The following is a 46,647-nucleotide window of genomic DNA, read 5'->3' on the forward strand; positions in this document are numbered from 1 at the left end:
GTAATGCGCCGCGAGGGAGGCGACCCAGGTTCGTAGCAGTTCGCTCTTGCCGCTGCCGGTCGTACCGACCACCAGCGCATGCGGTCCGTCGCTGACCAGATCGAGGCAGAACGGTCTCGCACCAGACCTGCCGATGACACCCGCGAGCGTCCGCGAACCCGCGACGGGCGGTACCGCGGGGCGGGTGTCGAGCAGACTACCGAGCGCCAGCTGGCCGTCATCCGGCGCCGTCGGCGCACTCTTCGCGCGCAGGGAGCGGGCCAGAAGGCTCGCCTGGAACTCCGAGAGGACCTGCGGATAGACCTCGAGCGTGGCCTCACCGGTGTCCAGTGTCGCGTGCGCTGCTCCGGTGTCCGTCTGCCCGACGAGCATCCGAACCGCAGCGCCACCCCCGTTACCGACGAGGATCGCGGCGTCGGCCGCTCCCTCGGCGCGGTCCCATCCACTCGACAGGCCCAGCGCGACGCGGCGCTGACCTGGGGTGACGCGGTGCGGAAGCTCCTCGACCCAGGCGAACCCCTCCGGAACATCGCCGACGATCTCGAGCCGACCCGGCGGATGGACCAGACAGAGTTGCACGATCATCGCGCGCACGACACCGGCAACGAGCGGCTCCGGCCCGTCCACTCCGAGGCTGCCACGCAGCGGCACCACGATCGGAGCATCCCGCACCGTCGGCCTGGACGCGCCGAGCGCCGTCGTGGCGCTCTCGGGCGCGGACCCCTCGGCGCGGAGGCTGGTCACCTGCGCGGCAGTCAGTTCCATCGGCACGTCGCCGCTTCCCACCACCAGGTGCCCCTGGCGACCGAGGACTTCTCGCCAGACTTCTGCCGGTTCGTCAAGAAGGCGGCGGATGTCGGGCGAGCTCCGCCACGCACGGTCGCGTTCATGAGACACCGCCTGCTCGATCGCCGCACGCAGCGAGGCCGAATCCGCCTCGGCTATGGCATCGTCCCGGCGCCCCGCACGCCGTGCCGCCCACATGCGGTCGCCGAAGCCTGCTACTGCCATGAGTGGCGCAAGGGCGGCGAACCACAGACTCAGGACAGACCCGGTCACCACCCACAGGGCCACTGCCCCAAGCACCGGCACCGCCGTCGCGAGAATCGGAAGACCTGTCGCGCCGCGAGCAGGGCCGCGCGAGCGCTTCACGGATGACCGGCGAGGTGCGGTGCCAGACGATGAACGCATGACCCCAGCCCATCATTGGCTCCAGCGCGGTCACGGTACCGGGCCTGCCATCCGGCGCGACCGGAGAGAACGCGGTGTTGGGGAGGAGCGGAGCCTCAGGCGCCGGGGACGCGAGCGACGTTCACGACGACGATCGATATGTTGTCTCGTCCGCCGTTCTCGAGTGCGGCATCAAGCATCGCTTCGACCGCCGCCGCCGGCTCGGGGTGCTCGACGAGGAAGTGCTGAATGCCGAAGTCGGTGAGCTCCTTGGTCAGTCCGTCGGAGCAGATGACGAATCTGTCGCCGTCGACGACGTCGAGACGAACGTAATCGGGTGTGACGCTCTCGCTCGGCCCGAGAGCCCGAGTGATGACGTTGCCGTACGGGTGGTTCTCGGCCTCTTCCGGGCTCAACCGCCCCGAAGCGATGAGCTCCTGCACGACCGAGTGGTCTGTCGTGACCTGAACGATCGCGCCATCGCGCAGCAGGTAGACCCGCGAGTCCCCGATGTTGAGGGCGACCCAGGATGCCTCAGCCCCCGACACATCCAGAAACAGCCCGGTCACGGTCGTGCCGGTAGCCTCGTCGGTTGCTTCCGGGCGAGCGGCAATGTCTTTCACCGCTCGCGCGAGGGCCTTCTCGATCGCTTTCGTGGAGACCGAGCCTGTGTCGGCAACCGCGTGAAGACGTTCGACAGCGCTCGCGCTGGCGATCTCACCACCGATGTGGCCGCCCATTCCATCGGCGACGACGAACAGCGGGTACTCCGCGAGGACGGCATCCTGGTTGACCTCACGCCGACGGCCGGTATCTGTCACCGCGGCCCACGCGAGCTCGAGGCGATCGCGTGCCAGGTCAACGGTGCGGGAATGGGCGGAAACCTCGGCCACGCGACCCTTTCCTCGTCGTTGTCGGTATCGGCGCCAGGCACCGACCGTCACATCCTAATCGAACGTCAGGGCCCGAGCGGGGACATACCGCGCCGGCGATGCGCCGTCATCCGTTCACGCTGGGCTCGGCGCCCTCATCGGCGGGAGCCTCGAACTGTGCGTTATAGAGCGCCCAGTAGGCCCCCCGCGCACGCAGCAACTCGTCGTGCGTCCCTTGTTCGACGATCGCACCGCTCTCCATCACCAGGATGAGGTCGGCATCCCGAATCGTCGAAAGACGGTGCGCGATGACGAACGAGGTGCGGTCACGGCGCAGTCGAGACATCGCGCGCTGGATCAGCAGCTCCGTGCGGGTGTCGACCGACGAGGTTGCCTCATCGAGAATCAGGATGCGCGGATCCGCGAGGAACGCCCGCGCGATTGTGACGAGCTGGCGCTCACCGACCGAGAGATTCGTCGCCTCATCATCGAGCACCGTGTCGTACCCGTCCGGCAGAGCATGAACGAACCGGTCGACATATGCCGCGGACGCCGCCGCCACGAGCTCTTCCTCGGTCGCGTCCGGCCTCCCGTACGCGATGTTCTCTCGGATCGTGCCCGCGAACAGCCACGTGTCCTGCAGCACCATGCCGGTGCGCGCCCGGAGGTCATCGCGCGTCATCCGTCGAGTATCGAGACCGCCGCCTGGAAGCCCCGCCGCGGTGTCGAGCAGGATGCCGCCCTCATCCACGTCGTAGAAGCGCATGACGAGGTTGACGAGCGTTGTCTTTCCCGCTCCGGTGGGCCCGACGATAGCGACCGTGCTTCCGGACGCGGCGCGCAGGCTCAGGTCGTCGATGAGCGGCGTGTCCGCGACATAGCGGAACGAGACGTCGCGGAACTCGAGGGTGCTCGCGTCGGCCGGAACGGTCTCGGCAGGCTCCGGATCGTCTGACTGCTCGGGCTCGTCGAGCAGCTCGAACACCCGCTCGGCACTTGCCACCCCCGACTGCAGCAGGTTCGCCATGGATCCGAGCTGGCTGAGCGGCTGCGTGAACTGTCGTGAGTACTGGATGAAGGCCTGCACGTCTCCGATCGAGAGCAGCCCCCCGGCAACCTGCAGCCCGCCGACGACCGCGATGGCGACGTAGACGAGGTTCCCGATGAACATCATCGCGGGCATGATGATGCCGGACAGGAACTGTGCCCCGAAGCTCGCGCGGTAGACCTCGTCGTTCTCGGCGGCGAAGTCGGTTTCGGCCTCACGCTGGTGGCCGAAGACCTTCACCACCGAATGCCCCGAGAAGGTCTCCTCGACTCGGGCGTTCAGTACGCCGGTCGCACGCCACTGGGTGACGAACAGTGCCTGGGAGCGGCGGGCGACCAGGACCGTCACCACGATCGTGAGAGGAATCGTCACGAGTGCGATCACCGCCAGCAGCGGCGAGATCACGAACATCATGACAAGCACGCCGATCACGGTCAGGAGCGAGATGACGACCTGCGACAGTGTCTGCTGGAGGCTTTGACCGATATTGTCGACGTCGTTGGTGACGCGGCTGAGCAGCTCGCCGCGCTGCACCCGGTCGAAGTACGACAGCGGCAGGCGGTGGATCTTCTCCTCCACTTCGATGCGCAGCCGGTGCATCGCGCGTTGGACGACGCCGTTCAGGATGCGAGCCTGCAGCCATCCGAACACACTCGCGCCCACATACACGGCGAGCACGAGCAGCAAGAGTTGGCCGAGTGCAGTGAAGTCGATACCGGCGCCCGGGGTGAAGGTCATCGTGGAGAGCAGGTCAGCCTGCTCCTGCTGACCGTTCGCGATCAGCTGGTCCATGATCTGCTGCTGCGTGGTTCCCGCGGGAACATCCGAAAACTGCAGCGAGACGAACCCGGCGAAAACGAGGTTGGTGCCCTCCCCCAGGAGCTTCGGTCCGATCACCGACAGCGCGACCGAGAACACACCCAACACGATGACCAGGATGAGGAGAGCATTCTCTCGGCGCAGATGCGCGAGCAGTCGCTTCGCGCTCGCGCCGAAGTTCTGAGCCTTCTGGACGGGCATTCCCATGCCGCGCCCCATGGGGCCACCACCCATCGGACCGCGCGCGGGAGCTGCACCTGCAGCGGGACGTGGCGCGCTCATGCTGCTGCCTCCGCCGAGAGCTGGGAATCAACGATCTCGCGGTAGGTCTCGCACGTCTCCACGAGCTCCTCATGGGTGCCGATGCCGACGATCCGGCCGTGGTCGAGCACCACGATCTGGTCGGCGTGCTGAATCGTCGATACCCGCTGGGCGACGACCAAGCGCGTAGCGTCGGGGAGCTCGGTGTCGAGGGCCCGGCGAAGCGCGGCATCCGTTCGCAGATCGAGGGCTGAGAACGAGTCGTCGAAGATGAAGATCGGGGGGTTCTTCACGAGCGCGCGAGCGATCGCGAGGCGCTGACGCTGTCCACCCGAGACATTCGTGCCTCCCTGCGCAATCGGAGCGTCAAGTCCCAGAGGGAACGCCTCGACGAAGGAGCGGGCCTGCGCAAGCTCGAGGGCACGCCAGAGGCTCGCGTCGTCGGCGGCGGCATCCCCGTAGCGCAGATTCGACGCGACCGTTCCGGAGAACAGGAAAGCCCGCTGCGGAACCAGCCCGATCCGCGCCCAGAGGTCGTCGGGATCGTAGGAGCGCACGTCAACGCCGTCGACGCGCACCTCCCCCGCGGTCACGTCGAACAAGCGCGGCACGAGCCCGATGAGCGTCGACTTGCCCGACCCAGTCGATCCGATGATCGCTGTCGTCGTGCCTGGCTCGACGGTGAACGTGATGTCGTGAAGCACCGCATCCTGGGCGCCGGGGTAAGCGAAGTCCACGTGGGAGAACTCGACCTTGCCGCGCGGCACCGGCGCGCTGACGGCCTCTGCGGGAGGCTCAACCGAGGGCTCCGTGTCCAGGACCTCGCCGATCCGCTTCGCACAGACCGCGGCGCGCGGGATCATGACGAACATGAAGGTCGCCATCATGACGCCCATGAGGATCTGCATGATGTAGGTGAGGAAGGCGAACAGCGTGCCGATCTCGACGCCGTCGTTTTGCACCTGGAAGGCGCCGAACCAGATCACCGCGACGCTCGACACGTTGAGCACGAGCATGACGACGGGAAACATCAGCGCCATGAGGTTTCCCGCGCGAAGGCCCGTTGCCATCACGTCGCGGCTCGCGACGTCGAAGCGCTGGCGTTCGTGGTCTTCACGGACGAAGGCGCGAACGACACGGATGCCGGTGAGCTGCTCGCGCATGATCTGATTGACGCGATCGATCCGCTGCTGCATGACCGTGAACGCGGGAACCATCCGCACGACGATGAGCGAGACCAAAATCAGCAGCACCGGAACGGCCACGGCCATCAGCCACGACAGTCCGGGGTCTTGGCGGATGGCCATGATGACACCGCCGATAGCGAGCATCGGAGCCGAGACCATCAGCGTCGCGGACACCTGCACCAGCATCTGCACCTGCTGGACGTCGTTGGTGTTGCGGGTGATGAGTGAGGGGGCACCGAAGTTCCCGACCTCGCGCTGCGAGAAGGCGACGACGCGGTGGAAGACATCGGCGCGCAGGTCCTTACCCATTCCCATGGCGAGTCGGGACCCGAAATACACGGCGATGACCGCGCAGACGACCTGCACGAGCGAGATGACGAGCATGAGGCCGCCGGTCGACCAGATGTATCCGATGTCACCGGTCACCACACCGTTGTCGATGATGTCAGCGTTCAGTGTCGGCAGGAGCAGCGAAGCGATCGACTGCGCGAGCTGAAAGACGATGACGGCGATGATCAGCGGCCATGCGGGTCGCAGGTATCGCACCAGGAGAGTCCAGAGCACGAGGCGTTCCTTCCACGGAAAAGACGGTCGGCTCCCCGCGGACACGTCCTCGCAGACGCTACGCCCGGCATCCGGCGGCAGGCAAATCTCTCGCCTGCGCCGTCAGCGAACGCGCCAGAACACCACAACAGGACGAGTGAGGGGCCCCCACCATACGGTGGGAGCCCCTCACGTCGAGATGGATCAGGCCTTGGGCTCTTCCGGAGCCGCGGGCGGCTCAGGGCTTGCCGGCGGCTGCGCGGCGGGAGGAGCGTAACCCGTCGGAGGCGCCGGAGGCGCTGCATAGCCGGGGGCCGGGCTGGTGGCGGGGTTGGCAGGGTAGCCACCGGCAGGAACCTGCGAAGGGATGCCCTCCCAGTTCGTGCGATCCCCCAGGAATCCGTTGCCTGCCCACGGGGCCGCAGGGATCGCCGTGTTCCAGCGCGACTTGTCAAAGGCTGCGATACCGAGCCACACGATCGAGAGGAAGAAGTAGAGGATGAGCCATACGGCTTCCTTCTGCAGTTTCAGCCCCACACGCCAAGCGGCCATCAGCGTCAGGATGAAGGTCGCGAGCAGGATGAGCTGGCCGATGACCGGGATCCAGCCCAACAGAATCGACGCGCCGATGGCGTAGAGAAGCAGCCAGGGGCTGAGGTCCCCGAGCTTCAGGAAGATCATGCCGTTGTAGATCGGCACCCACGCGCGCCACTTGCCCTGCACGCCGGCCTTGTCAAAGACCCGCATCAGGAAGAAGGACGTGAGGACGTAGCCGGCAGCAGCGAAGATGATCCAGAAGAAGACGAGGAAGATCAGCAAGCCGATCCCCCCGCCATCGTTGTAATAGACGACTGACGCGCCTACCTGTTCGAACATGAACGTTCCTCCCGAACGGTCAGGACTCGCACCTCGAGTTGGTGTGCGAGGGGGCGTTCGCCCGTTGCGTTCATGCTAGCGATCCTGGGGCGCCGCTGTCAGCAAATTCTCAGCGTGGGGGCACGATGAGGGTCATGACGTCGCCGTCGCGTTCCGTCTCGAAGCCGGCGTCGCTCGCCCATTCCCCGAAATGTGCCGCGTCCGACAGGACGGCACCGGACTCCGCGAGAGCGCGGGTGAGCCGCCCCTTTGCGCTCTTGTTGAAGTGATTGAGAGCTCGTGTCTGCCCGTCCGGGCCCCGTGTGAGAACCCGCACGTAGGCGCTCCGTCCGACCGGTGCAGTCCCGAGCGCAACGTAGGCCTCTGACCTCAGGTCGAGCACAAACCCACCGGCGGAACTGTCGAGCGCTGCAGCGACGGGCTCCGCCCAGAGGCTCCGCTGCGAGGTGAGGCCGGGAAGACGCATGCCCGCGCCGAGCCGGTACGACGGAATGGGGTCGAGAGCACCGACCGGCCCGAACGGCGCGGAATGGATCAGGACATGCGCACCGAGCCACCGCCGCGCTGACGCGTCCAGGCTCGCGGCATCCAGAGCGTCGAACAGCACCCCCGTGTACCGATCGATCGCCGGCATTGTCGGCGACGTGCGCAGTGCCCGATTCACCTCGATCTCACCGCGCTGCTTCGGGCCGAGCTTCAAGACCTTCGCCGCGGCATCCGGGTCATCACTCAGCCGCACCAATGCGTCGACAACCGATTCGCGGATCGGAGTCAGCTCGCGAAGAGCCAGACGGGATGCATCCCAGGGCGCCCCCTCCCCACCAGCCCGCTTCGTCTCCGACGGCGGCAGCAGAATCAGCACAGCTCTCCCCCACCGACAAAGGCGAAATCGCCGAGGGAGGACGGATGACGATGCATTCGTCCTACCTCGGCGATTCTTCCTACGCCCGTGCGATGCGGCCGAGGCCGAGCGCTGGGGCGGATGCTGGTGTCAGGCGACGAGAGCGGCGTTGCCGGCCACGATCGTGACGACATCGCCCTCGATCGAGAGGAAGCCGTCTTGCGCGTTCGCGACGACTTTGCTGCCGTCATCCTTGGTGATGCGGACCTGACCCTCGGCGAGAATCGCGAGAACCGGTTCGTGTCCGGTCATGAAGCCGATCTCACCTTCGACAGTCTTCGCGACCACGAGGGATGCCTCCCCCGACCACACTTCGGCGTCGGCGGAGACGAGGCTGACGTGCAGCGGCATGATCAGCCGTTCTCCTTCTGGATCTGCGCCCAGCGCTCCTCGACGTCCGAGATGCCACCGACGTTGAAGAACGCCTGCTCGGCGACGTGGTCGAAGTCACCCTTGACGATCGCGTCGAAGGACTCGATCGTCTCCTTGATCGGGACCGTGGAGCCCTCGACACCGGTGAACTTCTTGGCCATGTAGGTGTTCTGCGAGAGGAACTGCTGGATCCGGCGCGCACGCGACACGACGACCTTGTCCTCTTCGGAGAGCTCGTCGACACCGAGGATCGCGATGATCTCCTGCAGTTCCTGGTTCTTCTGCAGGATCTGCTTGACGGCGGTCGCCACACGGTAGTGGTCTTCACCGACGTAGCGCGGGTCGAGGATGCGGCTGGTCGAGGTCAGCGGATCAACCGCGGGGTACAGACCGCGCGAGGCGATCGCACGCGAGAGCTCGGTGGTCGCATCCAGGTGGGCGAAGGTGGTCGCCGGCGCCGGGTCGGTGTAGTCGTCAGCGGGCACGTAGATTGCCTGGAGCGACGTGATCGAGTGACCACGCGTCGAGGTGATGCGCTCCTGGAGCACACCCATCTCGTCGGCGAGGTTCGGCTGGTAACCCACGGCGGAGGGCATGCGACCCAGCAGGGTCGAGACCTCGGAGCCTGCCTGCGTGAAGCGGAAGATGTTGTCGATGAACAGCAGCACGTCCTGCTTCTGGACGTCGCGGAAGTACTCCGCCATCGTCAGCGCCGACAGCGCGACGCGAAGACGGGTCCCCGGCGGCTCGTCCATCTGGCCGAACACGAGGGCGGTCTTGTCGAAGACGCCGGCCTCTTCCATCTCGTGGATGAGGTCGTTGCCCTCACGAGTACGCTCGCCGACACCGGCGAAGACCGAGACACCACCGTGGTCCTGCGCAACGCGCTGGATCATCTCCTGGATGAGGACGGTCTTGCCGACACCGGCACCACCGAAGAGGCCGATCTTTCCGCCCTGCACGTAGGGGGTCAGCAGGTCGATGACCTTGATGCCGGTCTCGAACATCGTCGTCTTGGACTCGAGCTGGTCGAAGGCCGGAGCCTTGCGGTGGATGCCCCACCGCTCGGTGATCTCGATCTTCTCGCCCGGCTCGGCGTTGAGGACCTCGCCGGTGACGTTGAAGACGTGACCCTTGGTCACATCGCCGACGGGCACCGAGATCGGGCCGCCCGTGTCACGCACTTCCTGCCCACGCACGACACCGTCGGTGGGCTTGAGCGCGATGGCGCGGATGAGGTCATCGCCCAGGTGCTGCGCGACCTCAAGCGTCAGTTCGCTGGACTCACCGTCGATCGTGATCGTGGTGCTCAGCGCGTTGTAGATGTCGGGGATCGAGTCATGCGGGAACTCGATGTCGACGACGGGGCCGGTGACGCGCGCGACGCGGCCGACGACCGCGGTCTTCTCGGCGGTTGCGGTGGGAGTCATGGTCATTCTCTTTCGTGTCAGGTCTACTTGCCCGACGCCAGAGCGTCGGCGCCGCCGACGATCTCGGCGATCTGCTGCGTGATCTCGGCCTGTCGCGCGTTGTTGCGCAGGCGGGTGTAGTCGGTGATGAGCTTGTCGGCGTTGTCACTCGCGGACTTCATCGCCTTCTGCGTCGCGGCGTGCTTTGCGGCAGACGACTGCAGGAGGGCGTTGAAGACGCGGCTCTGGATGTAGACCGGCAGCAGCTGGTTGAGCACGGTTTCGGCGTCGGGCTCGAACTCGTACAGCGGATACACCTGAGCGGATGCCGACTCCTCGGCCTCGACGACCTCGAGCGGCAGCAGGCGGACCTGCTCGGGGCTCTGGGTCATCATGCTCACGAAGCGGTTGTAGACGAGGTGGATCTCATCGACGCCACCCTCGTTGCCGCCACGGTCGTACGCATCCAGCAGAGCTGCCGCGATCTCTTCCGCGGTGTGGAAGTGCGGCGTGTCGGTGTCGCCCGTCCACTGTCCGGCGCTTGCCATCTTGCGGAACTGGAAGTACCCGACGGCCTTGCGTCCGACGAGATAGAACACCGGCTCCTTGCCCTGCTGGCGAAGCAGCTGCGCGAGCTCGAGACCCTCGCGGAGGATCTGCGAGTTGAACGCGCCGGCAAGTCCGCGGTCGGAGGCGAAGATCACCACGGCCGACCGCCGGATGACCTCACGCTCGGTGGTGAGCGGGTGATCGACGTTCGAGTGCGTGGCAACAGCCGACACCGCGCGGGTTACCGCGCGAGCGAACGGAGCTGACGCGCGCACGCGACCCATCGCCTTCTGAATGCGCGAAGCCGCGATGAGTTCCATCGCCTTCGTGATCTTCTTGGTCGTCTGGGCAGAAGAGATCTTCTGCTTGTAGACCCGGAGTTGTGCGCCCATGGTTTATCGCCCTCGCGCGGCCTTAGTGGCGGCCCTTGACGATCTTCTCCTGGTTGACGTCTTCAGCCTGTGCGGCGCCGACCTCTTCGTGGCCGGGCTTGGAGATCGCCTGACCCTTGCCGGAGCGGAACTCCAGCACGAAGTCGTCGACGACCTTCTCGAGCTCGGCGGCGGTGTCGTCATCCAGCACGTTGGTCTCGCGAAGACGATCGAGGATCGTCGTGTTCCGGCGCAGGAAGTCCAGCAGCTCACGCTCGAACGGCAGCACGTCCTCGACCTCGATCGTGTCGAGCTTGCCGTTGGTGCCGGCCCAGATCGAGACGACCTGCTCCTCCACGGGGTACGGCGAGTACTGCGGCTGCTTGAGCAGCTCGGTCAGACGCGCACCGCGGGCGAGCTGGCGACGGGATGCCGCATCCAGGTCGCTCGCGAACATCGCGAAGGCCTCGAGCGAGCGGTACTGCGCGAGCTCGAGCTTGAGCGTTCCCGAGACCTTCTTGATCGACTTCACCTGAGCGTCACCACCGACACGGGAGACCGAGATACCCACGTCAACAGCGGGGCGCTGGTTCGCGTTGAACAGGTCGGACTGCAGGAAGATCTGGCCGTCGGTGATCGAGATCACGTTGGTCGGGATGTACGCCGAGACGTCGTTGGCCTTCGTCTCGATGATGGGAAGACCCGTCATCGAGCCTGCGCCCAGCTCATCGGAGAGCTTCGCGCAACGCTCGAGCAGACGCGAGTGCAGGTAGAAGACGTCGCCGGGGTATGCCTCACGGCCCGGCGGGCGGCGCAGCAGCAGCGACACGGCACGGTAAGCCTCGGCCTGCTTCGAGAGGTCATCGAAGATGATCAGGACGTGCTTGCCGCCGTACATCCAGTGCTGACCGATGGCAGAACCGGTGTAGGGCGCCAGGTACTTGAAGCCGGCGGGGTCGGATGCGGGAGCGGCGACGATCGTCGTGTACTCCATGGCACCGGCATCCTCGAGCGCACCCTTGACGGACGCGATCGTGGAACCCTTCTGACCGATGGCGACGTAGATGCAGCGGACCTGCTTCTCGGGGTCACCCGAAGCCCAGTTGTCCTTCTGGTTGATGATGGTGTCGATCGCGATCGCCGTCTTGCCGGTCTGGCGGTCGCCGATGATGAGCTGGCGCTGACCGCGGCCGACGGGGATCATCGCGTCGATCGCCTTGATGCCGGTCTGCATGGGCTCGTGCACGCTCTTACGCTGCATGACGCCCGGCGCCTGCAGCTCCAGAGCGCGGCGGCCTTCGGTGGCAACCTCGCCGAGACCGTCGATCGGGTTGCCGAGCGGGTCGACGACCCGGCCGAGGTAGCCGTCGCCGACGGGAACCGAGAGCACTTCGCCGGTACGCGTGACCTGTTGACCCGCCTCGATGCCGGCGAAATCGCCGAGGACGACGACACCGATCTCGTGCTCGTCGAGGTTCAGGGCCAGGCCCGCGGTGCCGTCAGCGAAGGTCACCAGCTCGTTGGCCATCACGCCGGGGAGACCCTCGACATGGGCGATGCCGTCGGCGGCGTCGATGACGGTGCCGACCTCGTTGGCCGCTGCCCCGGAGGGCTCGTAGGCCGCGACGAAGTCTTTCAGCGCGTCACGAATGACGTCGGGGCTGATGGAGAGTTCTGCCATGGTCTTCCTTCGTTAAGGTCTTTCTCGGGTTCCGTGCGTCGGACCCGAAGTCTGCGCCTGTCGGCGTTGTCGTTAGCCGGCCAGTCGCTGACGGAGGTCTGCGAGCCGGGAGGAAACGCTCATGTCGATGACGTCATCGGCGATCTGCACACGCAGGCCACCGACCACCGTCGGGTCGATCACGGTGTTCAGGGAGATCTTGGTGCCGTAGCGACGGCTGAGCAGCTCGGTGAGGCGGCTCGCCTGTTCCGTGCTCAGCGCTGCCGCTGCGGTGACGGTGGCGACAGCGCGGCCGCGTTCGTCGGCGACGATGCGGATCGCACGCGACAACAGCTGACGTACGCGGCGTTCGCGCGGCTGCTGCACGAGCGAGGATGCGACCAGGACCGTCGCTTCGCTCGCCCGCCCGGTCAGGAGTTTCGCAACCAGGTCGCCCTTCGCAGAGGCATCACCGAGGCGGCTCCCGAGCGCGAGTTCGAGCTCGGGGTTCGCCGCGACCGTGCGGGAGAACTCGAACAGCTCGGACTCGACGTCAGCGTCCGACGCGATCGTGGCGGCGCGCACAGCGAGCTCTTCGATGCCATCGATGAGATCGGATGCCGATGACCACCGCTGCTGGACGGCGTTGGTGAGCAGGCCGACGGTCGCCGACGCCATCGAGGGCCCGAAGACATCGGTGATCACCTTCGCGCGATCCGACGGAGCAGCTGCCGAGTCGGCCAGCGCGCCGCTGAGCTGCGAAGTCTGGCCGAGCTCGCGCGCGGCAACGAACAGCTCGCGGGCGACGGTCAGGTCGACGCCACGAGCCGCAGCCAGCGCCGCGGTCGTTTCCGCGAGCGCCTGATTCGTCGCGCTGCCCATTACTTGGCCGCCGTCTCGGATGCCTCAAGGTCGGCAAGGAACCGGTCGACCACGGCCTTCGCCTTGGCGTCGTCCGAGAGGGTCTCACCGATCACACCGCCGGCGAGGTCAAGGGCCAGTGTCCCCACTTCGCTGCGCAGCGACACGAACGCCGTCTGGCGCTCGGCGTCGATCTGCGCGTGCGCGGCAGCCGTGAGGCGCGTGGCCTCGGCAGACGCGGTCTCCTTGGCTTCGGCGACGATCTTCTTGCCGTCCTCGCGGGCGGCGTCGCGGATCTCGCCGGCCTCGCGGCGGGCGTCAGCCAGCTGCGCGGTGTACTCCTCGAGGGCAGCCTCCGCCTTGCGCTGTGCCTCGTCGGCCTTCGCAATGTTGCCTTCGATCGCCGCTGATCGCTCGTCGAGCAGCTTCTTCATCCGCGGGAGGGCGTACAGCCAGAACAGCACGAGGATGACGATGAAGCACACCGACGACCAGATGATGTCGTACCACGCCGGGATGAGGGGGTTGTGCGCAGCCCCCTCTTCGGCGGCATACGTGACAAGAGCCGTGAGCATCCTGTCTCCTTAAGGCTGGTGAGTCGGATCAGACGAAGATGAAGTAAGTGGCGATACCGATGAACGCCAGCGCCTCGGTGAAGGCGATACCGATCCACATCAGCACCTGCAGGCGACCGGCCAGCTCGGGCTGGCGGGCAACGCCCTCGATCGTCTTGCCGACGACGATGCCCACGCCGATGGCCGGGCCGATGGCGGCAAGGCCGTAGCCCATCGTCGCGACGTTGCCGGATACCTGGGCGAGAACTGTAGTTGCGTCCACGGATTTTTCCTTTCGGTTGAGGGCGGCTTTCGGGCCGACCCGCTTAGTGCTCTTCCGCCACCGCGAGCTGGATGTAAACCGCGGTGAGGAGGGCGAAGACATAGGCCTGGAGGACGGCCACCAGGATTTCGAACAGAGTGAAGACGAACCCGAACGCGAGGCTGCCAGCTGCCAGAGCCGACCACCAGCCGCCGAGGTCGAAGAGGAAGAACTGCGTCGCCGCGAAGAAGAGGACGAGCAGCAGGTGACCGACCATCATGTTCATGAGGAGTCGGAGAGTCAGCGTCACCGGACGGATGATGAAGGTCGAGATCAGCTCGATCGGGGTGACGATGATGTAGATCGGCCACGGCACGCCCGAGGGGAACAGCGAGTTCTTGAAGAAGTTCTTCGGGCTCTTGCGAATGCCGGCGTAGATGAACGTCACGTAGCTGATGATCGCGAGGACCAAGGGCACGGCGATCACGCTCGTCCCCGCGATGTTCATGAACGGAATGATTCCCGTGATGTTCATGAACAGGATCATGAAGAACATCGTCGTGAGGATCGGCAGGAACCGCTGGCCGTCCTTCTTGCCCAGCAGATCCTCGGCGATGTTCACCCGTACGAAGTCCAGGCCCATCTCGACCAGGCTCTGGAAGCGACCCGGCACGACCCGCATGCGGCGCGTGCCCAGCCAGAAGATCAGGACGATCGCGATCGTCGCGATGAACTGGATGAGCGTGATGCGGGTGACCGCCAGCGCCTCGATGCCGAAGAGGTGAAAGAGCGGCTCCGGGAAGAACTCATCGACGGATGGTCCGTGGAATCCCCCGCCATCTTCGGCAGTGGACACGATAAGGCTCGCAGCTTGAGTAAACAGCGCTGGCTCCAGCTTCGGGGCACCGGGGATAAGCCGTTGCGACGATGGGCGATGAGTTAGGCGATCCCGGCAGCGCTCGTCAGGCGAACGGGCGGGCGCAAGACCACATTAGCAAACCCGGAGGGCTCCCGGCGCCGCGTCACTCCCTTACGGAGGTGTCGTCGGGGTCTGTCGTGGGCAGTTTGGTGTCGCTGGCGTACGGCAACCGCATCCTGGTGAGCACGATGACATCGACGGCGAGCGATGCCAGGATCCCCGCCACGAGGGCAAGGAAGAACACGATCTCGTTGACCCAGGGCTGGTCACGCACGACGAACAGTACGACCAGAAACACGATGAACTTCAGCAGCCAGCCGCCCAGCACGATGCCGAAGAAGATCGGCACATACAGGTCGGTTCCGAACCACCGGTTGGCGATCAGGATGCTGATACTCGTGATCCCGAGGAAAACCGCGGCAAGCAGCACACCGAGCAGGGCGCTCCAGAGCCCCGACTCGCCGGCGGCGAGGTAGCCGACGAGGGCACCGACGACGGCGAGCGCTCCGGTCACGATCGCCGACCAGATCACCGTCGTACGCAGGATCGGGGTGCTTGACACGGTGCTCACGAGGCCTCCTGGGCGATGACGGGGTCGGGGCGACGCCCCGGGGGCATGAGGGTGACGACGAGGCAGGCGATAGCGCCGATGACGCCGAACCCGACGCCGAGGAGGTACTCCCCCGGCCAGTCGGATGCGGTTCCGATGTACATCAGCAGCATGGCCAGGCCGATGATCGCGGTCCACGCATAGAAAATCAGGACGGCAGTGCGATCGCTGTGGCCCATGTCGAGCATCCGGTGGTGCAGGTGCTTGCGGTCCGGCGAGAACGGCGACTTCCCGGCCCCGACACGACGGATGATCGCGAGACCGAAATCGAGCAGCGGCAGCAGCACGATCGTGATCGGCAGCAGGATCGGGATGAATGCACCGAGCAGCTGGGACCTGCCGAAGTTGTCGGGATCGAGTTGCGACGGGGTGATCTGACCGGTGATCGCGATCGCCGACACGGCCATCAGCAGGCCCAGCATGAGTGCTCCGCTGTCTCCCATGAAGAGCTTCGCGGGCGTCCAGTTCAGTGGAAGAAATCCGATACACGCCCCGATGAGCGCTGCCGCGATGAAGGATGCCAGGTTGAAGTAGGTGGTTGCTCCGGCGTCCCGGACGAGCAGGTACGAGTACGCGAAGAAGACGCCATTGGCGATGAGGGCGACACCGGCGACAAGACCATCGAGTCCGTCGATGAAGTTGACCGCGTTCATGACGATCACGATCGACAAGACCGTCAGCACGAAGCTCATCCAACTCGAGCCGACCGTCAGCCCGCCGATCGGAAGCGAGAGGATCTGCAGCTTGCCGAACCACGCGATGATTCCCGCGGCCGCGAACTGCGCGCCGAGTTTGATCATCCAGTCGAGGTCCCAGATGTCGTCGGCGACACCGACGAGCACGATGAGTGTCGTGGCGCCGAGGATCGCCCACACGGCCGCGGGGTCCGCCCAGAAAATCGAGAAGAAGGGATGCTGCGACGATGCGAGGAATGCAGCGACGATACCGAGATACATGGCGACCCCGCCTAGGCGCGGCGTCGGTGTCTTGTGGACGTCGCGCTCCCGGATGCCGGGGTAGAGCTTGTAGCGCATGCTCAACTGCCACACCGCCCACGCCAGCACGAGGGTGATGGTCGCGGTCAGGATGACGACGAACAGGTACTGCTTCACGCGAATCCGGTGTCGTCGGCATCCGTGTCCACAGGCGGTGCAGCGGGGTCATCGAGCAGATCGCCGATCACCTCACGGATCTCATCAGCCGTCACCGCGCCGACACGAAGGATGCGCGCCGCTCCGCGCTCGCGTCGAGCGAGTCCCGTGGCGTCGAGGATCGTCGAGGGAACTCCCGTGGCGACGGGACCCGAATCCAGGTAGACATCGATCCGGTCACCGAGCATCTGGTGTGCGCTGAGCACGTCGACGGCGGCGGCCTCACCGGTCAGGTTCGCGCTCGAGACCGCGAGCGGACCGGTCTCTTCGATGAGTTCGAGGGCGATGCGGTGATCGGGCATGCGAACCGCGACCGTGCCGCGGGTCTCCCCCAGGTCCCACGTCAACGAGGGCTGAGCGGGCAGCACGATCGTCAATCCGCCGGGCCAGAACCTTTCGATGAGTCGCTCGACCGGCTCGGGCAGGTCGGCAACGAGTGCGCGCACCATGGTTGTTCCCGCCACGAGCACGGGCGGCGGCGATTCACGGGTGCGGCCCTTGGCATCCAGCAACCGCTGCACTGCGGCAGCGCTGAACGCGTCGGCGGCTACCCCGTACACGGTGTCGGTGGGGATGACGACAAGGGCACCCCGGCCGATCGCTTGGCGCGCCTGTCGCATGCCGGGCAAGAGCTGGGCATCGTCACGGCAGTCGAAGATGTCGGACATGGCCTGCTCAGTCTACGGAAGCCACGGGCCGTTCCGGGAAGCGGCGGCCGTTGCAGGAAGCGCGAGCGGTTACGGATGCAGCGCGGTAGTGACCCGATCGCGGCGCGTGAGATCCATGTGGGTCGCGGGCGCTCGCCATCCGTCAGCCACCAGGAGCTCCCGGATCGCCGCGCCCTGACTCTCGCCGTGCTCGATGGCCACGAGCGCGCCGGGGTGAGCCAATCGCAGCGCTGTCGCGCTGACCTGCCTGACGACATCCAGCCCGTCTTCCCCGCCGTAGAGGGCGGTCGGCGGATCGAACCACCGCACTTCGGGATCGCGCGGCACCGCGGCATCCGGCACGTACGGCGGATTACTCACAACCACGGAGACCTTCCCGTCGAGGTCGGGAAACGCGCGGGCGAGATCGATGAAGGCCAGGGTGGCGTTCTCAGCGCCGATGGCGGTGAAGTTCTCCGTGGCCCAGATGAAGGCATCGACGGCATTCTCAGCGGCGAAGACGCGGGAGTGCGGAGCCTCGGTCGCCAACGCGAGGGCGATCGCACCCGACCCCGTTCCGAGGTCTACGGCGATCGGTGAGGGCGACGCAGCGGCAAGCAGCGCATCCAACGCGATCTGCACGAGGGTTTCGGTCTCTGGTCGCGGCACGAAAACGCCCGGGCCGACCCGCAGCTCGAGGTGGCGGAACGGTGCGCTTCCCGTGATGTGCTGCAGCGGCTCCCGGGAGGAGCGTCGAGCAACGAGCTCCCGGTAGTGCGCGTCGGATGCCTCCTCCAGCGTGTCGCCTCGCACGGCCGCTGCCTGGACTGCGCCAGGTGATACCGCGAGAACGTGCGCAAGGAGAAGCTCGGCATCCCGACGAGAATCGAGAACTCCTGCACGAGCGAGATGTTCAGCAGCATCGGAGATGGCGCCTGCGACTGTCTTGTGCTGGCTGGTGTGTGTCAGATCTGCATCCATGGGCGCCCCTCAGCCTAGAGGGAGCGCTGACACCCCAGCTCAGCGCGAAAGCAGCCACTCCGTGACATAGGGACTACCCGCCGGCTGAGTCAGCAGACTCCCCCCGCCACAGGTGATCTCGACCGGGCCGGGTCCGGGAGCGGCATCGACGACCGCGTCGAACACCGATGGATCGTCCATCCGCACGCCGTTGACCGTGACCGTCGGCGTGACGGTGTGAAGGGATGTGTCGATCCCGCCGATCACAATGCGACTCATCTCAGGGTTGTCGTACACCCAGGTGCCTGTGACCGTTCCGCCATATTCGAGCGACACCGTCATCTCCATTCCTGCGGTGTCGGCGACATACGTGGTGAAGGTCGCGGGCCCGCCCCACTGGAAGGTGTGGTCGGCCTCGAAGATCCACTGGATCTCACCATCGATCGTCACATCAGCGGCGAGCACATCGAGCTGGTCGTCCGCATAGAGGTCCGATTCCATCTGAGCTGCAAGACCCGGGAGATCTGCGCTCCACGCATCCAGGATGCACACATCGCCCGTCCCTGGCTCAGGCAGCTCAACGGACGGATCGATCGTTGCCTCCTCGACCTTGTCGGTCTTCGGCTGGTCGTCGAGGGGCGCACTGCTGCAGGCGGTCAGCCCGAGACCAGCGAGAGAAGCCAAAGCAACGAGGACAACAAGTCGAGACGATCTCATGGCTCGATGGTTACCGACCTGGGTGCGCGCCGGGCTCGGCGTCACGTGGTTCCCCCCGCGTTCGGCGGCAGCGAGGGTAGTTCCCCCACCCTGTCGAGCGGCACGTGGCATGATCAGGCGCATGAGCCGAAGGGTGGAGGATGCTGCTTCCCTCGCCGTTTTGCAAACGATGGAGACGGGGCAAACCGACTGCCTCCCTGCGCGCGGATGGGCCGCGGCGTACGGCGCGCTGTTCGAAGGGCGATTCGGCGACGCTCATGCGCTGCTCGCCTCCGACGACGAAGACGACTCCGACGCCGCAGCAGCTGGCCGGGCGCAGGTCGAGGCCCTGCTCACGGGCGCGGTGCGGGGTGGGATACAGCCTCGGATGCCGGACGCTGGCTCCATAACCGGCGCGATGGCATTGTTCCGCTGGAGCGAGGCGGCACACATCGTCGGCGACATGGCTGGATGCCAGCGGATGCTGAGCGATGCCGTCCAGCTGGCTGTTCCACGCCGAGCTCGCGTGTGGCTTCACCTCGCGTTCACGCGCGCGCTGTTGTTCCGGGGCGACATCGACGCGGCCCGAGGCGCGCTCAATGCGGCAACCGCCGACGCGGAGGCACCCCTCGCTCAGAGATCTGTCTGGTGTGTGCGGGTTCTCCTCGCGGGCCTGAGCGGCAACCCCCGCCTCGCGCTGGCCGAAACCGAGAAGGTTCGCGCAGTGATCCTTCCCGCACGAGGGTATGCCGACTCGGGCATGGCGCTCACAACATCGCTCGGTCTCGCCGCCGTCGGTGCGCTCGACAGCGCTTCAGAGATTCTGCGTCTCGGCAGCGGCGGCGCCGGAATGCCGTTGCTGCCCCCTGCCCTCCGCGCATACGCATACGACGTGCTGATCGAGGCTGCTGTCAGCGCCGGACAGATCGATCTCGCCGAGTGGATGATCCTGGACTTCGATCGGGTTGATCTTGGCGTCAACGAGCAATTCCACGCAGCACGAGAGGCCGCCCGAGCTCGGATCGATATCGCCCGCGGCGATCGGCCGGGCGGCATGGCACGCGCCGATCGCGCACGACGACAGGCCGATCGCACGGGCAGCGGGCTGGTCGGAGCCCGCGCGACCATGATCATCGCCAATGTCATGGCTACTTCCGGTTCTGCAGGCCCCAACCGCAGGGACGAACCAGATGCGGTGGCCGCCCGCAGCCTTGAGCGACTCCTCCGATCGGTGAGCACCGCGGAACTGCGAGCCTGGGCCGAACAGCGTCTCGCCTCGACATCCCCACCCGGGGCGGCCCTCGACAGTATCCAGTGGTCGAGCCTCACTCTCGCCCAGGAGGCTGTCGCCCGTCTGGCTGCTCAAGGCCTGCGCAATCAGGAGATCGCGAGAATCCTCTACCTCTCCCCTCGTACCGTCGAAGGTCACATCGCCGCGATCATCAACAAGCTGGGCGTTTCCAATCGAGTCGGAATTGCACGTGCCCGGGAGGGCGCCACCACGATCGACGCACTTCTGCTTGCGCGCATGACAGCGCGTCAGACCGACGTCGCACGCCTGATGGTCGCCGGTGAGGGTAACCGGGCCATCGCCGAGCGCCTCGCGATCAGTGAGAAGACCGTTGAGAAACACCTTCGCGGTATCTACCGTGCCCTCGGCGTCGCCGGTCGTGTGGGAGCCGTCGCCGTCCTCGTTGGCACAGTACCCCCTGTCATATCCGGGCAGCTACAGACTCAGCCAACGCTTGTGTCGCGCTGACGAGCGCCTGATCCGTGGCGTGATCGCCAGACACACGCAGCCAGAAGACCTTGTCTGCGGAGGCGAAGTAGGCGCCCGTGCTGGTTGCGACGATGCCTTCGGAGCCCGCACGGGGCGCGTCCGGCGGCGGCGGATTGGTGCCCGCGGGATCCCAGACAATGAGTTCGAGGAAGGTCGCCCCACCCGCGGTGTCGCCGGTCGTATTGTCAGCCCACGCGCATTGGCCCCCGAACGAATCGGTGAGACTGCCGAACGAATTCTGGCTTACGAACGTCGCGGCGCCCAGAAGAGCCACCACCTCGTCATGACTGACCAGCGAGCACAGGTCGGAAGACTCCGGGTCGCTCGCCGCCTCGATCATCGGCTCCGGGGACGCGGTGGGCTCTGACCCACCCTCTGCCGTTGCCACGTCGGTCGTCGCGACGAGCGATGCTTCCGGGGCAGTGGGCCCGGCACCGGAACACGCTGTCAGTCCCGTCGCACTGAAGCACAGGATCGCGACGCTGAGCACACAAATGGGAGACCGGAACCGAACCGACATGACTACCCCTTCCGATGAACAGCGCCACGCTACGGTGCGTCACGTCAGGGATGGGGCGTCCCGAACCTGAACACCGCGTAGCCCCCCGCTCAGGCACGTGCATTCCCTACGTAACGGTGCATCGACCGAAGGTCGGAACGATGAGGCTCGGTTGACGGAGCAATTCGTCACATTTCGCCCACACCGGAGACGCTCGCCTACGCTTGGTCGTTGTACCGACCACCTCCGCGAAAGGCCTGGCATGACCGGCATCCACAACGACATCACGAGCGCGTTCGGCAACACTCCCCTCGTCAGGCTCAACCGCGTCGCGGAGGGCGTCGATGGCACAGTGCTGGCAAAGCTCGAGTTCTACAACCCCGCGTCCAGCGTGAAGGACCGCCTCGGCATCGCGATCGTGGATGCCGCGGAAGCCTCAGGCGAACTCCCCCCGGGCGGCACGATCGTCGAGGCCACCAGCGGCAACACCGGCATCGCGCTGGCTATGGTCGGCGCCGCTCGCGGCTACAAGGTCATCCTGGCCATGCCCTCGTCGATGTCGACCGAGCGCAAGCTGCTCCTGAAGGGCTACGGCGCGGAGCTCGTACTGACCGACCCGGCCCTCGGTATGAAGGGCGCGGTCGCGAAGGCAGAGGAGATCGCCGCATCCACACCCGGAGCGGTCCTTGCCAAGCAGTTCGCCAACGAGGCGAACCCTGCGATCCATCGCAAGACCACGGCTGAAGAGATCCTGCGCGACACCGACGGCAAGGTCGACTACTTCGTGGCCGGGATCGGCACGGGCGGCACGATCACCGGCGTCGGCCAGGTGCTCAAGGAGCGCGTCCCCGGCGTCAAGGTCGTCGCCGTCGAGCCTAAGGATTCCCCGCTGCTGACCGAGGGTCGCCCCGGTCCCCACAAGATCCAGGGCATCGGCCCGAACTTCATCCCCGAGATCCTCGACCAGGGCGTTATCGACGAAGTCATCGACGTCGAGTTCGACGACGCGATCACCACCGCCCGCGCCGTGGGCACAAAGGACGGCATCCTCGTGGGTATCTCCAGCGGTGCTGCAGTGTGGGCTGCTCTTCAGGTCGCGGCGCGACCCGAGGCCGCGGGCAAGAACATCGTTGTGGTCATCCCCTCCAACGGGGAGCGCTACCTCTCAACGGCACTGTTCGAGCACCTGCGCGAGGACTGAGCGTGGGGGTGCGCCACGTCATCGGCCGTGTCCGTGAGGACATTGCCGCAGCGAAGCTCCGAGACCCTGCTGCCCGCAGCGGTCTGGAGATCGCGGTCCTCTATTCGGGACTGCATGCGATCTGGGCGCACCGCGTCAACCACTGGCTCTGGACCCACAACGCGCGCTTCCTCGCGCGGGCGGGATCTCAGCTCACCCGCTGGCTCACCGGCATCGAGATCCATCCCGGCGCGCAGATCGGACGGCGCTTCTTCATCGACCACGGCATGGGCGTCGTCATCGGCGAGACTGTCGAGATCGGCGATGACGTCCTGCTCTACCACCAGGTCACGCTGGGCGGCCGGCAGCGCGAGGGTGGCAAGCGCCACCCCACGATCGGCAACGAAGTCGCGGTCGGCGCCGGCGCGAAAATCCTCGGCCCGATCACGATCGGCGACCGCTCGGTCGTGGGGGCGAACGCCGTGGTCACGCGGGATGCGCCAGCCGACAGCGTGCTCACCGGCATCCCGGCAAAGGCCCGCAAGCGCAAGGACGGGATGGACACCCGCGCCATCCTGACGATGCCCGACTACCAGATCTGAGCAGACCTCAACGAGGTTCGCGGAATCGCATGGAGTTCGCAGGATGCCGCGACAATCGTGCGAACTTCGCGTCATTCTGCGAACGTCGCGCGACTTCCAGAGCCCGTCATGCAGACGAGCCGGGTGTCACGCGTTAGCCCCGGGAAGGTGACAGCACGCCGGCACGCCGTAGGTGCGCAGCTGCGCGAAGGCAGCGTCGTCGACCTGGTGGGATGCCGCGGCGAACTCCCCGAGGTCGACGCGAGCGCCGCCGAGCCACGTGCCAAGCACGCCGATGGCGCTGATCTTGTCGGGAGCCACCGAGTACGGATCCGCGTCGAGTTCGACGAAGTCCGCGAATTTGCCCACCTCGATGGAGCCGATCTCGTGCTCGCGCCCCAGCGCGAACGCTGCATTGATCGTGTGTGCCCGCAGCGCCTCATCCAGCGTCGCCGCCTGTTCGGGAGCGTGCAGAGCGCCGGACACGCACCGGCGCGTGACGGCTGCCTGCATGTTCAGCAGCGGCGTGGGAGGCGTGACGGAGCCGTCGTTGTGGAACGAAACCGGAAGACCCGCGTCGAAAGCGTCGCGGAAGCGCTGCCAGGAACCACCCACCGCCGGCTCGAACATGCCCCCGTCGAGCAGATCGCCCCAGTAGTAGAACTGGAACGGCCCCATGGAGGGCACGGCACCGATTGAGGCCATCCGAGCGAATTGATCAGCACGAGCACCGCCGATGTGCTCGATCCGCCAGCGGTGATCACTCTCGATCAGGTTGTGCCGGCCGAGCACCGTTGTGAAAGCATCCAGCACGATGTCGATCGCGATATCGCCGTTGGCGTGGAAGGCCATCTGCCAGCCCTCACCGACGTGAGCCTCCAACAGGGCGTCAAGCTGGTCGCGGGTGTAGTTCATCATCTTCTCGCCGGGGATTCCCGGATCGATTCCTGCAGCGCGCGTCACCTCGGTGTCGAGGTAGGGCGAGCTCATCGCCACGTTGCCGACCCACGGCGACCCGTCGGCCCAGAGCTTGATCCCCTGCTTGCGCAGCATCTCGTCAGGCGCCGCTGAGGTGAATGGATCACCGCAGTCAGCCTCCGTCGACATGTGGTACAGCGAGATCCGCAGGGGGCTGTTCGGAAGCGATGCGAGCGCCTCGTACGCCGACTTCAGCTCGGTCTTGTACGTATGCTCCGACGTGGCGGTGATCCCCGCCGAGGACAGCAGCACGTAGTACTCCACGGCCCCCTGCAGGGGCTTCGGGCTCTTCGCAAGGGCCTCCAGCACGGGAGCCGCCTGCGCCATGGCCGCAGGAATCTCGGTGGCCACACCGTTGAGGGAGCCGTCGGCGTTGCGGCCGAAGAATCCGCCAACGGGGTCCGCCGGTGGGTTCTTCACCCAGCCGAGGTGCTCGAGCACCGCGGTCGTGACGTAGGACGTGTGCCCCGAGTTGCCGAAGACCATCACCATGCGGTCGCCGAAGATGGCATCGAGTTCTGGTGCCGTCGGGTCGGCGTGCTTGTGCAGGAGACCATCGAAGCCGAAGAACGCGAGCGGCTGGTCGGCCGGCGTCTCCGCGATCGCCTTGTGGAAGGCAGCGACCACGTCATCCCATGTCGGGGCGAACCACGGCGCGATCCAATACGCCGGCGGCATCGTGGCCATACCGCTGAGAACGGGATGCGAATGCGGCTCGACGAATCCGGGTAGCAGCGCGGCGGCGCCCGTATCGTGCAGGCTTGCGCCAGGTAGCGCGCTCTGACACTCAGCCACGCTCCCCACGGCGACGATCCGCCCGTCTGAGACAGCGACAGCCTGCGCTCTGGTTCGCGCCGCGTGCATCGTGACGATGGTCCCCGCGGTGATGATGACGTCCATGTCTTTACCCCCCTTTGCTGACGGCCGTGGTCGGCGCCCCGTCTATTTCTCGGAGCGACGCTCCTCGACCTTCTTCTTGATGAAGACCATCGGCAGCAGCCACGTCGCGAGGGCCGTGACCAGCCACACAATGACGGGTGCGAGAATCCAGGTGAGCACGAAAGGCTCGCCGATGCTGATGCCGCCACGGGGAATGAGCACAACGATCACGAGCGCGACAAGGGTCGAGATGATGCCGATGCCCCCGAGCAGGGCGGGCGCGTTACGCTTCGCGACTGTCGCGATCCACGGCGACAGGACGCTCTGGAGTACGGCGAAGATCAAAACGGCAAGGACGAAGCCCCACCAGTCGGCCCAGTCGATACGGAAGCCGGGAAGCAGCAGGTCGGCGGCGATGAGGCCGACGGCGGCGGAGAGGACGAAGATCAACGCGCGGATGAGGAACATGACCACGCCCTGACAGTAGCGCCTCGATGACCACCGCGACAGGATCTCTCGCTGCGGCGCGCGGGATCAGTTCCCGTCTGAACCGAGAGCGGCGAGCCGCTCCTCCTCGTCGGCTGCGATGCACGACGCGATGATCGGTTCGAGGGCGCCATCCATGACCTGATCCAGGTTGTAGGCCTTGTAGCCGGTCCGGTGATCGGCGATGCGATTCTCGGGGAAGTTGTAGGTCCGAATGCGCTCCGAGCGATCCATCCCACGGATCTGGGAGCGACGGGCATCGGATGCCGCGGCATCCCGCTCCTCCTGCTGTTTGGCCAGCAGCCGGGCTCGCAGGACACGCATCCCGGCCTCGCGGTTCTGCAGCTGAGACTTCTCGTTCTGCATCGACACCACGATGCCTGTCGGCAGGTGCGTGATCCGCACCGCCGAGTCCGTGGTGTTCACCGACTGGCCGCCGGGGCCGGAGGAACGGAACACGTCGATCTTGAGATCGTTCTGATCGATGTGGATCTCTTCGGGCTCATCGACCTCGGGAAAGACCAGTACGCCTGTCGTCGAGGTGTGAATGCGCCCCTGGGACTCGGTCGCGGGAACCCGCTGTACGCGGTGCACGCCGCCCTCGTACTTCAGATGAGCCCACACACCCTGCGACGGGTCGGTGGACGACCCTTTTATCGCGACCTGGACATCCTTGAACCCACCGAGGTCTGACTCATTGCGCTCGAGAAGTTCGGTCTTCCACCCTTTCGAGGCGGCGTACTGCAGGTACATCCGCAGCAGGTCAGCGGCGAACAGGGCGCTCTCTGCACCGCCCTCGCCCTGCTTGATCTCCATGATCACGTCGCGCGCATCATCCGGGTCTCGCGGAATCAGCAGCCGCCGAAGCCGCTCCTGCGTTTCGGCGAGGCGCTCCTCGAGTGCCGGCACCTCCTCTGCGAAGGCGTCGTCCTCCCTCGCGAGGTCGCGGGCAGCTGCCAGGTCATCGGATGCCGCCACCCACGCGTCGTGGGCAGCGACAATCCGACTCAGTTCGGCGTAGCGTCTGTTCACCCGCTTTGCGCGGGCAGGATCTGCGTGCACCGCCGGGTCAGACAGTTCGATCTGCACCTCGCGGTGCTCGTCGATCAGCGCGCGGACGGAGTCGAACATCGCCGGCTCGGCCATCTCGATGCCGCCGGGTCAGCGGATGCTGTTCTCGTGTCCGTGGCCGTGTCCGCCGGCACCGTGACCGTTGGAGGTCGGCGCCGGAATCGACTTCTGCATCTGCACGAGGAACTCGACGTTGGACTGGGTTTCCTTGAGCTTTCCGAGCACGACCTCGAGTGCCTGCTGGGGGTCGAGGCCCGCGAGGGCGCGACGCAGCTTCCAGGTGATCTTGACCTCGTCGGGCGAGAGCAGAATCTCTTCGCGACGCGTGCTCGACGCGTTGACATCCACTGCGGGGAAGATGCGCTTGTCAGCAAGCTGGCGGTTCAGACGCAGTTCGCTGTTGCCGGTGCCCTTGAACTCCTCGAAGATGACGTCGTCCATCTTGGAGCCGGTCTCGACCAGTGCCGTGGCGAGAATCGTGAGCGATCCGCCGTTCTCGATGTTGCGAGCAGCGCCGAAGAAGCGCTTGGGCGGATAGAGCGCTGAGGCGTCGACACCGCCGGTGAGGACGCGGCCAGAAGTCGGCGCGGAGATGTTGTAGGCGCGGCCGAGTCGGGTGATCGAATCCAGCAGCACGACGACGTCACGGCCGAGTTCGACGAGGCGCTTGGCCCGCTCGATGGCGAGCTCGGCGACCGTGGTGTGGTCTTCGGCTGGACGGTCGAAGGTCGAGGCGATGACCTCGCCCTTCACGGTGCGCTGCATGTCGGTGACTTCTTCGGGCCGCTCATCGACGAGCACGACCATGAGGTGGACCTCGGGGTTGTTGGTCGCGATCGCGTTCGCGATCTGCTGCAGCACGATCGTCTTCCCGGCCTTCGGTGGCGCGACGATGAGGCCGCGCTGGCCCTTGCCGATGGGAGCTACCAGGTCGATGATCCGCTGCGTGAGCTTTTCGGGGGCAGTCTCCAGGCGCAGGCGCTCCTGCGGGTAGAGCGGCGTGAGCTTGCCGAACTCGACGCGGTTCGCGGCGTCCTCGACCGACAGGCCGTTGACGGCATCCACCTTGACGAGTGCGTTGTACTTCTGGCGGCCAGTCTGCTCGCCTTCGCGGGGTTGCTTGATGGCACCGACGACGGCATCACCCTTGCGCAGGTTGTACTTCTTGACCTGACCGAGCGAGACGTATACATCGCTCTGGCCGGGCAGGTAGCCGGTCGTGCGAACGAAGGCGTAGTTGTCGAGTACGTCCAGGATGCCGGCGATCGGGATCAGGACATCGTCCTCGCCGACCTCGGGCTCGAACTCGTCGTTCTGGTTCGGGCCACGGCGCTTGTTGCGCTGGCGACCGCGAGCGCTGGACGCACCGCCGTCCTCGTCCGAGTTCGTCGAGGCCGACTGCTCAGGCCCGCCGGTCGAACCCGCGTTGCCGTTGCCGGCGTTACCCGATCCGTTGCCGTTGCCGCCGGATGCCCGGTTGCGGCTGCGGCTACGGCTGCGGCTGCGGCTGCGGCTCGGCGTGGACTCTTCGCCGGCGTCGTCGGAGGACTCGGCGCTGGTCGACGACTCGTCGGCTGCTACTGCCTCGGCGGGAGCAGCCTCGGGTGCATCCCCTGCATCGAGGGGCTTGTCGCCCTCGGCCGACGTGTCGACCGGCTTGTCGTCTGCAGCCGCGCTCGACTGCTCGGCGCCGGTGGACGCGGGCAGCTCTGCGGCAGCCTCGTCTGCGGGAGCCTCGTCTGCGGGAGCCTGCGCGGCAACGTCGGTGCTCTTGGCTCGACGGGGTGCCCGCTTGCGTACCGGCTTGGCTGGCGCTTCAGCGGCGGGAGCCTCCTCGGCGGGGGCCTCTGATGGCGCTGCGGATGCCTGCTCCTCAGCAGTCGCTGCTTCCTGGGCGTCCGGGGACGAGGCAGGGGCCGCGTCAGCAGTCTCGTCGCTCGCCTCGGCGGCATTACCTGCATCCTCGGCCGGCTCCGTGCTCGCCTCGGCAGTAGGTTCTGCGACCTCGGTCTCGACAGCGGCCTCCGACTCGGGAGCCGAAGCTTCCGCGGCGTCGGCGTCGGCGTCGGCGTCGGCGCTCTCGGTCTCGGTCTCGGTCGATGCTTGCGACGGGGTGGTTTCGGTCTGGGGTGCGGCCTCGTCGGCCGCTGGGGTGGTCTGGTCGACAGCGTCGCTCTCGGACGCGTCGGTCTGGACCTCGGAGATGGACTCCACGAGTACTCCCTTGTGTACCTAATGTGCGGTGAATCGAATGATGTGCGGACCCGCACGGATGAAGAAGCCGCCGCGATGGGCTCGAGGTGCTGAGCGGGACTCAGCGTCTCGTGCTCATCTGCCTCTCCTCGATTCCTTCCGGACAGAGATGTCCGGATTCGGAAGATCGAGGGAATTGCGGAGGCTTCGCAGATATGCGGCGGGGGCCAGATTCACGAGTTACGTGGAACCCCCCGCGTGCTCCTTCACTGTACCACCCTTGACGTCGACGGCCAGCATGTGAGCCTCCCACGGGGTGTCCGTGACCTGCTCGGCAACCGCTGCCGCCTCCAGGCGACGGCCCGGTCCGTCCGCCAGCACCAGCACACTGGGGCCCGCTCCCGACACGACTGCCGCGAAGCCCTGCTCGCGCAGCGCCCGGACCAGTCGGTCGGTCTCAGGCATCGCCTGCGCACGGTAGTTCTGATGCAGCTTGTCTTCCGTGGCGGCAAGCAGCAGCTCGGGGCTCTGCGTGAGAGCCGCGATCAGCAGCGCTGACCGCGAGAGATTGAAGACCGCATCCTCTCGAGGCACCTGCAGGGGCTGAAGGCTACGGGCGACGCTCGTTGACATCGTGAAGCCCGGGACGAACACGACGGGCGAGACACCGCGGTGCACCAGCAGCTTCTTGTGCTGCGGGATCGCCTCGTCCATCCACGCGATCGTCAGACCGCCGAACAGCGCCGGTGCCACATTGTCGGGATGCCCCTCCAGCTCGGTCGCCAGGCGCAGCATGGTGTCGGGCCCGATCTCGACATCACCCTCGAGCAGTCCCTTGACGGCCAGGATGCCGGCAACGACCGCTGCGCCAGAAGACCCGAGGCCGCGGCCGTGCGGGATCGTGTTGCGGGCGCGCAGACGCAATCCGGGCATGGGGCGGTCGACCGCCTCGAAGGCATAGGCCATGGCCCGCACCAGAAGGTTCGTTTCATCCCGCGGGATTTCGTCAGCGCCTTCACCCTCGGCCTGGATGTCGAGCCCGGGCTCCGCAAGCGAGGTCACGACCAGGTCGTCGTAGATGCTGAGGGCGAGCCCCAGCGTGTCGAATCCCGGACCCAGGTTCGCGCTGGTCGCGGGCACACGCACCGCGACCGAACGTTCGGCGACCCGGGCTGCGTTCACGCGGGCGCCCCTGCGCGCGCGAGTCCCAGCACAGAGGCCACCTCGGACGTGGTCGCGTCCACGACAGTCGGCCGGGCCTCCGAGCCGTCGGCGTTACGCAGCGCCCACTGCGGGTCCTTGAGCCCGTGGCCGGTCACGGTCAGCACGACCGTGGATCCCGCCGGGATCACTCCCGCCTCCGCCCGGTCGAGCAGGCCCGCAACGCTGATCGCCGATGCCGGCTCCACGAAAACCCCGACCTCACCGGCGAGGATCTTCTGCGCGGCGAGAATCCGCTCGTCGTCGATCGCGCCGAACCAGCCATCGGTCGCCGCCCGGGCTTCGAGTGCGAGCTCCCACGATGCCGGGTTTCCGATCCGGATGGCGGTGGCGATCGTCTCGGGGTTCTTCACGACTTCGCCGCGCACGAGCGGAGCGCTTCCCTCTGCCTGGAACCCGAACATCCGCGGAACGCGGGTAGCGACGCCACGCTCTGCCTCCTCGCGGTAGCCGCGGGAGTACGCCGTGTAGTTACCGGCGTTGCCGACGGGGATGAAATGGAAGTCGGGCGCGTCGCCGAGGACCTCGACGATCTCGTACGCCGCAGTCTTCTGCCCCTCGATGCGGTCAGGGTTGACCGAGTTCACGAGGTGGACGGGGTAGTTGTCGGCGAGCTCCCGGGCGATCTCGAGGCAGTCGTCGAAGTTGCCGCGGATCTGGATGAGCTGACCGTTGTGCGCCACCGCCTGACTGAGCTTGCCCATGGCGATCTTGCCCTCGGGTACCAGCACTGCCGCAGTGATCCCCGCGTGGGCGGCGTACGCGGCAGCGGATGCCGAGGTGTTGCCCGTCGAGGCGCAGATGACGGCCTTGGCGCCGTGCTCGACAGCCCGTGAGAGGGCTACGGTCATGCCGCGGTCCTTGAAAGAACCGGTCGGGTTCATACCCTCGAACTTCACCCAGACCTGGGCTCCGGTGCGCTGCGACAGCGCCGGCGCCGGCACCAGGGGCGTGCCGCCCTCTCCGAGGGAGACGACCGTCGATTCCGCGGTCACCCCCAGGCGGTCGGCATACTCGTTCATGACTCCGCGCCACACGTGTGCCACGTCAATCTCCTTCTACTCGCAGGACCGAAACGACCCGGTCCACGACGTCACTGTCAGCGAGGCGGGCAACCGTCTCGCTGAGATCCTGTTCCAATGCCTTGTGGGTGCCGATCACGAGGCGGGCAACACCCGTCGGGTCGGCGGTGACGCGCGCGAGCGGGTCGGTGGATGCGTCAGCCACCGTCTGTTCGACCGTCGCAATCGAGACGCGACCCTCGCTGAGGATGCCGGCCACGGTCGCGAGGACCCCGGGCTCGTCGGTGACCTCGAGCGTGATCTGGTACTGCGTCGTCACGTGCCCGATCGGCAGGATCGGGAGGTTCGCGCGGGTCGACTCGCCGACCCCCACGCCACCGGCAATATGGCGTCGTGCGGCAGAGACGACATCGCCCAGAACCGCGGATGCCGTCTGCACGCCGCCCGCTCCGGCGCCGTAGAACATGAGGTTTCCGGCAGCCTCGGCCTGCACGAACACGGCGTTGTTCGCGCCGTGGACGCTCGCGAGTGGATGTTCGCGAGGCACGAGGGCCGGGTACACCCGCACGGAGATCGCCTCGCCGGAGCCGTTCGACACACGCTCGCAGACGGCGAGGAGCTTGATGACATAACCCGCCTTGCGCGCGGCATCCATCATCGGCTTGTCGATCGCGGTGATGCCGTCGCGGTGAACCGCCTCCAACGGCACCGACGTGTGGAAGGCGAGGCTCGCGAGGATCGCTGCTTTCTGCGCCGCGTCGTATCCCTCGATGTCGGCCGTCGGGTCAGCCTCGGCATACCCGAGGGCCTGTGCCTCCGCGAGGACCTCGCCGAAGTCGGCACCCTCGGTGTCCATCCGGTCGAGGATGTAGTTGGTGGTGCCGTTGACGATGCCCATGATGCGCTGCACCCGGTCGCCGGCGAGCGAATCACGCAGGGGACGGATGATGGGAATCGCGCCCGCCGCCGCCGCCTCGTAGTACACCTGCGCGCCGACCTGGTCGGCTGCTTCGAAGATTTCCGGTCCGTGCGTGGCAAGAAGCGCCTTGTTGGCCGTCACGACGTCAGCACCCGAACCGATCGCCTGGAGCAGGCTCGTGCGCGCAGGCTCGATCCCGCCCATCAGCTCGATGACGATGTCGGCGCCGAGAATGAGGGTTTCGGCATCCGTCGTGAACAACTCGCGCGGCAGGTCAGCATCGCGGGGCGCATCAGGGTTGCGTACGGCGATTCCTACGAGTTCGAGGCGGGCTCCGGCGCGGTCTGCCAGTTCGTCGGCGTGCTGACGCAGCAGCGCGGCGACCTGGGAGCCGACGGCTCCAGCGCCCAGCAGCGCCACGCGGAGGCGGCGATAGTCGGTCATGCCGTCCTTTCGGTCGGGAGGATGCCGGCGTCACGCGCCAGCAGGTCATCGATGGTCTCACCGCGCACGATCACGCGCGAGCGGCCGTCCCGGACGGCCACGACGGCCGGACGCGGGAGGAAGTTGTAGTTGCTGGCAAGCGAGAAACAGTACGCGCCGGTCGCCGGCACGGCCAGGAGGTCGCCCGGCGCCACATCGGCGGGAAGGTACTCGGCATCCACGACGATGTCACCGGACTCGCAGTGTTTGCCGACGACGCGAACCAGGTGCGGGGCGGCGTCGCTGACCCGGGATGCCAGGCGTGCACTGTACTGGGCGCCGTACAGCGCGGGTCTTGCGTTGTCGCTCATGCCGCCGTCCACGCTCACGTACAGGCGCTCGAGGCCGTGTTCGAGAGCGACGGTCTTCGTGGTGCCCACCGTGTAGAGGGTGACGCCAGCCTGCCCGACGATCGAGCGGCCCGGTTCGAAGGCGAGATTCGGCATCCGGATGCCGCGCGCGGCGCACTCGGCAGCTACCGCGTCGACGATCCCATCAGCGAGAACCTCGATCGCGGTCGGTGTGTCGGCACGCGTGTAGGCGATACCGAATCCGCCGCCGAGGTTCAGGACCTGGAGGTCTTCAGCAGCATCCGTGCCGCCCCGCAGGTCTGCGTAGAGCCCCACGATGCGGGCTGCCGACTCGGCGAACCCGGCGGTGCCGAAGATCTGCGAACCGATGTGACAGTGGAGTCCGACCAGCCGAAGGCCCACGGCTTCGCGCACTCGGGTGGCAGCCAGGACGGCATCCGCGAGCGTGAAGCCGAACTTCTGATCCTCGTGTGCTGTCGCGAGGAAGTCGTGGGTTTCCGCGTGCACACCGCTATTGACGCGAATGAGCACGGGTTGCACGACGCCGGCAGCTTCCGCGACGGCAGCGAGACGCTCGATCTCCTGGAAGCTGTCGACGACGATGGAGCCGACACCGACGGCGACGGCTCGCTCGAGCTCGGCGACGCTCTTGTTGTTTCCGTGTACCCCGATCCGGGCCGGATCGACACCCGCTGCCAGGGCGACGGCGAGTTCACCGCCGCTGGCGACGTCGACGGCGAGCCCGGCATCCGTCACCCAACGCACCACCTCTGTGCTGAGAAAAGCCTTGCCCGCGTAGTACACCCGCGCCGCAACTGCGTGCCGCGCCGCCGCGGATGCGAAAGCCTCGCGGGCACGGGCAGCGTGAGAGCGCACATCATCTTCATCGAGGACATACAGCGGCGTGCCGTAGTCCCGAGCGAGCGCGGATGCCGCGACTCCCCCGATGACCAGTTCGCCGTCAGCATCGCGCGCGGCATCCGTCGGCCACACACCATCGACCAGGTCGTTGGGATCCGACGGCACGTCCAGCCACGCCGGAACGGGCGGGGTGGAAGTCGGGTGGGCGGACACGCGGAAGCCAATCGGTGAAGTCTTCGGCGCCGAACAAGCGGCGCGAGCGGGCCCCGGGCGGTCAGCGCACGCGCCGAGACACTCCGGTCAGTCTAGGGCACCGGGTATCCTCGCCCGGGAATCCGCCAGTCTGCGCTCCCCCGCGCCCGCGCGGGGCTACGAGCCGCTCTCGAGTCGGCTCCGCCAGCCCTGTCGCACACCGTCTGCGACGAACGCCGCGTCCACGCTGTGGCGCGCCAGCGCCGCGATCATGGCGTCATCGAACTCGAGATCGTTGCGCAGGACCGCCACCTCGTTCGAGAGCAACGAGCCGGTCTGACGCGGGTTGTCATCGCCGAGGACGACCCGGGCACCGGCGCGGGCGAACCTCGCTGCCGGGTGGGCATCCATCGATGTCACAGCACCCGTGTAGACGTTCGAGGTCGGGCACACCTCGACCGCGATGTCGCGCTCAACGAACCAACGGATGAGGTCCGGCTCCTCCGCGATGCGTGCGCCATGGCCGATGCGGGTCGCGCCGAGAAGCTCCACGGCCTGCTGAGCTGCGCGCCCGGATGCCGCCTCGGCGGCATGGCACGTGATACCCAGGCCCGCACTGCGCGCGATGGCAAAGGCATCCCGATACCGGTCGAGGTCGGGGAAGAGCAGTTCGTCTCCGGCCAGGTCGAATCCGACCACGCCCGTCCCTGCCGCGCGAGCCGCGGCCCGGGCCACCGCCTCGTTCACGTCGCTAGGGTCACTGCGCAGCGCCGCGACGACCACGCCAGCAGAGATTCCGGTGTCGGCCATGCCCGCCTCGATTCCCGCGCACATCGCCGCGATCACGGCATCCAGCTCTGCCAGCGTCGACGCGTGCGAGGCGGGACCGAACCGCAGTTCGAGGTGATCCTCACCGTCGGCGGCGGCATCCTCGACGGCTTCGCGCGTGATCCGCTCGAGCAGGTCGAGGCGCGAGAAGAACGGGAACGTCGCAACGACTTTCACGAGGTACGTGGTGAGATCTGCCGGTCCATCCAGCTGCAGCGCAGCCGCCCAGTCGCGGTCGGCGTCCGGCATCCCGAGTTCCCTCGCGATTTCGGCAGCCGTCGACGGCCGCACACGCCCCTCAAGGTGCGAGTGCAGGTTGATCAGCAGGGGCGCCCCCGCCGGCGTCGCGCTCACGCGCAGGTGCCGTTCTGCTGAAGGGTTGCGTCGTCCAGCATCCGGCCATCGATGTCGAACGTGGCGACAAGTTCCGCGCCCGTGACCGACGCATCCGTCAGGGTCGCTCCGGCGGGCAGGTACTGCGCAACACAGATCTGCCAGTCCTGCAGCACGGGGTCGGCGAGCGACCCGAACTGGTCCCGCACGCCGTCAGCGGTCACCGCGAGTCCACTGACCTGCAGGCTTTCGGGTCGAAGGACGAGCTCGCCGGCCTCGGCGCTCGGCACCAGCGATAGTGACACCGGGATGCCGAACCCGAACAGCGAGAGCTCGGTTCCGACGACGATCGCGGGGTCCTCGAGCGTGAGATCGACGATGTCGATCTGGGCGACGCTGTCGGTGAGGGCTGCCACCTGAGTCTGGTTGAGAGTCACCGTGGCAACTCCCGCACCCACGGTGTACGGCGCTGTCGTGCTCACCCCCTGCAGGGTGACGTCGACATCCGCCCTCGTCGGACCCAGCGGGACGTCATCGGAAGAGAGCCGCAGGTCGTCGAGGCTGCCGGTGAGCAGCTGCAGGGTGAGCGGGCCCTCGATCGACACGTCGACGGGCTGATCGGCGGGCAGGTCGAGTCCCGTCCGCACCTGGCTGGCGATGCCCGCCTCGATCGTTGATCGCACGACGGTCTCGACGATGACGACGACAACCACGACGATGACGATGACCACGGCCGCAGCTGCAACGAGCCACGGCCACACCCGGCGACGCTTCTTCGGCTCTTCGGGAACCGCGAGCACCCACCCCGCGCGAAGATCCGGCAGCGGGTCGGTCGGGTGTTCGGCATCCGTCATGGGTTACATCCGTTCGGGAGCTCCGACGCCCAGCAGCGTCAGTCCGTTGCGCAGCACCTGGCCGGTGGCGTCGTTGAGCCACAGCCGCGTCTGGTGCACCGGCTCGATGGGGTCGTCGCCGAGCGGGATCACGCGGCAGTTGTCGTACCACCGGTGGTAGAGGCCAGCGAGTTCTTCGAGGTAGCGAGCGACGCGGTGGGGCTCTCGCACTTCCGCGGCGAACGCGACAGTGCGGGGGAACTCCTGCAGGGCGCCCAGGAGGGCAGACTCGGTCTCGTGCGTGAGCGTCTCGGGTGCGAACACGCTGCGGTCCACGCCCGCCGCTGCGGCATTACGTCCGACGTTGTGCGTTCTGGCGTGCGCGTACTGCACGTAGAAGACCGGGTTGTCGTTCGTGCGCTTTTGCAGGATGTCGAGATCGATGTCGAGGTTCGAATCCGTGGAACTGCGCGTGAGGGCGTAGCGGGCGGCATCCACCCCGACGGCCTCGACGAGGTCTTCGAGGGTCACGACGGTGCCGGCGCGCTTGGACATTCGCACCGGCTGGCCCTCACGCAGCAGGTTCACCATCTGACCGATAAGGATCTGCAGGTTCACGTACGGCTCGTCACCGAATGCCGCGCACATCGCCATCAGGCGCTTGACGTACCCGTGGTGGTCGGCGCCGAGCATGATGATGCAGCGGTTGAAGCCGCGCTCGCGCTTGTCGAGGTAGTACGCCAGGTCGCCCGAGATGTAGGCGGGCTGGCCGTCGCTCTTGATGACGACGCGATCCTTGTCGTCACCGAAGTCGGTCGAGCGCAGCCAGATCGCGCCATCCGCCTCGTAGATGTGACCGAGATCGCGTAGCCGGTCGACGGCACGGGTGACAGCTCCGGATGCGTGCAGATCGTTCTCGTGGAAGTACACATCGAAATCGACGCCGAACTCGTGCAGGCTCTGCTTGATCTCGTCGAACATGAACCCGACGCCGAGTTCGCGGAACGCCTCTTGCTTGGCTTCGGCATCCAGTGCGTCGAGGTCGCCGTCGTAGGCATCTGTCACCCGCGCCGCGATGTCGGCAATGTAGGCCCCACCGTACCCGTCCTCGGGCGCCGGCCGACCCTCGGCCGCGGCGACGAGGCTTCGCGCGAAGCGGTCGATCTGGGCGCCGTGGTCGTTGAAGTAGTACTCCCGCGTCACGCTAGCGCCTTGCGAGGCGAGGATGCGGGCCAGCGCGTCGCCAACGGCAGCCCACCGGGTGCCGCCGATGTGGATCGGACCCGTGGGGTTGGCCGAGACGAATTCGAGGTTGATGACCTGGTCAGCGAGCACCGTCGAGGTGCCGAAGGCAGCCCCGGCGTCGACGATCGTCTTGGCCAGAGAGCCGGCGGCTGCGGCATCCAGTCGAATGTTGATGAATCCGGGGCCCGCCACCTCGACACTCGCGATGCCGTCGACTTCCTCGAGCCCCGCGGCGATCTCGGTCGCGAACTCGCGAGGGTTCACGCCGAGGTTCTTCGCGAGCTTCAGCGCCGCGTTGGAGGCCCAGTCGCCGTGGTCGCGGTTCTTGGGTCGCTCGAGCGGCAGGTCTGCGGCGGTCAGATCGGATGCCGCGCCGTCGCGTCGAGCCTCGGCAAGAGGCGTGATGACGGCGAGGAGTGCGGCGGAGAGTGCTTCGGGGTTCATGGCCGATCCAGTCTAGGCGCGCAGCGCGCCCTCCCCTCCCGCGTCCCTGCTGACTCCGCGAAGCAGCCACCCGATACCGAAGCAGCCGTCAGTGCGGGCTGCTTCGAGGGTTCGTGGCTTGTTCGCGGCTCAGGCGAGCTGCACGAGCGAGGCGAAGTCGTCGACGGCGTCGGGGGCGGATGCCTCGGGTGCGGCATCCGTGTCGGGCGACGCGATTCGCGCATCCACACGCATGCGATCGAGGCTGAGGTTTCCGCCGTGGTAGCTGAGGAAGGCGCAATCCGCGGCATCCCGTCCGGTCGCGATCCGCACGAGGGAGCGCCGGTCGGCCAGGCGCGTGGCGTCGATGACGTACCAGGCGCCCTCGAGATAGGCCTCGGCGACGGCGTGAAAGTCCATCGGTTCAAGACCCGGCGCGTAGCACGCCGTGTAGCGGGCTGGCACGTCCATCGCACGAAGAAGCGCGATGACCAGGTGTGCGTAGTCGCGGCACACACCCTGCCCGGTCATCAGGGTCGTGACCGCCGAGTCGGTGCCGAGGCTCAGTCCCGGGGTGTAGGTCACGGTTTCGGATACGAATTCCGACACGGCAAGCAGAAGCTCCTCGCCGACGAGGCCTTTGAACTGACGCCGGGCCTGCGAGAACACCTCGTCGGACTGGGCGTATCGGCTCGGACGCAGGTAGGTGATCGCCTCGAGGTCGCTCGTCGGCCGCGATGTCACCTGCTCGTCGACGACGGCGTCGTAGCGGACTTCGAGAACCCCCGGCTCACCACAGAACCGGTGCAAGCGACTGCCGGTCTGGTCGATGATCTCGATCGGTGTGTAGATCCGATCGCCCTGCGAGAAGGTGAGATTCTCACTCAGAACAGGTGCATGCTGCGCGACGGCGATCTGGAAGATGAGGTCGATGGATGCCCGGAGTTCCAGGTCCAGTTCAGCGGTCACGATGCGATGCACCGGAGTATCCTCGCACGCCGTGAAGACCTGCGGATGACGCGTCCCGGTGACCCGGGTTCGGGGCGGTCAGGGCCGGGCCGGTGGGCGATGGTAATCTCGATCGGTACGCCTCCGTAGCTCAGGGGATAGAGCGTTGGTTTCCGGTACCAAAGGTCGCAGGTTCGATTCCTGTCGGGGGCACGCTATCGAGAAAGGGACCGTCCGAAGGGCGGTCCCTTTCTCGATGTCTACACCCACCGTCAGGCGGGCCCCTGCCGCCGGAGGCTCCGCGCGCTGCGCAGCGGCGCGTGGAGTGGCGGTAGGGCGCGGGGGCACACCACTTCCGCTGGCGCAACTGCCCCGATAGCCTGCCCCCGACGACACTCGGGGAGAGATGATGGCGAATCTATTCAGCAGGCACGCACACGACGTGTTCGAAACGGGTTTCTACAGCGAGGACTTCGACTTCGAAGTGCGCATCCAGCTCGGACAAGCCCCCTACGGTGGCTCGGATGTCGGCGAAGTGCTGCGAACCATCGCCGAGGTGAAAGACGGTGACCACGAGGGCTGGTATCAGGCGTGGAGCTCGCTCGGCGAGCGCCTTGCGACACAGGCGGCGGCCTCAGCGGATGCCGGGCATCGCGCCAGCGCAGCGGCGGCGTACTTGCGCGCGGCGAACGCCTACTCCCCCGCCGTGAACGCAGCAGCAGCGTTGGGCGATGAGGAGCTGCTGCAGCACGCCTTCCGCGCCCACCGGGCAGCATGGGACGCATTCGTCGATCGCGCGCCGTACTCCGCCGAGCGCCTCGCGATCCCGTACGAGAACACGACGATGCCGGGCTACTTCTTCAGCGCGAGCACGGACGGCGCAAAGGCACCGACCCTCATCCTGGTCAACGGCAGCGATGGATCGATCAGCAGCATGTGGGCGACCGGCGGCCTTGGCGGACTCCAGCGCGGGTACAACGTGCTGATGTTCGACGGACCCGGTCAGCAATCGATGCTCTTCGACAAGAACATCCCCTTCCGCTACGACTGGGAGGCTGTCATGACGCCGGTCGTCGACGCACTCGTCGCTCGCGACGACGTGGATGCCGACCGTATCGCCGCGTACGGCATCAGCCAGGCAGGGTACTGGCTCCCCCGGGCCCTCACGTTCGAGCACCGGATCGCCGCGGCAGTGGCAGACCCCGGAGTCGTCGACGTATCGCAGTCCTGGCGCGCCGGCATCCCGAAATCCGAGATGGAGCTCGTCGAGAAGGGCGAGAAAGAGAAGTTCGACCGCGGGATGGAAATGGCCCTGCGCTACTCGAAGTCCGTCTCGCGTCTGTGGAACTTCCGCGCCAAGCCGTTCGGCAAAGACAGCCCGTACGACACGATGGTCGAGATGCTGCGCTACCGCCTCGAACCAGAGGATGCCGCAAAGATCTCCACGCCGCTCCTGATCACCTCACCCGAGAAAGAGCAAATCTGGCCGGGCCAGTCCGAACAGCTTGCTGCGATGGTGACGGATGCCACGCTTCAGCCCTTTACGGCGGACGAAGGCGCCGACTATCACTGCCAGCCGCTGGCGCGCCTGCTCACCGACGAGCGGATGTTCGACTGGCTCGACACGCGTCTCGGACGCTGAAGCCCCTCCAAGCCGCATCTGCGGCGTAGGAGAAATCTCCGCAGCAGGATGAATGTCGGCTGAATCGTCCTACGTCGGCAACTTCTCCTTCCTCCGAAACTCGGACTCGGCTGCCGCCGTGACCCACTCAGACGAGAAAGAAACCGTCGAACAGGCCCGGGTTGTGCGCGTGCACGAGCACGGCGAAGACCACCGCGTCGAAGAGCAGGTGCACGGTGACGACGTACGCGAGCGAGCGCGTGACGAGGAAGATGTAGCCCTGCAGCAGGGCGAACGGGATCGTCAGGAGCGGCCCCCACGCCTGGTATCCGAGCTCCCACAGGAACGAGACGAACACGACGGCCTGCAGCAGGTTCGCGGTGAGCGGATGCATGTGCCGCAGCAGCAGGACGAAGACGGTACAGATGAAGAACAGCTCGTCCCAGATGCCCACGGCACCCACCCCGACGAATAGGCGGGCGATGAGATCGGGAGTGTCAACGACCGGCCAGTTCAGGTACACGCCTGAGGTGATGAAGTAGAAGGGCAGGATGAGCCACCCGAGCACGAGCACACCCACAAGCCAGGCCCACTGAAACCAGCTCCAGCGCCCGCCGCCCCGCCAGGGGAACCCGATCGCCCGATCCCGGTAGACGAACCGCGAGATCAGGTACGGAACTGCCACCGCTCCCCCGAGGGCTAGACCGAAACGGAGGATCGCGAGGTTGTCGAGCTCGGCCTTGAGCGGGATGGCGCTGACGATCAACATCCCGATCGCGATGAGGGACAGGTCTCGCAAGATCGACGGTTCCCGCGACACGGTCCGGGCCGTATCGAACCGCGTCCCCACCCGCACGGCCGGACGCGCCCCAGCAGGCGCGAACCGCTCCACCAGGGCTGCGGCGATCAGTCCCGCCGCCAGGAGCGCCCACCCGAGCCAGGGGATCAGGGCGACGAAGAATGCTGGTGCTGCCAGCACGACCAGCACAGCAGGCAGGACGCGCCACGACATCGCAGGAAGCCGGCGAGGAGCGCCGTGCGCGGCATCCGCGTGGCTGCTCACGCAGACCGCCGGTAGGTGAGGTCGCGAATCTCTCGCCCGGCGCGCGTGCCTTTACGTTCGAACGCCGTGAGCACGCGACCGTCGAAGCGAGGCGCCCAATCGCCGTCGAAGGCGCGAGTGAACTCGGGCGCAGCATCCAGCACCGACACCATCTGGTCGGCGTAGTCCTGCCAGTCCGTGGCGAGTCGAAGCACGCCGTTCGGTCGCAAAACGGATGCCGCAAGCGCCGCGAACTCGGCCGTCACCAGGCGCCTCTTGGTGTGCTTCTTCTTGTGCCACGGGTCGGGGAAGAAGATCCACAGTTCATCGACGGATGCCGAGGGCAGGAGATGCTCGAGAACCTCGGGAGCGTTGCCCTCTACGAGTCGGAGGTTGTCGAGGTTCGCCTGGTCGGCATCCAGCATCGTGCGCGCAAGCCCCGCCCGAAAGACTTCGACAGCAAGGAAGTTCGCGCCCGGCTGGGCGGTTGCCGCGTGCACGATCGCGTGCCCCTGGCCCGATCCGATCTCGACGATCAGCGGCGCGGTGCGTCCCCACACCGCCGCCGGGTCGATGGTCGAACCTTTTCGGATACTCGTGGAGGCAGCATCCCGCTCGACGGGGATCAGCATCCGGGGACTGACGTCGTTCCACGCCCGCTGCTGCGCCTCCGACATCCGGCCGCTACGTCGGACAAACGAGACCGGTCTCAGACGAAAACCCGTCGGGGCCTCGCCGGAAGATGTCACACCGGGGGCGCGACCGGTCACGGATACCCGATGGTCCACAGCAGGAACACTGCCACCACCTGAAGTCCGAGGCAGCCCAGCAGAAGCCACTGCCTGCGGTGCTGCGTCGACGAGAAGCGCTCGTCACCGAGAAGGGGCGAAAGCGGCATCATGAGGCGGAACGTCGACTGCTGGGGCAGGAACACACCGAAGAGGTAGAGGCCGTAGCTTGCCGCGTACGCCACGATCACCAGACCGAGCTTGCGCGTGGGCTTGGAGAACATCCACCACGCGAAAGCCGCCATGATCGCCAGCACCAGCAGGATGCCGAACACGTTCAGGTATGTGCCAAAGAACCGGAACCACGGCGTCATGGGCACGAAGTCACCGGTGCCGACGAGCGGAATCCACCAGGCGGTCTCGGTACGAACGTAAGCGTGCGGGATGCCGGTGACGGCATCGGCGATGTACGTCCACGACAGGCCGGCCGCCGCGATCGCGATCCCGCTCGCGGCAAGGCTGAGGCGCTGGGTCCAGGGGAACGGGTCGGTGCGGTGCTGCATCCATCGCACGAGGAAGACGATTCCAAGGCCCAGCGCGAGCGCGAGGACCCCGGGCCGGGTATAGGCCGCGAGCACACCCACCGGCAGGATGAGGAGGTACTGGCGCTTTATCGCGAGGAGGAGGGCCGTGAAAACGAGCAGGAGGAACAGCGACTCGGCGTACGCGAGCACGTAGACGAACGACAGGGGTGCGAAGGTGAACAGGACGATGCCCCACCAGGATGCCTGCGGAGTCGTGACGCGCCGAAGCAAGAGGAAAAGAACGAGGGTAGCGCCGAGGCTCGCCGCGATGCTGACGATGATCCCGATGATTCCCTCGTTCACACCGGTCAGGTCATGGCCCACCCGTTCGAGGAATGGCAGAACCGGCAGGAACGCCCAGTCGTTGGGCTGAACGATGCCCTCCTCCATCGGGAGCCGGACCGGATAGCCGGTGCGGGCGATGTTGAGGTAATGGTCGGCATCCCACCCCGTGAGGAAGGTGAGGAAGGTGCGCACGTGGATGCCGAACGGGCCGAAGCCGAGGTCAGCGAGCCGCGAGATCTCGAAGAACATCCACAGCAGCCCAAGGTTGACTGCGCGACCGATCGCCCAGATCCCGACGACCTTGGTCAGCGTCCCAGACGCGATCGGTTCGACGCCGACGCGCGCCGAGGTGAGGTCTGAGAGCCATTCGCTCAGAGCGCGAGGAAGACCTCGCCATCCCCGGGAGGAGGGGGCTCTCCGAGGGGAGAGCGCGACATCCTGTCGAGAGGTGGGAACCACTGCTGACCTTCCGCGCACACAAAAGGAGGCGAGAACGCCTCCCCCTAGTATGCCAGTCTCTGCGGCAGGACCAATTCGGCGCTCGGTGCGGCTCCGTCAGTCCGCAGCTGTCACGTAGTCGATCAGCTCCTCGACACGACCGAGCAGCGACGGTTCCAGGTCACGATAGCTGCGCACCGAGCCCAGTATTCGGCGCCAGGCGCGCGCGAGATCCGCGGGAGTCTCGCTCGGCCAGCCCAGGGCGCGGCACGTCCCGACCTTGATGTCAACCCCGCGCGGCACGGTCGGCCACGCGCGAAGCCCGAGGGCCGCGGGGCGTACGCACTGCCACACATCGATCTCGGGATGACCGACGATCAGAAGGTTCTGCCCATGCCTGCCGCGCATGATCTCCGCGGCGACGCGGGCCTCTTTCGATCCGGTGACCAGATGGTCGACGAGGATGCCGTACCGGCGGCTCGCTGACGGGGGCTCCTCATCGAGCATGGCGGCGAGGCGGTCGACTCCTTCGAGATACTCGACGACAACCCCCTCGGCACGCAGATCATCGCCCCAGACCTTCTCTACGAGCTCGGCATCGTGGCGCCCCTCGACGAGGATGCGGCTGGCTCGCGCGACACGCGCCCGCTGTTCGGGAGCCGCGAACGAGCCGGACGCCGTGCGCTGCGGTTGCCGGGAGGCAGCTGGCCGGTGCGCCACGAGCACAACGTGCGATCCATCGAGGAGAAAGCCGGGACCCAGCGGAAAGCGGCGCCGCGAACCAAAGCGGTCTTCGAGTTCGACGGTCGCTGCATCCGCCTGGGTCACAGCGCCGCAGAATCCGTCGGCCTGCACCTCGATGACCAGGCCCCGCTCTGCCGGCACGCGAGCACTGTCAGTCTTCCCGTGGCCACGCCAGCCGCTTGCGAGTACGTCAGTTCCGTACCGATCGTCCACCACCGCACCTGCCTTTCGGGCACTCACCCTACGACGCACGCTGTGAGGATCCGGTGTGCCTCGCGGAGTGCTTCCCCGGGGCCGTGCGCCATCAATAGGATCGAAGGACGCGGGCTTTCGCGCGCCGGGAGGGGAATCGATGCCGACTCGATGGTCGTTCGGGGCGGTCCTGAGCGCGGTGGCGATGGCGGTATTGCTCTCGATCACTGCGGCGCCAGCGAGCGCCACCGATCCGGTCACGCTCGACGCTGCCTACGTCCTCGACGAGGTCGAAGCGCTCAGCGCTGCGGACGAGGCAGCCGCTGACGCCAGGCTCGCCGAGCTGTACGAGTCGACCGGCGTCGACCTTTACGCCGTGTTCGTTGACGACTTCACCAATCCGTCCAACAGGAACGAGTGGGCTGATGCCGTTGCGTATGACAACGGGCTCGGTCAAAGCCAGTACCTTCTCGCGGTTGCCACCGACTCGCGGCAGTTCACCATCTCAGCCGACTCGTCCGGCCCGCTGAGCGAAGACCAACTGCTGGCCATCGAGGATGAGATCAAGCCCTACCTGAGCGCCGGCGACTACCTCGGTGCGATCACGACGGCAGCCAATGGGTTTGAGGAAGCCCTGGCTGGCGGATCCGGGGGCGGCGGGTTCTTCACGGTCGTCCTGCTCGTCGTGGTGGTCGCTGCTCTTGCTGGCCTGGTCTTGTGGATCGTCATCCGTTCGCGCCGAAAGCGGGAAGCTGATCCGCAGGCGGTGAGTCTCGATGAGCTCGCTCGGCGTGCCGCATCGGCGCTGGTCGCAACCGACGATGCCATCACGACCAGCACGCAGGAACTCGGGTTCGCTCGCGCGCAGTTCGGCGACGCTGCGGCCACCGAGTTCGAGACGACCCTCGCCGCGGCACGAGCGAGCCTCATGGAGGCGTTTTCGCTGCAGCAGCGCCTCGACGATGCCGAACCCGACACTGAAACTCAGATCCGCGAGTGGAACCTCGCGATTCTCGACCTGTGCGAGAAGGCGAACACAGCGCTCGACGAGAAAGCGGCGGAGTTCGAGTCGCTGCGCGAGCTGGAGCGCACCGCACCGCAGGCTCTCGAGCGCGTCGCCAGGGACCGCGAAACGGCCTCAGCCGGCGTAGCGGACGCCGAACGGGCACTCTCTGAGCTTGAGGCGTCCTTCCATCCGGATGCTCTTGCGACTGTCGCCGACAACCCGGAGCAGGTCCGTGAGCGCCTTGCCTTCGCTGATGCCGCGCTATCCCAGGCCCGGCAGGACCTCGCCGCCGGCAAGACAGCCGAGGCCGCAGTAGCTCTTCGCGGCGCCGAGGATGCCGTTATCCAGGCGCTGCAGTTGGAGCGCGCGATCGACACACTGGCACGGGACCTTCAGCAGGCGGCAACGAACGCGCAGAGCGTCATCGCCGGGATCGAAGCCGACATCGCTACCGCGCGCGCACTTCCTGATCCCGACGGGCGCCTGGCGGGTGTCGCGGCGAGCACGACGCAACAGGTCGCAGCGGCCCGAGCTCTCCTGGATGCCCCACAGCGGCGTCCGCTTGCCGCGCTGCACGCGCTCCAGGAGGCAGACCGGCAGATCGACGAGGTCCTGCAAGCAGCGCGGGACGCGCAGGCTCGAGCGCAGCGAGCCCAGCAGGCGCTCTCGCAGATCACGATGCAGGCGAGCGCTCAGATCTCCGCGGCCGACGATTTCATCGCGTCCCGGCGCGGCGCCGTCGGCGCCGAAGCCCGGACGCGACTGGCCGAGGCCCGCGCAAGCCTCGCCACCGCACAGCAGATTCAGGTCTCCGATCCCGCGCAAGCCCTCCCTCACGCACAGCGCGCCGAGCAGCTCGCGTCTCAGGCGATTCAGGCCGCCCAGCGCGACGTGGGCGCTTTCGACGTCAGCGGCTACGGCGGATCCCGCGGCGGCGGATCGAACGGCATGATGGGCGCAGTCCTCGGCGGCATCGTGCTCAATTCGATCCTCTCCGGTGGCGGAGGCGGTATGCGCGGCGGATTCGGCGGCGGCGGTTCCCGGCGAGGAGGATTCGGTGGCGGATCCCGCGGTGGCGGGTTCGGCGGCGGAGGCTCTCGCGGCCGGCGCGGCGGGGGCCGCTTCTAGGCACGATCGATCACCACTCACACACCCAGACGGAAGGACACACCATGGCAAAGCAGTCCATCTTCGGACGCATCTCAACCCTCATGAAGGCGAACATCAACGCGATGCTCGACCAGGCCGAGGACCCGCAGAAGATGCTCGACCAGCTCGTGCGCGACTACACGAACAACATCGCGGATGCCGAGGCTGCCATTGCCGAGACGATCGGCAATCTGCGCCTTCTCGAGCGCGACCACCAGGAGGACCTCCAGTCGGCATCCGACTGGGGAAACAAAGCGCTTGCCGCCAGCCGCAAGGCCGACGAGTTCCGCGCTGCAGGCGACGCGGTGGACGCCGACAAGTTCGACAACCTCGCCAAAGTCGCGCTGCAGCGTCAGATCGCGGCCGAGAACTCGGCGAAGGCTGCTGCCCCGCAGATCGCCTCGCAGACCGAGGTCGTGAACAAGCTCAAGGACGGCCTCAACGGCATGAAGCAGAAGCTCGAGCAGCTCAAGGCCAAGTCGGCCGAGCTGGTTGCGCGTCAGAAGACCGCCGAAGCCCAGACGAAGGTCGTGGATGCCGTCAAGTCGATCGATGTCCTCGACCCGACCAGCGAGCTCGGCCGCTTCGAAGAGAAGGTGCGCCGCCAGGAAGCGATTGCGCAGGGCAAGACCGAGCTGGCGGCCTCGAGCCTGGATGCCCAGTTCGAGAGCCTCGAGGATCTCGGTGAGCTTACGGAGGTCGAAGCTCGTCTTGCCGCCCTGAAGTCAGGCGGCGCACCCAAGCCCGCCATCGAGGGCTGATCGAACCGGCCGATGGCTCACTTCGTCATCGCCCCGCAGTGGCAGGGCTCCGGATCGGCTCGCGCGATGCAGCTGATCGACGGCGCCGAAGCCATCGCGGGCGACCTTCCGGCTTCGGCCTGCACCCGGTTGG

The 46,647-nt window shown here is 66.7% G+C and carries 42 protein-coding genes, 1 tRNA gene and 1 pseudogene; 8 read left to right on the plus strand and 36 right to left on the minus strand.

Going from position 1 to position 46,647, the window contains the following annotated elements; all coding sequences use genetic code 11:
* The 19 genes from Q1V87_RS13885 to Q1V87_RS13975 form a co-directional block, all read right to left on the minus strand.
* The coding region (locus Q1V87_RS13885; RefSeq protein WP_300594080.1) for an FtsK/SpoIIIE domain-containing protein at positions 1-1,191 on the minus strand (1,191 nt) is incomplete at its 3' end.
* Positions 1,192-1,286: 95 nt separating this feature from the next.
* Positions 1,287-2,063: a protein phosphatase 2C domain-containing protein gene (locus Q1V87_RS13890; protein WP_300594083.1), complete on the minus strand. Its 777-nt coding sequence runs from the start codon at positions 2,061-2,063 to the stop codon at positions 1,287-1,289.
* Positions 2,064-2,169: 106 nt separating this feature from the next.
* Complete coding sequence (locus Q1V87_RS13895; protein ID WP_300594086.1) at positions 2,170-4,191, minus strand: ABC transporter ATP-binding protein; 2,022 nt, start codon at positions 4,189-4,191, stop codon at positions 2,170-2,172.
* Positions 4,188-5,921 carry an ABC transporter ATP-binding protein gene (locus Q1V87_RS13900; protein WP_300594088.1) on the minus strand — a complete coding sequence of 578 codons (1,734 nt, stop codon included), beginning with the start codon at positions 5,919-5,921 and terminating at the stop codon, positions 4,188-4,190. The genes Q1V87_RS13895 and Q1V87_RS13900 overlap by 4 nt, the downstream gene beginning before the upstream one ends.
* Positions 5,922-6,104: 183 nt before the next feature.
* On the minus strand, positions 6,105-6,776 hold the full coding sequence (locus Q1V87_RS13905) for a DUF5684 domain-containing protein (RefSeq protein WP_300594091.1): 672 nt from the start codon (positions 6,774-6,776) through the stop codon (positions 6,105-6,107).
* A gap of 109 nt (positions 6,777-6,885) precedes the next feature.
* Complete coding sequence (locus Q1V87_RS13910; protein WP_300594094.1) at positions 6,886-7,638, minus strand: peroxide stress protein YaaA; 753 nt, start codon at positions 7,636-7,638, stop codon at positions 6,886-6,888.
* A 129-nt stretch (positions 7,639-7,767) separates the two neighbouring features.
* Positions 7,768-8,028, minus strand: a complete 261-nt coding sequence (locus tag Q1V87_RS13915) for a F0F1 ATP synthase subunit epsilon (RefSeq protein WP_292711937.1) — start codon at positions 8,026-8,028, stop codon at positions 7,768-7,770.
* A 2-nt stretch (positions 8,029-8,030) separates the two neighbouring features.
* Positions 8,031-9,479, minus strand: coding sequence for a F0F1 ATP synthase subunit beta (gene atpD / locus Q1V87_RS13920; protein WP_300594097.1), 1,449 nt, complete (start codon positions 9,477-9,479; stop codon positions 8,031-8,033).
* 23 nt (positions 9,480-9,502) lie between these two features.
* Positions 9,503-10,399: a F0F1 ATP synthase subunit gamma gene (locus Q1V87_RS13925; RefSeq protein ID WP_300594100.1), complete on the minus strand. Its 897-nt coding sequence runs from the start codon at positions 10,397-10,399 to the stop codon at positions 9,503-9,505.
* Between the two features lie 22 nt (positions 10,400-10,421).
* Positions 10,422-12,059, minus strand: a complete 1,638-nt coding sequence (atpA, locus tag Q1V87_RS13930; RefSeq protein WP_300594103.1) for a F0F1 ATP synthase subunit alpha — start codon at positions 12,057-12,059, stop codon at positions 10,422-10,424.
* A 72-nt stretch (positions 12,060-12,131) separates the two neighbouring features.
* Positions 12,132-12,920 (minus strand): F0F1 ATP synthase subunit delta, encoded by a 789-nt coding sequence (locus Q1V87_RS13935; RefSeq protein ID WP_300594106.1) that lies wholly within the window; start codon positions 12,918-12,920, stop codon positions 12,132-12,134.
* Positions 12,920-13,474, minus strand: coding sequence for a F0F1 ATP synthase subunit B (locus tag Q1V87_RS13940; protein ID WP_292711927.1), 555 nt, complete (start codon positions 13,472-13,474; stop codon positions 12,920-12,922). The genes Q1V87_RS13935 and Q1V87_RS13940 overlap by 1 nt, the downstream gene beginning before the upstream one ends.
* A 28-nt stretch (positions 13,475-13,502) precedes the next feature.
* Positions 13,503-13,736, minus strand: coding sequence for an ATP synthase F0 subunit C (gene atpE, locus Q1V87_RS13945; RefSeq protein WP_292711925.1), 234 nt, complete (start codon positions 13,734-13,736; stop codon positions 13,503-13,505).
* Between the two features lie 43 nt (positions 13,737-13,779).
* Positions 13,780-14,571, minus strand: coding sequence for a F0F1 ATP synthase subunit A (atpB, locus tag Q1V87_RS13950; RefSeq protein ID WP_300594110.1), 792 nt, complete (start codon positions 14,569-14,571; stop codon positions 13,780-13,782).
* Between the two features lie 166 nt (positions 14,572-14,737).
* A complete protein-coding gene (locus Q1V87_RS13955) occupies positions 14,738-15,205 on the minus strand; it encodes a hypothetical protein (protein ID WP_300594112.1) in 468 nt (155 codons plus the stop codon).
* A complete protein-coding gene (locus Q1V87_RS13960) occupies positions 15,202-16,356 on the minus strand; it encodes an MraY family glycosyltransferase (RefSeq protein ID WP_292711919.1) in 1,155 nt (384 codons plus the stop codon). Before Q1V87_RS13960 ends, Q1V87_RS13955 begins: the two co-directional genes overlap by 4 nt.
* Positions 16,353-17,063 carry an L-threonylcarbamoyladenylate synthase gene (locus tag Q1V87_RS13965; protein WP_300594115.1) on the minus strand — a complete coding sequence of 237 codons (711 nt, stop codon included), beginning with the start codon at positions 17,061-17,063 and terminating at the stop codon, positions 16,353-16,355. The genes Q1V87_RS13960 and Q1V87_RS13965 overlap by 4 nt, the downstream gene beginning before the upstream one ends.
* 69 nt (positions 17,064-17,132) lie before the next feature.
* Positions 17,133-18,023 carry a peptide chain release factor N(5)-glutamine methyltransferase gene (gene prmC / locus Q1V87_RS13970; RefSeq protein WP_300594118.1) on the minus strand — a complete coding sequence of 297 codons (891 nt, stop codon included), beginning with the start codon at positions 18,021-18,023 and terminating at the stop codon, positions 17,133-17,135.
* A 39-nt stretch (positions 18,024-18,062) separates the two neighbouring features.
* Positions 18,063-18,719, minus strand: coding sequence for a hypothetical protein (locus Q1V87_RS13975; protein WP_300594121.1), 657 nt, complete (start codon positions 18,717-18,719; stop codon positions 18,063-18,065).
* Between the two features lie 121 nt (positions 18,720-18,840).
* On the opposite strand from Q1V87_RS13975, the gene Q1V87_RS13980 reads away from it, so the two are divergent.
* On the plus strand, positions 18,841-20,457 hold the full coding sequence (locus Q1V87_RS13980) for a helix-turn-helix transcriptional regulator (protein ID WP_300594124.1): 1,617 nt from the start codon (positions 18,841-18,843) through the stop codon (positions 20,455-20,457).
* Here Q1V87_RS13980 and Q1V87_RS13985 read toward each other — a convergent pair.
* On the minus strand, positions 20,411-20,818 hold the full coding sequence (locus Q1V87_RS13985; protein ID WP_292711909.1) for a hypothetical protein: 408 nt from the start codon (positions 20,816-20,818) through the stop codon (positions 20,411-20,413). The two genes, Q1V87_RS13980 and Q1V87_RS13985, sit on opposite strands and share 47 nt — an antisense overlap.
* 421 nt (positions 20,819-21,239) lie before the next feature.
* Here Q1V87_RS13985 and cysK point away from each other — a divergent pair, with 421 nt between their 5' ends.
* On the plus strand, positions 21,240-22,178 hold the full coding sequence (cysK, locus tag Q1V87_RS13990; RefSeq protein ID WP_292711906.1) for a cysteine synthase A: 939 nt from the start codon (positions 21,240-21,242) through the stop codon (positions 22,176-22,178).
* 2 nt (positions 22,179-22,180) lie between these two features.
* Positions 22,181-22,759: a serine O-acetyltransferase EpsC gene (gene epsC, locus Q1V87_RS13995; protein WP_300594129.1), complete on the plus strand. Its 579-nt coding sequence runs from the start codon at positions 22,181-22,183 to the stop codon at positions 22,757-22,759.
* A gap of 126 nt (positions 22,760-22,885) precedes the next feature.
* Here epsC and Q1V87_RS14000 read toward each other — a convergent pair whose 3' ends face one another.
* The 12 genes from Q1V87_RS14000 to Q1V87_RS14055 form a co-directional block, all read right to left on the minus strand.
* Complete coding sequence (locus tag Q1V87_RS14000; RefSeq protein ID WP_300594132.1) at positions 22,886-24,616, minus strand: amidohydrolase; 1,731 nt, start codon at positions 24,614-24,616, stop codon at positions 22,886-22,888.
* 42 nt (positions 24,617-24,658) lie between these two features.
* Complete coding sequence (locus tag Q1V87_RS14005; protein ID WP_267189575.1) at positions 24,659-25,063, minus strand: hypothetical protein; 405 nt, start codon at positions 25,061-25,063, stop codon at positions 24,659-24,661.
* 66 nt (positions 25,064-25,129) lie between these two features.
* Complete coding sequence (prfA, locus tag Q1V87_RS14010; protein ID WP_292711899.1) at positions 25,130-26,212, minus strand: peptide chain release factor 1; 1,083 nt, start codon at positions 26,210-26,212, stop codon at positions 25,130-25,132.
* Positions 26,213-26,242: 30 nt separating this feature from the next.
* Complete coding sequence (rho, locus tag Q1V87_RS14015; protein WP_300594136.1) at positions 26,243-28,366, minus strand: transcription termination factor Rho; 2,124 nt, start codon at positions 28,364-28,366, stop codon at positions 26,243-26,245.
* A gap of 219 nt (positions 28,367-28,585) precedes the next feature.
* On the minus strand, positions 28,586-29,527 hold the full coding sequence (thrB, locus tag Q1V87_RS14020) for a homoserine kinase (protein WP_300594138.1): 942 nt from the start codon (positions 29,525-29,527) through the stop codon (positions 28,586-28,588).
* Positions 29,524-30,612 carry a threonine synthase gene (gene thrC / locus Q1V87_RS14025; RefSeq protein WP_300594141.1) on the minus strand — a complete coding sequence of 363 codons (1,089 nt, stop codon included), beginning with the start codon at positions 30,610-30,612 and terminating at the stop codon, positions 29,524-29,526. Before thrC ends, thrB begins: the two co-directional genes overlap by 4 nt.
* A gap of 1 nt (position 30,613) precedes the next feature.
* On the minus strand, positions 30,614-31,951 hold the full coding sequence (locus Q1V87_RS14030) for a homoserine dehydrogenase (RefSeq protein ID WP_300594144.1): 1,338 nt from the start codon (positions 31,949-31,951) through the stop codon (positions 30,614-30,616).
* Entirely contained in the window at positions 31,948-33,375 is a 1,428-nt protein-coding gene (gene lysA, locus Q1V87_RS14035; RefSeq protein ID WP_300594147.1) for a diaminopimelate decarboxylase, read from the minus strand. The genes Q1V87_RS14030 and lysA overlap by 4 nt, the downstream gene beginning before the upstream one ends.
* Positions 33,376-33,531: 156 nt before the next feature.
* The gene (gene add, locus Q1V87_RS14040; protein ID WP_300594150.1) at positions 33,532-34,536 is read right to left on the minus strand and encodes an adenosine deaminase; all 1,005 of its coding nucleotides are present in this window, start codon (positions 34,534-34,536) and stop codon (positions 33,532-33,534) included.
* Complete coding sequence (locus tag Q1V87_RS14045; RefSeq protein ID WP_300594153.1) at positions 34,533-35,369, minus strand: DUF2993 domain-containing protein; 837 nt, start codon at positions 35,367-35,369, stop codon at positions 34,533-34,535. The genes add and Q1V87_RS14045 overlap by 4 nt, the downstream gene beginning before the upstream one ends.
* Positions 35,370-35,372: 3 nt before the next feature.
* Positions 35,373-37,037: an arginine--tRNA ligase gene (argS, locus tag Q1V87_RS14050; RefSeq protein WP_300594155.1), complete on the minus strand. Its 1,665-nt coding sequence runs from the start codon at positions 37,035-37,037 to the stop codon at positions 35,373-35,375.
* A 129-nt stretch (positions 37,038-37,166) separates the two neighbouring features.
* Positions 37,167-37,997, minus strand: a complete 831-nt coding sequence (locus tag Q1V87_RS14055) for a transglutaminase family protein (RefSeq protein WP_300594158.1) — start codon at positions 37,995-37,997, stop codon at positions 37,167-37,169.
* 107 nt (positions 37,998-38,104) lie between these two features.
* On the opposite strand from Q1V87_RS14055, the gene Q1V87_RS14060 reads away from it, so the two are divergent.
* Both Q1V87_RS14060 and Q1V87_RS14065 read left to right on the plus strand, forming a co-directional pair.
* Positions 38,105-38,177 (plus strand) — tRNA-Arg (locus Q1V87_RS14060).
* 229 nt (positions 38,178-38,406) lie between these two features.
* Entirely contained in the window at positions 38,407-39,606 is a 1,200-nt protein-coding gene (locus tag Q1V87_RS14065; RefSeq protein ID WP_300594161.1) for an alpha/beta hydrolase, read from the plus strand.
* A gap of 127 nt (positions 39,607-39,733) precedes the next feature.
* On the opposite strand, the gene Q1V87_RS14070 is transcribed toward Q1V87_RS14065, so the two are convergent.
* From Q1V87_RS14070 to Q1V87_RS14085, 4 genes are all read right to left on the minus strand, one after another.
* Positions 39,734-40,597 (minus strand): CPBP family intramembrane glutamic endopeptidase, encoded by an 864-nt coding sequence (locus Q1V87_RS14070; RefSeq protein WP_300594174.1) that lies wholly within the window; start codon positions 40,595-40,597, stop codon positions 39,734-39,736.
* Positions 40,598-40,644: 47 nt separating this feature from the next.
* Positions 40,645-41,304 carry a tRNA (guanosine(46)-N7)-methyltransferase TrmB gene (gene trmB, locus Q1V87_RS14075; protein WP_300594164.1) on the minus strand — a complete coding sequence of 220 codons (660 nt, stop codon included), beginning with the start codon at positions 41,302-41,304 and terminating at the stop codon, positions 40,645-40,647.
* An 89-nt stretch (positions 41,305-41,393) separates the two neighbouring features.
* Positions 41,394-42,683 carry a hypothetical protein gene (locus tag Q1V87_RS14080; protein ID WP_300594166.1) on the minus strand — a complete coding sequence of 430 codons (1,290 nt, stop codon included), beginning with the start codon at positions 42,681-42,683 and terminating at the stop codon, positions 41,394-41,396.
* Between the two features lie 96 nt (positions 42,684-42,779).
* Entirely contained in the window at positions 42,780-43,619 is an 840-nt protein-coding gene (locus Q1V87_RS14085) for a DUF3097 domain-containing protein (RefSeq protein WP_300594176.1), read from the minus strand.
* A 139-nt stretch (positions 43,620-43,758) separates the two neighbouring features.
* Between Q1V87_RS14085 and Q1V87_RS14090 the strand changes: the two genes are divergently transcribed.
* The 3 genes and pseudogenes from Q1V87_RS14090 to Q1V87_RS14100 form a co-directional block, all read left to right on the plus strand.
* Positions 43,759-45,732 (plus strand): TPM domain-containing protein, encoded by a 1,974-nt coding sequence (locus Q1V87_RS14090; RefSeq protein WP_300594169.1) that lies wholly within the window; start codon positions 43,759-43,761, stop codon positions 45,730-45,732.
* A 44-nt stretch (positions 45,733-45,776) separates the two neighbouring features.
* A complete protein-coding gene (locus tag Q1V87_RS14095; protein WP_300594171.1) occupies positions 45,777-46,514 on the plus strand; it encodes a PspA/IM30 family protein in 738 nt (245 codons plus the stop codon).
* A gap of 12 nt (positions 46,515-46,526) precedes the next feature.
* Positions 46,527-46,647 (plus strand): annotated as a pseudogene (locus Q1V87_RS14100) (arginase family protein); the annotation flags it as partial.

The sequence above is a fragment of the Microbacterium sp. genome (assembly GCF_030149085.1).
Lineage (GTDB): Bacteria > Actinomycetota > Actinomycetes > Actinomycetales > Microbacteriaceae > Microbacterium.

What these genes read in the sequence shown, in the direction of transcription:
- Q1V87_RS14005 (WP_267189575.1), bottom strand. Translation starts at nt 25,063, where the DNA reads ATGTTCCTCATCCGCGCGTTGATCTTCGTCCTCTCCGCCGCCGTCGGC.
- Q1V87_RS13935 (WP_300594106.1), bottom strand. Translation starts at nt 12,920, where the DNA reads ATGGGCAGCGCGACGAATCAGGCGCTCGCGGAAACGACCGCGGCGCTG.
- Q1V87_RS13985 (WP_292711909.1), bottom strand. Translation starts at nt 20,818, where the DNA reads ATGATCGAGGCGGCGAGCGACCCGGAGTCTTCCGACCTGTGCTCGCTG.
- atpD (WP_300594097.1), bottom strand. Translation starts at nt 9,479, where the DNA reads ATGACTCCCACCGCAACCGCCGAGAAGACCGCGGTCGTCGGCCGCGTC.
- Q1V87_RS14070 (WP_300594174.1), bottom strand. Translation starts at nt 40,597, where the DNA reads ATGTCGTGGCGCGTCCTGCCTGCTGTGCTGGTCGTGCTGGCAGCACCA.
- atpA (WP_300594103.1), bottom strand. Translation starts at nt 12,059, where the DNA reads ATGGCAGAACTCTCCATCAGCCCCGACGTCATTCGTGACGCGCTGAAA.
- Q1V87_RS14095 (WP_300594171.1), top strand. Translation starts at nt 45,777, where the DNA reads ATGGCAAAGCAGTCCATCTTCGGACGCATCTCAACCCTCATGAAGGCG.
- argS (WP_300594155.1), bottom strand. Translation starts at nt 37,037, where the DNA reads ATGAACCCCGAAGCACTCTCCGCCGCACTCCTCGCCGTCATCACGCCT.
- prfA (WP_292711899.1), bottom strand. Translation starts at nt 26,212, where the DNA reads ATGTTCGACTCCGTCCGCGCGCTGATCGACGAGCACCGCGAGGTGCAG.
- Q1V87_RS14090 (WP_300594169.1), top strand. Translation starts at nt 43,759, where the DNA reads ATGCCGACTCGATGGTCGTTCGGGGCGGTCCTGAGCGCGGTGGCGATG.
- Q1V87_RS13975 (WP_300594121.1), bottom strand. Translation starts at nt 18,719, where the DNA reads ATGAGATCGTCTCGACTTGTTGTCCTCGTTGCTTTGGCTTCTCTCGCT.
- Q1V87_RS13905 (WP_300594091.1), bottom strand. Translation starts at nt 6,776, where the DNA reads ATGTTCGAACAGGTAGGCGCGTCAGTCGTCTATTACAACGATGGCGGG.
- Q1V87_RS14030 (WP_300594144.1), bottom strand. Translation starts at nt 31,951, where the DNA reads ATGACCGACTATCGCCGCCTCCGCGTGGCGCTGCTGGGCGCTGGAGCC.
- Q1V87_RS13925 (WP_300594100.1), bottom strand. Translation starts at nt 10,399, where the DNA reads ATGGGCGCACAACTCCGGGTCTACAAGCAGAAGATCTCTTCTGCCCAG.
- Q1V87_RS13980 (WP_300594124.1), top strand. Translation starts at nt 18,841, where the DNA reads ATGAGCCGAAGGGTGGAGGATGCTGCTTCCCTCGCCGTTTTGCAAACG.
- Q1V87_RS14045 (WP_300594153.1), bottom strand. Translation starts at nt 35,369, where the DNA reads ATGACGGATGCCGAACACCCGACCGACCCGCTGCCGGATCTTCGCGCG.
- prmC (WP_300594118.1), bottom strand. Translation starts at nt 18,023, where the DNA reads ATGGATGCAGATCTGACACACACCAGCCAGCACAAGACAGTCGCAGGC.
- Q1V87_RS14000 (WP_300594132.1), bottom strand. Translation starts at nt 24,616, where the DNA reads ATGGACGTCATCATCACCGCGGGGACCATCGTCACGATGCACGCGGCG.
- cysK (WP_292711906.1), top strand. Translation starts at nt 21,240, where the DNA reads ATGACCGGCATCCACAACGACATCACGAGCGCGTTCGGCAACACTCCC.
- Q1V87_RS13895 (WP_300594086.1), bottom strand. Translation starts at nt 4,191, where the DNA reads ATGAGCGCGCCACGTCCCGCTGCAGGTGCAGCTCCCGCGCGCGGTCCG.
- trmB (WP_300594164.1), bottom strand. Translation starts at nt 41,304, where the DNA reads ATGTCGGAGGCGCAGCAGCGGGCGTGGAACGACGTCAGTCCCCGGATG.
- Q1V87_RS13965 (WP_300594115.1), bottom strand. Translation starts at nt 17,063, where the DNA reads ATGTCCGACATCTTCGACTGCCGTGACGATGCCCAGCTCTTGCCCGGC.
- Q1V87_RS13915 (WP_292711937.1), bottom strand. Translation starts at nt 8,028, where the DNA reads ATGCCGCTGCACGTCAGCCTCGTCTCCGCCGACGCCGAAGTGTGGTCG.
- Q1V87_RS13940 (WP_292711927.1), bottom strand. Translation starts at nt 13,474, where the DNA reads ATGCTCACGGCTCTTGTCACGTATGCCGCCGAAGAGGGGGCTGCGCAC.